The organism is Stappia sp. MMSF_3263 (genome assembly GCF_030733745.1).
GTDB lineage: Bacteria > Pseudomonadota > Alphaproteobacteria > Rhizobiales > Stappiaceae > Stappia.
The window spans coordinates 57672-115132 of sequence record NZ_JASHIK010000015.1; the positions used below are offsets into that span (position 1 = coordinate 57672).

Consider the following 57461-nt stretch of genomic DNA (forward strand, 5'->3'; position numbering starts at 1 on the left):
CTTTGATGGGACAGCCGTCCGGCGCTTGCTGTTCGGCGACGTTCCACTTCTGGGCCCGATAGTCCCAAGGTGCCTGGCTCTGTGCCGCCCACACGCCAAGCCGTGCGGCTCGGGTCTGATCTTCAAGGGCGGCATAGTCCATCGCATAGCGACGGAAGGCCCAAGCATAGCCCTGCCGCACCATCTCGGCATTGATGTCCGTACCATCGGCATAGCAGACCGCCAGAGTCCGGCCATAGCCGTCGTCCTCGCGGGCCTCGCAGGCTACCGACGCGCCAAGGACGAGATCTTCCATCACCTCGACCGCCGCCTTGCCGCAAGCCCAGTTGGTGCCGCGCGCCGTCTTGCAGGACTGACCGACCTCCGGCGCGTCGATCCCGTGAAGGCGGTAGGTGATGCGATTGAGCTCGATTGTATCGCCGTCAATCACGCGAATGTCGGCGGCAAGCGCCTGGCTTGAAGCGGTCAAGGCAATTGCCGCTGTAAAAAAGGTCTTCATCTGGGTTCCTGAAACGCGGCGGTTGATCGTCGAACAGCCAAGTTTAGAAACGCGGTCCGCTGCCGTCAAAGGGCGAGGTCGTGTAGAGCGTCGGGCGTGCTGGCACGTTGGCTCCGGACTGGGCTCTTGCGTGATCCGACAGGCGGGGTGTGATTTCGGTCTTGTTGGCAGGGGCATTGCTGGCCTTCGGCCATGACTGGTCTGCAAGGGGTGGCCGGTGATGCGTGCCTGGCGCAGCCAAGCTCAAGTGAGGGAGATGCGGGGGCGCCATGCCGTTCCTTTCGGGCGCCTTGGTCGACGTGGCAACCATCCCTGCTGTGCCCTTTGGCGTAAATTCCGCGCCGCTCCGTTCAACCCGCGCTGCGCGGAAATGTCCCCGCCGGCCAAGGTGAGGGCACCTTGGGCCGGCTTCCTCGCGCCGCTTCGCTGCAAATTTCCGCGCCCGCGGGTCCTCCACTTCGTTACGGCCCTGCGCCTTGCGACAGGGTGAACCGCTGCGCCTATGCGGGCTTTCCGCTCAGGTCATCGCAGGGATGGTTCCTGCGACGAACAGGAAAGGACCACTGCAATGGCCATCGCTCTCGGCACTTTCATCGAGCAGACTGACGGTAGCTTCACCGGCATCATGAGGACCCTCAACGTCACGGCAAGCCTTGTCATCATTCCCGTGCCCAGACAGTCCCAGAATGCACCTGACTACCGCGTCTATGACGGCAACGGCCAGCATTGCGAGGTCGGCGCCGGGTGGAGTCAGACCGCCAAGACCAGTGGCGAGACCTATCTGAGCTTGAAGATTGCGGCGCCGGAATTTGGTCCCAATTGGCTGCGCGCCCGACTTGTCAAGGTCGAGGGTCCGCAAGAGGACAGTGCCAGCCACCTCATTCTTTGGGAGCCACGCGAGCGCTGAGGGCGCTTTGCTCGACCCCGTCGGGCTTTGTCCGGCGGGGTTCTGACTGGCAACCGCAGCGCTGCGCCTTCTCACGACAAGGCGCAAGTTCTTTCAGTTCCGACCATTGGCGTCGGCCTGGCAGGGGGGGGCAGCACGCGTGAGTGAGGTTCGCCTGTCTGAAAAGTGATGGCGGGACGGCATTTGGTTTTTAGGGTGCGCTGGGACCCATTGGGTGGGGGATCGATTTTGCGCCCCTCACTGTTCGATCCTGAGCACTGGCGTTTTCTGCCGACATTCTTTGCCCGCCGTGTTGGGGGCAACGAGGAGGAGGCAGAGGATGAATGACCACAATTTGAGGGCCGCTGAAGCGCGCAAGGGATCGCCATTCTTGTCCACGCGCGAGGCGGCTTTTTACCTCGGTCTTTCCTTCCGCACGCTTGAAAAGATGCGCCTGACTGGTGTTGGTCCCCGTTTCCGCAAGCATGGCCGCCATGTGCGCTACCACATTGTCGATCTCGATCTGTGGTCGGAAAGCCATGGTCGTGCTGCAGGCTCGCCGGTGGGAGAGGGCGGATGATGAGCCCTTCGCGCGTCCTCGTGCTGACGCTGGTGGCCGGTTTGGTTGTTGGCATCAGCGTGGTTGGCCAGCCTCAGCCATGGTTGGTCTGGAACCTGTCTGCCAGTGCGCCGATCGGTCTGTATCGGCTGACATCCGGGGAGCCTGGAGCTGGTGATTTCGCATTGATTCGGCCAACAGGCTCGCTCGAGGCGCTGTTGGTCAGCCGAGGTTACTTGCCTGCAGGCGTGCCACTCATCAAACGGGTTGCGGCGGTCGCGGGAGACAATGTGTGTGCGTTCAATCATGCCATCATCGTCAATGGTGACGTTCGGGCTGTGCAGCTGCAAAGTGATCGTGCAGGTCGCTCTTTGCCACGCTGGAGCGGTTGCGGCGTGCTTGTTGGAGGCGAGTATTTTCTGCTGGGAGAAAATGCTGCGCTGTCCTTTGACAGCCGCTATTTCGGGCCGGTGACGGGATCTGATGTGATCGGCCGTCTCGTGCCGCTTTGGGTTTGGCGGGACAGCACGGATCGCGCTCAGGCGGGATCGCGGATTGTTGTTGGCGATGCCGGGCGCGATTTGCGCAGCCGTGTTGTTGATGGTTGGCTTTCGCGCATGGCGAGCCTTGCCGCTTTTGCCGCCCCGGCGGAGGCTGCTTCTTTCGACGGGCTTCGCGATCATGTCAAGGAAGCAGCTCAGCGGTTCGGGCTTCCCGAGAGCTGGATCACTGCGGTGATTGCGGCGGAAAGCAATGGTGATCCTGCTGCGGTTTCACCGAAGGGGGCGATGGGTTTGATGCAGCTCATGCCGGGAACCTGGCGTGAACTGCGTGATCGCCATGCCCTGCTGGATGATCCTTTCGATCCTCGTGCGAACATTCTTGCTGGTACGGCTTATCTGGCGATGATGCATGATCGCTTCGGATATCCGGCCCTGTTTGCGGCCTACAATGCCGGGCCAGGGCGTTATGCTGCGCATCTGCGGACTGGAAAACCGCTTCCTGCCGAGACCCGTGCTTATGTCAAGCGCATTGAACAGATGCTCGAGCCGGGGAGAGGTTCAGGCTTGGCACGGCCGAAGCGGCCTGTGTTGCCTGGCCAAAGTTCCAAGCTGCCGTCCCGCTGGCGCGACCTGTTCTTTCCCGTTCAGTGATGAAATCGCGGACCTGGGATCGATGCTGTTGTGCCAAAAGCTGGAGCCACTGGTGCTCTGCCTGTCATTGAGAACGGACGGCCGAGGGCGTGAAAACGGCTGTGTGCCGGTCCTGCAGATCTGTGCGGTTGCCTGTGTTCCTGTCGTGATCCTGATCTGATTTTTTGCCGGGATGATCGCGCTCCAAGGGCAGGAGGATGCGCATGGGTGGGTGTGATCTGCCTTGTCGCGCGACCTTCAAGGCGCTGTTGGCGCCCCTTGGATACGAGCCGAAACCCGGGCCGATCCAGGAAAGGATCGGCTTTCCATAGGGTGAGAGGAGCGGCCGGCACGCCTACAGGCAAGAGCGCAAGCGCAACTGGCAGCCGACGACTGGTGGACCGACATCTGACGGCGAGGCGACATCTGACGGCAAGATAAAGCAGGCTGCGGATTTTGCTTGCCGCTCTGTTCAAAGTGCTGGTTTGGAAACGGTTATCAGGCCTGGACTTGGTGCCAGATTGGTTTTTAGATCAGTAGATGCGCCGTTTTCCGTATCTGATTGTTTATTTTTGGTTTTCTGCCTCTGCGGTGGGTGAGTGATATTTGCGTTACCGCAGTTGGAAGGGGCGTTCGCTTTCATCGATCCCTTGGTACGTCCAGTTGGATCTATGGCGCGCCGATACGCATCAACTGCAGTGTTGGAGCTTGTGGTGATCGGGCGGTTCCGGCTGGGGATTGCGGGAGGGCGCCCGTCTTGTCTGATCCGCCTTTTGGGGCTGACCTGCGGTGCGCCGCCTGGCTGCTGGGGGAACCGGAGCGCAGCCCGGCTGAGCTTTGCTGCTTGCCAGGTGAGGCTCGACAGCAGGTTCGCGCAAGCTGCCGTTGGTTTTCGCAGTGCTGAGGGGGATCGGCGCACTGTCGGCTTGGCTGCGAGGAGCGGTGGCAAGTTCGGGAGCATTGATCTGCTCGATACCTGATCCAGGCGGTTTTCAGCGCATCACTGCGTATGTGAAGGCCGTAAGCGATCAGGTGGCTTTGTGGGATCTTGTTGCTGGTCCTTTCATTGAGGAGCGGCATTCATGTCCCCAGCCAGGCTTCTTGTCGGTCAGATCGCAAGTGTGTTTGCCATTGTCATTGTCGGCGTCTGGGGCGCGACGCAATGGTGTGCTGCCATGTTGGGTTATCAGGCTCAGCTCGGTGACCCATGGTTCGTCTTGTTCGACTGGCGGGTTTATGCGCCTTGGAAGCTGTTCGAGTGGTGGTATTTCTATGAGGCCTATGCGCCGCGGGTATTTGATCGGGCAGGACTTGTGGCGGCGGCGAGTGGCTTTATGGGCTGCGCGGTGGCCATTGTCGGCTCGCTGTGGCGCGCCCGGCAAGGTGGCGCGGCCACGACCTTTGGTTCCTCGCGCTGGGCTGTTGGGGGCGAGATCCGTCGAGCGGGGCTGTTTCGTCCAGCCGGTGTGTTTCTTGGTCGGCTTGAGGGCCGGTATCTCCGTCATGACGGACCGGAACATGTGATGGCCTTTGCGCCGACGCGGTCGGGCAAGGGGGTGGGGCTTGTTGTGCCGACCCTTCTGAGTTGGACTGGCTCGGCGGTGATCCATGACATTAAGGGGGAAAACTGGCAGCTGACGGCTGGCTGGCGTTCGAGCTTTTCGCACTGTCTGTTGTTCAATCCGACGGATCCAAGGTCTGCCCGCTACAATCCCTTGCTGGAGGTTCGCAAGGGACGGGATGAAGTGCGTGACGTTCAAAACATCGCCGACATTCTGGTGGACCCGGAAGGGGCTCTGGAGCGACGCAATCACTGGGAAAAGACCAGCCATGCGCTTTTGGTCGGCGCCATCTTGCATGTGCTTTATGCCGAGGAGGAGAAGACACTTGCCCGGGTTGCCAATTTTCTCTCCGATCCGCGCCGTTCGTTTCCTGCAACGCTTTGGCGGATGATGGTGACCAATCATCTTGGCTCCCCGGACGCGCCGAAGGTTCATCCTGTGGTGGCGTCTGCAGCGCGCGAGGTCTTGAACAAATCGGAAAACGAGCGCTCTGGCGTTCTGTCGACGGCCATGTCGTTTCTGGGTCTGTATCGGGACCCAACGGTTGCGGCTGCGACGTCGGCGTGTGACTGGCGCATTGCTGATCTGATGGATGCAGAACATCCTGTTTCGCTTTACCTGGTTGTTCCTCCCTCCGACATTTCGCGCACCAAGCCGATGGTGCGTCTGGTTTTGAACCAGATCGGGCGGCGGCTGACCGAACGGCTGGAGGGTGATCCGAAAAGGCATCGCCGGCATCAACTGATCATGATGCTTGATGAGTTTCCGGCTTTGGGGCGGCTCGATTTCTTCGAAACGGCGCTTGCTTTCATGGCGGGGTATGGCATCCGAGCCTATCTGATTGCACAGAGCCTCAATCAGATTTCCAAGGCCTATGGCGAGAACAACGCCATTTTGGACAATTGCCACGTGCGCATTGCCTTTTCCTCAAATGACGAGCGAACGGCGAAGCGGATCTCCGATGCGTTGGGCACGGCGACGGAACTTCGGGTGCAGCGCAATTATGCGGGCCATCGGCTGGCGCCCTGGCTCTCACATCTCATGGTCAGTCGCCAGGAGTCGGCACGGCCGCTTCTGACACCTGGGGAAGTGATGCAATTGCCATGGACGGATGAGCTGGTGCTGGTTTCTGGCCTGCCACCGATCCGCGCCAAGAAGCTTCGATATTATGAGGATCGGAATTTCAGGCAGCGGGTTCTTCCGTGCCCGATCCTTTCAGACGAAGGCTACAGGGACACACCGGCTGCGCGCTGCGACGACTGGAGCGGTCAGGTGCGTGTTCCTGATGATCGTTTGATGTCGCATGAGGACAATGGCGAGGGGCATGGCGGGTCGGTGGAAACTGATGGAGACCCTCATCTTGGCCAGAGGGATACAACGCAGTCCAGGCCGCAGGAGGCCAGACAGTTGACGTTTCCTGGTCTCGATTGGGCCGACGAGGCCGATGCCCTTGACACACCTGGCAAGGATTACGGGCCCCGACCTGCCAAAGTGTTTGGCGTCAATGAAGCGATGGGGCCCGAGCAGGACATCTTGGAAGGATTTTGATGTGGTACCGTATTTGCGCTGAGAGGCTTGGTTTGACCTGCTGTTCGTTTCCCTAAGTTTGAAGCAATGCCTCGAACATGGCGCGTCGGTCAGCCAGCATCACGGCGGTTGCCTGGCCTTTCCGCCGGGCCTTGCGGGCGCGCCAGTCGAGGTTCTTGATCTGATCAGCGTGCATGGCCTTCTCGAAATTCTCGCGCGCCTAGCGTCTGCCGACCGGGCGGGCGATGGTCAGCAGCACCGCATCCAACCGCACATGACCGATCTCTTCCTCCGATCGCCATCTGACCGGATCGGCGACCCAACGGTTGAAGTTGGGTTCACGCCAGCCTGCGCTGTTGGTGCTGAACTTGAGCTGGGCCGGGAACGTATCCTCGGCGATCTTGCGATAGATGGCGGAGCGGGACAGGCCGGTGCGGGCAAGAACGGTTGCCGAGAGGACGGTATGCTCTGGATGGGGCATGGTTGCGCTGCCGCCTGAATGCTGCTGTGTGGGGGGCGTCGACCGCATCATTTCAGTTGGATTCTAGAATGCTTTTTTTGGCAAGCTCTAGCAGGTATTGGCCATAACCGCTCTTCGAGAGCTCTCCACCGAGGCGTTCAAGGTCTTCCCGTCCTATCCATTCTTGAACGAACGCAATCTCCTCCGGTACGGCAATGCGGTGGCCCTGGTGTTTCTCAACGGTTTGTACGAAGGAGCCTGCCTCAAGAAGGCTGTCATGGGTGCCTGTATCGAACCAGGCGAAGCCGCGCCCGAGGCGCTCAACGTGGAGGTCACCGCGCTGAAGATAGCGGACGTTTACGTCGGTGATCTCCAGTTCGCCCCGCTTGCTTGGGCGGACGTTCTTGGCGATGTCGATCACGTTGGCGTCGTAGAAGTAGAGTCCGGTCACAGCCCAGGGTGACTTTGGGTTCTCCGGCTTTTCCTCGATCGAGGCGGCGCGGCCGTCCTGGTCGAAGGCGACGACACCATAGCGCGCAGGATCGGGCACCTCGTAGCCAAAGACGGTGGCGCCGCGCGGGCGAGCGGCGGCCGAGCGAAGCTTTTCAGTCAGGCCGTTGCCGTAGAATATATTGTCCCCGAGGATGAGTGCGCAGGGTGAGCCGGACAGGAAGCTCTCGCCAATAAGGAAAGCTTGGGCGAGCCCGTCTGGGCTAGGTTGGACCGCAAAGCTGAAATTGATACCCCATTGGCTGCCATCGCCAAGGAGCGCTTGAAATCCGGCCGCGTCGTTGGGCGTGGTGATGACGAGAATGTCGCGGATGCCAGCCAGCATCAAGGTGCTGATCGGATAGTAGATCATCGGCTTGTCGTAGACCGGCAGCAACTGCTTGGAAACGCAGAATGTGATTGGGTAAAGCCTCGTGCCGCTGCCGCCGGCGAGGATAATGCCTTTCATTTGAAATCGTCTCCGCTCGAGATTTCTCGGCAAGCTGATGGCGGGATCACGCCAGTTCAAATGACTTCGTCTAGCCGGTTGAGCATATTGGTGAGAGCCTGGGACCAAGGGTGTAGTGTGACGCCATGCAGGTGCTGGAGCAAGCTGCAGTCCAGCACGGAATTGGTTCGATCTCGTGCCGGCCGAGCTTTCCTGGCCGTCCGGTTGAAGCGGCTGATCGCGCTCAATCACGTGCCGTCGCGTGAGGATCAAAGCCACAGCCAAAAGGTGATCTGCAGCCTGGCGGCGCTCCCGCCTTGGGGGCGCAGGCACTTGCCGGTGTGTGAGGAGCTGTCGATCGGCGCAAAGCTGTTCGAAGAGGGCGGCGAGCCGATGTGGAACACCTTCGTGGATGAGCTGCGCCGCCTGCATGTGGACGATCCCGTCACTGGTGCGAACGTGGCCATCGTCTCGCCGGTTCTGGCGGAATTCACCAATGTCTACGAGGCGGCGCGGGCGCGAACGGCGTTTGCCGGATAGGCTCCTCCTGGGCGTTGTCCTTCGGCGCCCTGCCGCGCAGCCCAGCTTGATGCCTGCACTCCTTCAAAACGTCGGTTGTGCCGCTTGAGGGGCAAGAGGTCCTGCAGGAAAGCTGCATATTCGCCTTCGCTGCTGCGGCGGAGTTCGACATTATTTAGCCGGATCTCCTGTCTCTGACATTATTGACAACGTTATCATTCAGATGTTAGTGGCAATGATAACGTTGTCATTTGCGTTGAAGCCGCCACTTGAATGGAGGGTGGTGCAGTGTTCTGCAGCCAAGGCTGCAAGCGACAATCAGGCTTGGGGGAGGCGGTGAGCGCCGCGCAAGGGATCGGAAGATGCAGGAAGACAAGCTCCATATGGCAAGCGCTGCGCAAGGTGTCGCCAATCCAGACCTCGGCCTGTCGCCGGAGCGCGGAGAACTGGCCCTGCCAGTCCTGACCATGGACGAGGCGGCCTTCGATGCGAATGTCGAGGCGATGTTCGACTATGTCGACAAGGTGGGTGCCTCCCTCGCACCGCATGCCAAGACGCCAATGTCCCCCGAACTGTCTCAGCGCCTTCTGGATCGAGGTGCCTGGGGTCTTTCCGTCGCCAACCTGCAACAGGCGCAGGTGTTTCTGGAGCACGGCGTTCACCGCTTGCTCATTGCCAATCAGATCGGCGGGCGCCGGTCGGCTGAGCGGTTTGCCGCTCTGATGCGGCGCTGGCCTGATGCGTCGTTCGTTTTCTTCGCCGACGCGCCTGAGAGCCTTGAGGTGATCGACCATGTCGGGTGCGTTGCTGGACGCACCGTGTCGGTGCTGGTGGAAGTTGGGGTGGGGCGCGCTGGCGCACGCAGCCTGGAGGCTGCGCGTGCCGTGATCGAGGCCGCATCCCATCTCTCCCATGTCGAGCTTGCCGGTGTTGCCGCCTATGAGGGCGCCGCCGCAACCGCCGATCCTCTGGAAACGCTCAGAGCCATTTGCGCTCTTGATGCGTTGGTTGGCGAGGTGCATGCCCTGCTGCGCGCCGCCGCACCGGACCGCCCGATGATCCTCAGCGTTGGCGGATCCTCTTTCTTCGACCTCGTCGCCGGCGATCTCAAGCCGCTGGCAAACCGTGATGGCAACACGGAACTGGTGCTGCGCAGCGGCGCGATCTTCTTTTACGACCACGGGGTCTACGAGCGGGCGCTGTCTGCAATGGATGCGCGCGGCGGCTTTGCGAGGATCGCGGGCGTTGCCGCGCTCGCTGCCTTCCGCCCGGCGTTGACCGTCTGGGCCGAGGTGCTGTCGCGGCCCGAGCCGAGGCTTGCGATCTGCGGCATGGGCATGCGTGATGTCTCCTACGACCAGGATCTACCGGTGCCGCTTGCGGCCTGGCGCGATGGCGTGCAAACAGCAAACCGCGACGTCCTTGGGTCGGTGGTCAAGCTCAACGACCAGCACGCCTTCCTGAGGCTGCCGGAGGGCAGCGATCTTAGCGTGGGCGACATCGTTGCCTTCGGCATCTCGCACCCTTGCACCTGTCTCGACCGCTGGCGCGTGATCCTCGGGCGCGGTGCGGACGGGCGCATCGCCGCCGCCTATCCCACCCACTTCAGCTAGGTCGCCGGAAGGCTCATGCTCCAACTCAATTTCAACCAGCTCTGGCGCTATCAGGACGAGTTCCTGCACGGCGTGTCGCTGACCCTGATGCTCACCCTGGTGGCGACGGTGGCGGGCCTGGCGATCGGTCTTGTCTGTGCCACCGCCGCCGGCAGCCGTTTCGCCGCGCTGCGATTGCTCGTGCGCAGTTATGTCGAAGTGATCCGCAACACTCCGGCGCTGATCCAGCTGTTCCTGATCTTCTTCGTGCTGCCCTATGCGGGTCTGCGCCTGCCGCCCGTCTATGCCGCGGCTGCCGCGCTCTCCATCTATATGGGTGCCTATGCGACGGAGATCCTCCGCGGCGGCCTCGCCTCGATCCCGCGCAGCCAGATCGAGGCCGGCCAGTGCCTCGGGCTGACCCGCTGGCAGGTGTTTCGCCATGTGATCCTGCCGCCGGCCCTGCGCAACATTTATCCTTCGATCACAAGCCAGATCGTGCTGCTGCTGCTTGGCACCTCGCTCGCCTCGCAGGTTTCTGCCTCGGAACTGTTCCACGCTGCAGCCTTCGTTGAGAGTCGCACGTTCCGCAGCTTCGAGGTCTATGCGGTGGTTTGTGCGATCTACTTCACCCTGGTCTTGGCATTCCGGCTGGCCTTCGTGGGCATTGGCCGGATCGCCTTCCGCTGGCCGACCGGTCGATAGGAGGCGGGACGATGCGCGGTTTCACAATCTCCGACGTCCTGACCATGCTGGCCGCCGTACAGTGGACGGCGACGCTGGTCATCCTCGCGCTGGCCTTCGGCGCGCCGTTGGCGCTGCTGCTTGCCCGCATGTGCACGGGGCGCAGCCGCCTGGCGCGGCTCGTCGCCACCGGCATCCTGCAGCTCGTACAGGGCGTGCCGGTGCTCGGCCTGTTGATGTTCTTCTATTTCGGCATGCCGGTTTTTCTCGGCATCAAGGTCCCGGCGCTGGTCTCGGTCGGGGCGGCCTTCACCATCTTCACCGCCGCCTTTCTCGGCGAGATCTGGCGCGGCGGCATCCAGGCGGTGCATGTCGCGCAGGGCGAGGCGGCCGCCTGCCTCGGCCTGACCCGCTGGCAGACATTCCGCCATGTGGTCGCGCCGCAGGCTTTCAGCATCGCGTTGCCGGCGACGGTCGGGTTTCTGGTTCAGCTCATCAAGAACACGTCGCTCGCCTCGGTGGTTGGCTTCGTCGAGTTGGCCCGTGCCGGGCAGCTCGCCAGTGCGGCGACATTTCAGCCGCTTCTTTCCTATGCCTGCGTGGCGGCGATTTACTTCGCCTTGTGTTTCCCGCTCACGCTCTGGTCCCGTTCCCTGGAGGACAAGCTCAATGGCGCTCGTTGAGATCAGCAACGTCCACAAGTCCTTTGGCGAGGTGGAGGTCCTGCGCGGCATCGACCTTGCCGTCGAGAAGGGCGAGATCGTCACCATCATCGGCCGCAGCGGCTCCGGCAAGTCGACGCTTCTGCGCTGCATCAACGGCCTTGAGCAGATCAATGGCGGCGAGATCCGGGTGGCCGGCGAGCAGGTCCATTCCCGCTCCACCGACCTGCGCAAGCTGCGTGAGCATGTCGGCATCGTGTTCCAGCAGTTCAACCTGTTTCCGCACATGACGGTAGAGCGCAACATCACTCTTGCGCCGGTTCTGACCGGCAAGATCACCAAGGGCGCGGCAGCGCGCGAGCTGGCCCTCAAGGTCCTTGCCCAGGTCGGGCTGGAGGAGAAGGTCGACGCCTATCCTGGCCAGCTCTCCGGTGGCCAGCAGCAGCGCGTGGCCATCGCCCGTTGCCTCGCCATGTCGCCCGACCTGATGCTGTTCGACGAGGTCACCTCGGCCCTCGACCCGGAACTGGTCGGCGAAGTGCTGAAGGTCATGGAAGATCTCGCCACCCAGGGCATGACGATGATCCTCGTTACCCACGAGATGAACTTCGCGCGCAACGTCGCTTCGAAGCTCGTCTTCATGCATGCGGGCATGGTCCATGAAGAAGGCCGGCCCGCAGATCTCTTCGCCAATCCCGCAACACCGGAATTGGCGAATTTCATAAGCTCGGTCCGCTGACGGCCGGCTTCTTCCAAAGGAAAGGGGAACCCCGATGAATTTCTTCAGGACGGCTCTTGCGGCAGCTGCCATCGCTGCCGTTTCGCTCACCTCCGGCTCGGCCTTCGCCGACAAGCTGCAGGACATCCTCAACAGCGGCAAGGTGCGCATCGGCGTGCTTGCCGACTCCGCCCCCTGGGGCTTCCGCGACGGCGAGGGCAAGCTCACCGGCTTTGACGTGGAGCTCGCCGGCCTCGTCGCCGCCGATCTCGGCGTTGACCTCGAGATTGTCGAGGTGACTGGCGCCGCCCGCCTGCCGAGCCTCCTGTCCGACCAGATCGACGTTCTCGTCGCGGCCGCTGGCGCCACTCCTGAGCGCGCGCAGCAGGTGATGTTCACCTCGCCTTATGTCGCTGTGCAGCTCGGTGTCTACGGCAAGGCCGGCACTTCGGTCTATTCCAGCCCTGAGGAGCTCGCCGGCAAGCCGATTGCCGTTGCCCGCGGCACCACGCTTGACGTCTGGCTGACCGACAACGTGCCGGACGCCAACCTGGTGCGCTTCGAGGATGCGGCCAGCGCGCTCGCTGCCTTCTTCGCAGGACAGACCGACTACTTCGCCGAGAACAGTGCCATTGCGCTCAACGCATCCGGCTCGGCCGATGTCGAACTGAAGTTCCTGATCCGCCAGTCGCCGGCCCATGCCGCCGTCCGCCACGGCGAGCACAACCTGCTGCAGTGGCTGAACACGGACCTGTTCTTCAACCGCATGAACGGCAAGCTCGAGGCTTTGCAGGTCAAGTGGTTCAAGGAAGCAACGCCGCTTCCCAACATGTGAGTTCCTCCCGGACGGGCGGGGTCGCGTCCTTGTGGCGTGGCCTCGTCCGTTCGGGCCTTTCCACCATTTCGACAGTCATGGAGCAAAGTTGATGATCAAGCGTTTCCAGGTTGGCCCGCGCATGTCTCAGGCCGTCATTTCGGGTGATCATGTCCACATCGCCGGCCAGGTGGCCGACAACCGCAAAGGCAGCCTCGAGGTACAGACCCGCGAGGTTCTAGCCAAGATCGACGCGCTTCTGACTGAAGCCGGCAGCGACCGCTCGCGGCTCGTCGCCGTGACCGTCCTCCTGCCGCATATCATCGACTTCGATGCGATGAACGCCGTCTACGACGCTTGGATCGATCCGGCCAATCCGCCGGCGCGGGCCTGTTACGAGGCGCGTCTTGCCGATCCGGATCTTCGCGTCGAGATGACCGCGATCGCGGCCCTTTGATCCTTCCCTCCCAGATCGGGCGACCATGCATACTGGCGTTTTCCACGATCTCGATCTGACGGCGCAGGGCCGGCGGCTTGCCCGCCTGTCCGTGCCTTTCTCGATCGACCGCTCGCCTTACTTCCAGGCGAAGATCCCTGTCATTCGCCTGCGCAACGGCGAGGGACCGCGCATCCTGCTGATGGCCGGCAACCATGGTGACGAATATGAGGGCGAGATCCTGCTTGCGCGGCTTGCGCGCGAGTTGCCGCCCGAGCGTATGCGCGGCGAGGTCACCATCATTCCTTTCGCCAATGCGCCCGCCGTTATGGCGGCGCGGCGGCGCTCGCCGCTCGATGAGGGCAACCTCAATCGCTCCTTTCCCGGTGACCCGCAGGGCACGCCGACGGCCCGTATCGCGCATTTTCTCGAGCACGAGCTGTTTCCCGTGCATGACGTGGTCTTCGACCTCCATTCGGGTGGCACCTCGATGGAGCACCTGCACTGCGCGTTGATCGAACGCCAGGGCCCTCCGGAACGCTTCGCTGCTGCCATGCGGCTGATGCGGGCGACCGGGCTCCCTTACGGCTTCGTCGCCGAGAATGGTGCGGCGGCACCCACCTCGATGGCGGCGGCTGCGCGTGCCGGAGCCATCGGCCTCAGCGGCGAGTTCGGCGGCGGCGGTACCGTGACGACGGAGTCGATGCAGGCGACGGCCTGCGCTATCGACAACGTGCTGATCGAGCTGGGCGTCATCGACGCTCCGTTGTTGTCCCGCAAACCCTTGTCCGGCAAGGAAATGACCGTGCTGGCCCTTGAAAGCCACACACAGGCGATCTATGCGGTTCGGCGGGGCTGGTTCGAGCCGGCGGTGGCGCTGGGAGACAGGGTAGAGGCCGGCGATCTCGCCGGCTGGTACCACGATTTCGAACGGCTCGACCTGCCGGAGGAGGAGCTGCGCTTCGCTCAGGCGGGTATCGTGCTGTCGCGGCGATTGCATTGCGACAGCCAGGCCGGCGATTGTCTCGTGCAGGCGGCGCGTCCCCTGCGGGAGGCCGAAATGATCTGATGGTGTGGGAGAGGGGGGCTGTATGGCGAAAGCGACCGACCTGACGGCACATACCCATGATGCCGTTCTGCGCCTTTCGCCAGGCAGGCCGGAGGGCCCTGCCGCCCGCCCGGCTCGCCCGCCGCGCATTGAGGACGTTGCCCGAAAGGCGGGTGTCTCGCCGATTACTGTTTCCCGCGCCCTGCGCACGCCCGACATGGTCTCGCCGAAGACCCGCGATCGCATCCTGCAAGTGGTCGAGGCGACCGGCTACTGGTCCAACCCGCATGCCTCGGCGCTGCGCTCGGGCCGCTCCAGCATTGTCGCAGCCTTCGTGTCCAACCTGCTCAGCCAGCAATACAGCCAGGCGGTGCGCGCCTGCGCCCGGGTGTTGGAGCAGCATGGTTACCAGCTGATGGTGGGGCAGACTTCCTATTCCTATTCGCGCGAACTGAGCGCCATCCAGTCGTTGCGCTCGCTGCGACCAGCCGCCGTCTTCTTCACCGGCGTCATTGAGTTGGAGGAGAACCGCACGCTGCTTCGCGAACTCGACATCCCGATCGTCGAGAGCTGGGCCTATCCGCGCGATCCGCTTGACATGCTGGTCGGTTTTTCCAACATCGATGCGGGCCGGCTGGCGGCGAGCCACCTGATTGAGCGCGGCTACCGACGCCTTGCCTTCATGGGTCGCAGCGGCGGCCGCGGCGCCCTGCGTCTGTCCGGCTTTGCTGAGCGGGCGGCCGAGCTGGGGGTCGAGATCGTCGACACGATCCGGGTCGATCAGGTGGACAGCGTCACCGATGGACGTGAAGCCTACCGAACCCTCTTGGAGAACGGGCGCGGTTTCGATGCGATCTTCTGTGCCAACGACCAGCTTGGCCTCGGTGCTCTGCTGGAAGCACGCCAGCAGGGACGGCGCATCCCGGACGAGCTTGCCCTGCTGACCTTCGGCGACAATGACCTCGCCGGCGAGCTGTCGCCGCGCCTGTCGACCATCTCCTTCGACAGCCACGCCATGGGCACCCATGCCGGCGAGATGATCGTCGACCGGCTGGAGCCGCGCAGCGAACACAAGCTGGCCTCCAGTCTCTGCCTCGACCTGGAGCTCATTCCCGGCGAGACGACGTGACGCCACTGCTTTGGCAGATTTGGTTGGGAGGCGCCTGCGGCAATGTGGGCATCTGGTTGGCGGCGGTTGCACGAATGCGGTTGGGACTGCCTGTCGAATGCCATGCCCGCGAGATCATCGAGACATGGAGAATAGACTGCAACCTGCGCCGACCGCACCCGAGCCTCAACGGGCTCACGCCGAACGAGTTTGCAACCCGGTCAAAAATGGACCACAGCGTGAACAGGGCTAGCCTGTGAATGGGTATATTCAGGGGAGCCGGTCAGGGGTTGCACAGGTCGAGGTCGGAATCGCCTCGGCCGCGGCCAGCCCCGCGTCCACCTTATCAGCCGCGTTTACGAGCGCACCTCGCTCGCCTCGCCGATCCTTCTCAGAGAGACCATCATACCATAACCACAAACCCACATTTGCGTATGTTACTCTGTGGCGCGTAAGATCGCCTGCCAGTTCTGCCGACCGCCAAGGATACGAACGATATCAATGCGGTCATTTGTGAGCGTGTAGATGACCAGATGGCTTTGGTGCGGGTGTATGTAGACGGGCGGTTCAAACTCCGTACGCTCGCGCGCGAGCGTTGGCATTGACGTTATCATTTCGAATGCCTGAGCCAGTCTGTCGATATAGTGGTCTGCTTGATCGAGCGACCACGTTTCGGCCGTGTATCGCCAAACCTCATCTAAATCTTCAAGGGCTTTGGGTGTAAGCTGGTACTGTACTGGCTTATTTGACGACATGACGCTCGCGCATTCGCAGTTTGAAGGCAGTAGGATCAAAAGCCTGCGATTCGCCGCTTTCGATCCCTTCCGTGATTGCAGCCTGTAGCGTCCTGATTGCCGTTTGCCGCTCCTGGTCCTTGCGGATCAGGTCGCGGACGTAATCGCTTGCATTGCTATAACGGCCTGCGCCCGTTTGGGCCTCGACCCACGCCTTCATCGGATCGGGCAGCGAAACATTCATGGTTGCCATTTCTTGATCTCCTTGACTTCTACGAGTATCGTATATGACAAAGATTGTCAAAATTAATGGCAGGCTTGCTGAGTATACCTCCGCAAACTCGCATTTGTGCGGTTATGCGCGGCCGTTTAGGTGATCGCTCAAAAAACGACACGTGCACCAGCAATGCTCTATCTGGCGTACCGAATGGTAAATAGTCGAGTTTGCATAAAGGATGATCAACTCCAGGCATCCGGGGGGCGCTCACGAAGTTCCTTCCGTGAGCGCTCTACTCGGCTGGTACTTATTGAAAACCCGCGCTGCGAACGAACGTGAACTGTGCATTGATCGACACGTCCTTGCCGCAACCTATCGGAGCGATAGTTCCCGCTAGTATCTGCTGGTTTTGATCGGGAGCGCGGATATACATGCGGTAGCTTGGCACGGCGGCACTGGCGCTACCACAGAACGGGGTGCTGGCCCGGGTTCCGTGTGAAGCATGTCGGACGCACGCACCGTGGTCTCGGTCAGCATGCGCCGGATCTGATAAGATTCCTTTGACCAGGCGCCCTTGATCGCGTCCCTGACCTGGTTCTGACGCTCGTGGTCTTCGGAGACGGTGAAGGCCATGAGCTCCTCCAGCGTCATGCCGAGCGTCTTGGTGCCGACCTCGGAATTCCAGCAATAGAAGCCCCGGAAATAAAGGTCGGGCGATCCGTCTGGCAGTCGGCCGGCCTCAATCGGATTCATGTCGTCGACCAGGAGCAGGAAGACGTCGCGGTCGGAGGCATAGAGCGTGGTCGTATCCTTGGTGATGTCGACGCGCGGGTTGTAGATCCCGGTCGACCAGTCGAGCACGCCCGGCACCTTCCAGCGGGTGTCGCCCGTGCCGTTGCCGGCGATACGCTGCACCGCCTCGACCAGTTCGTGATCGTAGATGCGGCCGTGGTCCGGGCCAGTGACGGCGCGCAGCTCGACACGGCCAGTATCGGTTTCGAGCGTTTGATCTGCTCAGCCCGATTGGAGGTCAGGCCGTATTGCAGGTTGATGGCGGCAAGTGCGGCTGGGAGCTGCCTGAGATAGGCGGCGGGCGCTCCGACCAGGCTGGCGAGTTGTCCGAAAGACCAGTGCGTCGGCGCGACTGGCGTATCCGCGCCGGGGAGCATCAGCGCCAGCCACTCCGGATCGTTGCGATTGGCCTCGACCTGGATCAGCGCGCTTTCCACCACGCCGGTCCGGCTGCGATCGGCGCGGTCGCGCACCGACTGGGCCAGCTCCGACAGGGAAGGTAGCGCTCGTCTGCCGGACGCGAGAACCATTCGGACGAGACGCGGCCGATCCGCTCGCCACGGCTGACATCCACCTTGTAACCGCCACTCGTGTCACGGCGCGCATCGAGTACTTGCATGTTCATGGGACCAATCTCCACGACGGGCGCGGGAGCCTCTCTCCCAGCTATTCACCCGTCACGGAAACCGATCCGCTCTCTCACTCTGGGGGCGTTGCGGGGATCTCCCCGCTCGAAGGGGTCGGCCGAGACCCAAGGCTCGGACGCAGGGGAAGGCCCTCCCCACCTTCTGGCCGCAGATATCGAACCGAAACGCTCACGCTGCTGGGGGCACTGGCTGAAAATCTTGACTAAGAGGTACAATTAATCATATATGATCGTTTAATAGCAATATTCCATCAAATATGGATGATTGATATGGGTTCTCCCAAGGCGAAGCCAGCACTGGAACGGCTGGGCCAGGATATCCGCAACGCGCGTCTGCGGCGTGGCATCGCCGTGGCGGATCTCGCCGTGCGTGCGGGAACCTCGCCAAGTTCCATCGCCCGCCTTGAACGGGGTGATCCGGGCGTTGCCATCGGAACGCTTGCCGACGTTCTCGTTGTGCTGGGCCTTCTGGAGCGGCTCGCTGACCTGGTCGATATCCGCAAGGACGATCTGGGGCTGGCGCTCGCAGCGGAGCACGGACCGCGCAGGGGCCGCTCCTTCGCGGCAAGGCTGAAAAAGCAGAAGGCTCAGGCGGAGGAGACGCAGGATCGGCAGGACGTTGTGGACCCTGACGGGGCTTCCTTCTGATGGCCGATTTCGTTGCCCATGTCGCGCTTGGGGAAGGCCGCACATCGGTGGGCCAGTTGCGTTTCACCCATGCCGGGCCACGCCAATTCTCGACTTTCGCTTATGGTACCGAATGGATCGAAAACCCGCGCTCCTTCGCCATACAGCCCGATTTCCCTCTTGAGACCGGCCCATTTCACACCTCGGGGCAGCCCGGCAACATGCGCGACGCTTTGGCGGGCGTTTTCGCCGATGCGGCTCCGGACAGTTGGGGACGCAGGCTGCTCGAACGCGCCTATGGCAATGGTCTCAACGAATTCGAGTATCTGACGCTTTCCGACGACACCTGCCGCCAAGGCGCGCTACGCTTTCTGGATGATAAGGGCGAGGTCATTCGCGGCAAGGCAGCGGACGCCGTTCCGCGTCTGGTCGATCTCGAAACCATCACGGCGATCGCGCGAGCCTATGAGCAAGGAAAGGAGATCTCACCCGAGGAAATGCAGGCGCTTGCCGGCGCGGGCGGTTCCGGCGGCGCGCGCCCTAAGGCCAATGTCAGGGACGGCGATGTGCTGTGGCTGGCGAAGTTCACCTCGGTCCATGATCAACAGCCGATCGAGCGCGTCGAGATCGCGACGCTCCGCTTGGCGGCAGCCTGCGGTATCCGCACCCCCGAGGCACGGTTGGAACTCTCAGACACGCCGTTTCCAGTTGCTCTGATCCAGCGGTTCGACCGACGCGGGGCCGCACGAATTCCCTACATCTCCGCGCGCACTGCGCTCGGCAAGACAGGGGCGGAACTGGGCTCTTATACCGAGATCGTCGATTTCATGCGGGCTTATTCACCCGATCCTTCTGACGATTTCCGCGAACTCTACCGGCGTCTGATTTTCACAATCTTGGTGTCCAACAAGGACGATCACCTGAAGAACCACGGCTTCCTCTATGTGGGGGCAGGTCAGTGGCGCTTGTCGCCGATGTTCGACGTGAACCCGGCGCCGGATCGCAACCCGCATCTTGAGACGGCAATTCTTGAGGGCGGAGCCCATGATCGGTCGATCAACCTCGCACTGGAAGCCTGCGCGTTTTTCGAGATCCCCGAGGCCGAGGCACGGGAGATGATCCGGACAATGGCGCAGCGCGTTTCGGACGGATGGCGGGAAGCCTTCAGACAGGTTGGCGTTTCTGGCGCGCTGGCCCGCGACTATGAGGCTGCATTCGTCGGCGCTGAAATAGAAACAGCCCGAACTTTTTAAGTCATATTTGGGAAGTTATCGCAGATTATTCGTCAAATATGATTTTATCATAATCGATCCCTCATGAAGTATGTTGCGCCGCTTCGGTGGTTACCGGCTTGCCACGGATGATCCCTTGAAGCCCCGTGGTCCTCATGAGCCGTGCCACCGTGCAGCGGGCAACATCGAAGCCCTCACGCTGCAATTGCCGCCAGACCTTGCGAACCCATAGACCCGGAAGTTCTCCTCTAAGACACGGCGGATCTCGACCTTCAGGTTGAAATCGGCTCCGGGATAAAGGTTGACTTGCCGCTTCACACCGGCCAGCTTTTTCTGATCATGCCTAGCAATTTTGAGTTTTGATAGGCATAGTGTGCCAAGCAAAAACAGAAAGCGATAGGCATGACCCCACTCAGCAGCATCGCAATGAGCGCATACACCGATCTGGTGCGGCTCCTGAAGGACGATGCTGTGTCGGGCGTCGAGGGCAAACCGACCCTGAAACAGCGCGGCGACAAGGCTTACTGGTACGCTGCACGCCGCATCGGATCAGAGATGCGTTTCTTCTACATCGGCGAAGACAGTGACGGAACCCGTGCACGCATCGACCGCATCGAGGCACTGCATGCGACAGCGAAGGAGCGGCGGGCTGAGCGCTCACGGCTGGTCCGTCTGCTGCGGGCGGAGGGCATAACACCAACCGACCGGGCGACCGGCTCCATCCTGTCTGCCATGGCAGACGCGGGGACGTTTCGGCTAGGCGGCACAATCGTCGGTACAAATGCGTTTCGCCTTTATGAAGGTGAGCTTGGCATCCGCCTGCCCTTGGGCGGGATGGCGAACACCGGCGACATCGCCCAATTCGAGAAGCTCAGTGTCGCTCTGGAGGATCAGGTCGACCCGGGATTGGCCGAGACGTTCTCGGCGCTCAAGTTTGCCCCCCTGCCCGGGCTCGTCCTGGGGCGCACGTGGCGCTGGGCGCAGGGCGGTAGCGGCCAGTTGGTCGAGTTCCTCACCCCAGCGTTCGGTGAGGAAACCATTCGCGAACTGCCTGCACTAGGCGTCAGCGCTCAGGCACTGAACTACCTCAATTTTCTAATCGCCGAACCGATCCACGCAGCGGCCATCTATAGATCCGGCGTCCTAGTACAGATACCTCGCCCCGAGAGGTACGCGATCCACAAGCTGATCATCGCTGATCGGCGTCGCGATGGTGCCGGTAGCTTGAAAGCGTCGAAGGACCGGGAGCAGGCGGCGTTTCTTATTGAGGCGATGGCCGAAGACCGCCCCGACGACCTGCGCCGGGCCTATGCCACAGCAATGGACGTTGGCCCTCGCTGGCGCGAACACATAGCGAATTCGCTGAAGCGCATGCATAACACGATGAACACCCTGAACAGTATTTAGTAGCCACTGGCGCACAGGGATGTTCTGCGATGGATGCATTGCGCTGCTCCATGATTTAGGTCGCGTAGTGAAAAACGCCGTTGGGCCGGGGCGATTGACCTGGCCGCTTTCACGACCCCAAGTCAGTCTTTCACACCGGATTTCGGGGCACTCGAAACCTGCCGTTCATTCAGCACTTGCTTTCGGCTTAAGCGGGGCCGATTCCAGGCGGACCGCTTCCAAACGCCGACGGTGGGAAAGCCGATGCGCGAGATCATGAACGCCATCTTTTACGTGCTGCGAGGTGGGATCGCCTGGCGGCTTCTGCCCAGGGACTTCCCGCCGATGACTACGGTCTATGGCTGGTTTCTGCGCTTTCGCCGCGAGAGCCTGTTCCAGATCATCAATCACTGCCTTGTCATGGTCGATCGCGAGCGAACGGGGCGGAAGGCCAGTCCTTCGGCGGCGGCGATCGACAGCCAAAGCGTAAAGACCGTCGAGGCCGGTGGTCCCAGGGGCTGCGACGCGGGCAAGAAAATCAAGGGGTGTAGCGCGCGCGCTAGACGCCAACCCGTTCGCGCATTTCCCTGACTTTCGCCCATTCGTCACCGGGCATGCGGTCGATCAATTCCTCCATCACTCTGGCAAAGGCGGCCTTGAGAGCATCATCGGTCTCGGCATTCCGGGCAAGAAGCGCCGTCTGCGTAAGACGATCACCAACGCGGTGGAGGATTTCCGGCGGTTTTTAACAACGGGATCTGGCCGGCTTTGCGTGGTGTTTCAAGGCGCTTGGAGCGTCGCCTGCGGGCACTGCGTCTAATGCCCTGCGTCTGGCTGCTGCGGCCTCGGGAAGGTGTGACGTGCCTTCGGCCACGGCCATTTCGATGAGATAGACAAGGAACCCGTGGCCTTGCTGATCGGCGACGAAGCGGGCGACCTTCAAGTGTTCGATCACATAGCTCATTTGGGCGTCTGCGGGATTTGAACTTCTGTCCATGGTTTCCTCCAATCGCCTCCAAGAAATGCCATTTTTGACAATGGTTGTTGATGGCTTTCACGCTTGGCGAGCGGGCCTTCATTCAAATGGTCTGATCGGCAGCAACGCGGATTGGAGGGGGCTTCTGCGCATCCGGAAAACGCAGTTACCTTATCCAAGATGGCGCCGTAGGTCGAACCTGCCGTTTACGATCGGTTTCCATGGCATCTGGATGGCAGAAACGGCCCGGCAGGAAGCGAAGGTTCAGCTTGGCCGTGTGGCCCAGGGTGGTCGTCCCAAGAAGGCAGGCACCACCGTCAGCGGGCACGGTTACGAGCAAGTATATCCATACGCTCGATACGGCCCTGATCATGGCCGCCGGCACGATTTCCGGTTGCATTCCAGGATTGCCCAACGGGTTCGAATTCAAGCAGACCGCCTATGCGCTGGACCGCGATTCCCGCCGCCTGATCGGCACAGAAAGTCATAAGACAAGCTTCGACCGTTTCTGTTACGCCGTTCGGCGCGGGGTGAGCAACCAGTGGAGGCGCGGAGCCTTCGATTTGCGGAGCGCTTGAGCCGGTTGCGGTGAGTATCTCGGCGTAGGCCGCCGGGGTCTGGTAGCCGAGCGAGGAGTGGGGACGCCAGTGTCGTATCGATGGTTTCCTGCTCAGCTTGTCCTGGACGTGACGGTCCAGGTGTCTGAGCTGAACCAGCTGCCGTGTTGCTACCCGCTCTGTATTAGATCCCGGTGACACCGATTTATTGCAGTTTGCGCGTGTGATCGTGCTTCGGCGTATCTAAAGGCTATAAGAGATTCAGGTGGTTTCGGTGATTGTTTCCTGACTTTGGCAAGAAGGTCAGGACGAAATCAGATGAAGCTGCGTCACAATATTTATCTCGACAAGAAGACGAGCGACAAGCTGAGCGCGTTGGCGGGCAAGCCTGGTGACAGCAAGTCTTCCATTATCGTACAGGCGATTCATCATTTTGCCCGTCACCGGGATGCGCCGTTTCTGAGCGAGGCTTTGGCGTCGCGGCTTGACCGCCTGACGCGCGAGAACGCGCGTGCTCGGCGCGATCTGGAGGTTTTGACCGAGGCGCTGGCCTTTTTCGTCAGGCTCTATCTGATGTTCAACGCGCATACCCCGGTTCCAGATCATGCGACGCGGGCGCTGGCGCGCGAACGCTATCGAAAATTCATCGATCAGGTTGCCCGTCAGGTTGCCACTGGCGTGTCGTCGTTCACGCCCGAGGAGGGGGAGGAGCAGGGCGCTCCTGACGCAGCTGCTGCTTGTGGCAAGGAGGGGGCCTCGTGAGCGGGGTCGCAGAAGACCGCCGCCGCGCCATGCTGAAGACGGCGATGGGGCCGGCCATTGGCGAAGCACTTGGTGATCCTGCGATCATCGAGGTGATGGTCAATCCTGACGGGCGGCTTTGGGTTGACCGGTTGGGTGCGGGCCGCGGCGACACGGGCGTGTGCATCCATCCGTCCGAGACCGAGCGCATCATTCGCCTTGTGGCCTCTCACATTCGCACCGAGGTGCATGCGGACAATCCGATTGTCAGCGCCGAGTTGCCGCCGCGGGCAAATGGATTGGGCGGTGAGCGTTTCGAGGGGATCTTGCCGCCGGTGTCGAAGGCACCGTGTTTTGCCGTTCGCAAGCCGGCGGCGCGCATCTTCACATTGACTGACTATGTCCAGGCTCAGGTCATGGGCCCGGATCAGGCGGCCTGCCTTCGCGCGGCGGTGGCAGGGCGGAAGAACATCTTGGTTGCCGGTGGCACGTCCAGCGGCAAGACGACGCTTGCCAATGCCTTGCTGGCGGAGGTGGCCGGCTGTGACGAGCGGGTGATTTTGATCGAGGACACGCGCGAACTGCAATGCGCGGCCCGGGACTGTGTGAGTTTGCGCACGCGCGCAGATGTTGTTTGCCTGGCGGATCTTGTGCGCTCGACGCTGCGTCTGCGTCCTGATCGCATCATTGTCGGCGAGGTTCGCGGCGCTGAAGCGCTTGACATGCTGAAGGCCTGGAACACGGGCCATCCCGGCGGCATTGCAACGGTTCATGCCAATTCGGCCCGTTCGGCGCTTTTTCGGCTGGAGCAGCTTGTTCAAGAGAGCGTCAGCGTGGTGCCGCCTCGCCTGATCTGCGAGGCGATCGACCTTGTGGTCTTCATGTCGGGACGCGGGTCCGGGCGGCGTGTGGAGACCATCGCTGCCGTTGCGGGTCTGGACCCCAATGGCGGCTACGCGCTCACGCCGCTGTGTCTTTCCCATTCTCAATCGTCTTGAAGAAAGGTGTCGTCATGCTCGCATGGCCAAAGCCTGTTCGCCTGTTGGCGATACGGCCCCGATTGTTGCTCGCATCCATGATCATTGTCCTGCTGACGACGCCGGCCTATGCGGCGGGCTCGGGCATGCCCTGGGAGGAGCCGCTCCAGCGCATTCTTGAATCGGTGCAAGGGCCGGTGGCCAAGATCATCGCGGTGATCATCATCATTGTCACGGGTCTCACGCTTGCGTTTGGCGAGACGTCGGGCGGGTTTCGCCGGCTGATCCAGATCGTCTTTGGTTTGTCGATCGCCTTTGCGGCCAGTTCCTTCTTCCTGTCGTTTTTCTCGTTTGGCGGCGGGGTGCTGGTGTGATGGGAGATGGACGCGAGATTGAAGGGTTCGAGGTGCCCGTCCACCGCTCCTTGACGGAGCCGATCCTGCTGGGCGGCGCGCCGCGGGCAGTTGCCATCCTCAACGGCACGCTGGCGGCCGCCATTGGCCTTGGTTTGCAGCAATGGATTGCCGGTCTTGTCTGGTTTGTCGCCGGGCACACGCTGGCTGTCTTTGCTGCCAAGCGGGATGCGGATTTCCTGGTGGTGCTTGTCCGCCATCTGCGTCAGAGGGGGTGGTGGCGATGCTGAACCTCACCGAGTACCGCAACAAGCTCGATCGCCTTGCGGACCTGGTACCCTGGGCGGCACTGGTGGCTCCTGGCATTGTTCTCAATAAGGATGGCAGTTTCCAGCGCAGTTTCCGCTTTCGCGGTCCTGACCTTGAAAGCGCGACGCAGGCTGAACTGGTGGGGGTGTGCGCGCGCGCCAACAATGCCTTGAAACGTCTTGGGTCGGGCTGGGCGCTGTTTTTTGAAGCCGAGCGTGTGGAGGCGCAGGACTATCCGCTCTCGCAATTTCCCGATGCGGCTTCATGGCTTGTCGACGAGGAGCGTCGTGCCGCTTTCGAGGAGGCCCGGCAGGGTCGCTGTTTCGAAAACCGCTGTCATCTGACCTTGTTGTACATGCCGCCTGCGGATGCGCAGGCGCGCACGCAGAGCGCGCTTGTGGAGTCGGACCACCAGGGGGTGGAGAGGGACTGGCGGCAGGAGCTTGAGCGGTTCCGCGAGGAAACCGACCGGGTTCTGGATCTGCTTGGCGGTTTCCTGCCGCAGATCGAGGCGCTTGATGATGGCGAGACTCTGACATTCCTGCATGGAACGGTGTCCACCAAGCGCCACCGGGTTGGTGTGCCTGAGATCCCCATGTATCTCGACGGGGTTCTGGCGGACACGCCTTTGAGCGGCGGTCTGGAGCCGATGCTGGGCGATTGCCATCTGCGGACGCTGACGATCCTGGGTTTTCCCAATGTGACGCGGCCGGGCATTCTCGATGCGTTGAACCATCAGGATTTTGCCTATCGCTGGGTGACGCGATTCATTGCGCTCGACAAGGTGGCGGCGACCCGGCAGCTGACGCGGCTGCGTCGGCAATGGTTTGCCAAGCGCAAGTCGATCATGGCGATCTTGCGGGAGGTTGTCACCAATGAGGCGACGCCGTTGCTGGACAGCGACGCCGACAACAAGGCGCTGGATGCCGATGCGGCTTTGCAGGCGCTTGGCGGGGATCATGTCGGCTTTGGCTATCTCACCACCACGCTCACGGTTTGGGACAGGGATCGTGATATGGCGCAGGACAAGGCGCGCGCTGTCGAGCGAGTTGTGGGTGACCTGGGCTTCACCTGCATTCGCGAGAGCGTCAATGCGGTTGAGGCCTGGTTGGGCAGTTTGCCCGGACAGGTCTATGCCAATATTCGCCAACCGCTTGTCCATACGCTGAACCTGGCGCATTTGATGCCGCTGTCGGCGGTTTGGGCGGGGCCGTCCGGCAATGCCCATCTTGATGGTCCACCGCTCCTTCATGCGCAGACGTCGGGTTCGACGCCTTTCCGTCTGTCCAGTCATATCGGCGATGTGGGCCATATGCTGGTGGTTGGTCCGACGGGAGCGGGCAAGTCGGTGCTGCTGGCGCTGATTGCGCTTCAGTTCCGGCGTTACCGCGATGCGCAGGTCTATGTCTTCGACAAGGGCAATTCGGCCCGTGCGGCCGTGCTTGCCTGTGGCGGTGTGCATCACGCGCTGGGCGCTGCGGCGGATGAGCAAGCCAATCCCTTTGCCTTTCAGCCGCTGCGCCACATTGATGATCCTGCCAGGCGAAGCTGGGCGGCGGAATGGATCGCAGCCTTGCTTGCCCATGAGAAGGTGGATGTCACGCCGCAGGTGAAGGAGGCGGTCTGGTCGGCCTTGGGCAGTCTGGCTGAGGCCCCGGCCGGGGAAAGAACGCTGACGGGGCTTTCCGTCCTTGTCCAGGCGAATGCGCTCAAGGCTGCGCTCCAGCCCTATACGCTGGAAGGTCCTTTCGGCCGGTTGCTGGATGCGGCCGAGGACCGGCTGGCGCTCGCCGATGTGCAATGTTTCGAGACCGAGGAGCTGATGCATCAAGCCGGCGTGGTGCTGCCGGTGCTCACCTATCTCTTTCATCGGCTGGAAGAACGGTTTGACGGGCGGCCGACGCTGCTCATTCTCGATGAGGCCTGGGTCTATCTCGACAATCCGCTTTTTGCCGCGCGCATTCGCGAATGGCTGAAAGTGTTGAGGAAGCGCAATGTTGCGGTGATCTTCGCCACCCAGTCGCTGGCCGACATTGCCGAGAGCTCTGTTGCACCGGCCATTATCGAATCCTGTCCGCAGCGCATCTTTTTGCCCAATGACCGGGCCATCGAGCCGCAGGCGCGGGCGGTTTACGACCGGTTTGGTCTCAATCAGCGGCAGATCGAGCTGATCGCGCAGGCGACACCGAAGCGGCACTACTACCTGCAGTCGCGGCGCGGCAACCGGCTGTTCGAGCTGGGTCTTGGCCCTGTTGCCCTGGCGCTTTGTGGTGCCTCCGATCCGGACAGTCAGACGCTGATCGATGCGCTTGTCAGCCGCCATGGTGACGGAGCGTTTCTGCCCGAGTTCCTGCGCGCGCGCGGTCTCGACTGGGCGGCTGATCTGAGCTTGCGATTTTCACAAGAGCCAAGGGAGCAGCTTTCATGAAACGCATATCTTTCGCAGGACTTGTCGTGCTCGCGCTTGTCATCGCGGCGCCGCGGGCAGGGCAGGCGGCCTGGCCGGTATTCGATGCATCCAGCTATGCCCAGAACGTGCTGCAGGCGTCACGTGCGCTGGAGCAGATCAACAATCAGATCCGTCAGCTGCAGAACCAGGCCAGCATGCTGCAGAACATGGCGCGCAACCTGGAGCGTCTGGATTTTTCCTCGCTTGGCCAGCTTCAAGGGGCGTTGAACCGGATCGACGGGTTGATGATCCAGGCCGAGGGCCTGAGCTTTGATCTGACGCAGCTCGAGGGCCAGTGGCAGCAGGATTACCCGCAGAACTATGACGAGGGTCTTGGGGCGGGGGAAATGGCGGCGGCGGCGCGTGAGCGCTGGCAAGGTGCGATGAGCGCGTTTCGCCAGACCATGCGTGTGCAGGCACAGATCGTGGAGAATGTGCGGGCGGACAAGGGGCTGCTTTCCGATCTTGTCATGCACAGCAATGGCGCGGTTGGCGCCTTGCAGGCGCGGCAGGCCGCCACTCAGTTGATGGCCCTGTCTGCCAAGCAGCAGATGCAGATCCAGACGCTGTTGGCGACGCAGTTCCGGGCGCAAGCGGCTGACGCGGCGCGCAAGGGGCAGGCGGAAGAAGCTGCGCGCGCTGCAACGCGGCGGTTCCTTGGCTCTGGCAAGGCCTATTCCGGCAATTGAGGAGCAGGGGGCCTGGCGATGAATGATCTTGGCATTATCGACCAGTTCATGGAGACGTTCGGCCGCTACATCGACAGTGGCTTCGGGCTTCTTGCTGGCGATGTGGCGTTTCTGAGCACGATCCTGATTGGCATTGACGTCACGCTTGCCGGGCTGTTCTGGGCCTTGGGGGGCGAAGACAACGTACTTGGGCGCCTCATCCGCAAGGTTCTGTTTGTTGGCGCATTTGCCTTCATTCTCAACAACTTCAAGCAGCTTGCTGAGATTGTGTATGGATCGTTTTCCGGACTTGGCCTGCAGGCTGCGCCGGGCGGGTTGCAGGCGAGTGATCTGTTGCGCCCTGGCAAGATCGCGGCGACGGGATATGAGGCGGCGTATCCGCTGCTTGAGCAGGCGAGTGATCTGGTCGGGTTTCCGGAGATTTTCGGCAATGCGTTGACGGTGACCGTGCTGCTTCTGGCTTGGTTCTTGTGTCTGTTCGCCTTCTTCGTGTTGGCGATCCAGCTGTTCATCACGGTGCTGGAGTTCAAGCTGACCACGCTTGCCGGTTTTGTTCTGGTGCCTTTCGCGCTGTGGAACAGGTCGGCATTCCTGGCGGAGCGGGTGCTTGGCAATGTGGTGTCTTCGGGCGTCAAGGTGATGGTGCTTGCGGTTGTCGTCGGCATTGGCTCGACGCTCTTTGCCACATTTACCGGCGGCCTGCAGGGCGAGCCCGACCTTGCCGCTGCCATGTCGCAGGTTCTGGGGGCTTTGGCGCTGCTTGGCCTTGGCATTTTTGGTCCCGCCATCGCCTCGGGGCTGGTTTCCGGGGCGCCGCAACTGGGCGCGGGGGCTGCACTTGGGGCAGGTGGCGCGGCGGTGGGGGCGACATTGCTTGCAGGTGGGGCGGCATATGCGGGCACGCGCCTGGCGGCTGGCGGAGGTCTTGGCGCCATCCGTGCGGGCACGATGATGGGCTCGGCCGTGTCGTCTGCCTATCAGTTGGGACAGATCGGGGCTGGGGTGTCCGGCACAGCGGGCGTTGCAGCTGGGCTTAGCGGGGTGGCGCGCGCTGCGGGCGGCGCATCGGTTCAGGCCGCGCGCATGCAGCGTGATCGGGTGACCAGGCCCCTGGCAGCCAGTGCAGAGGCGGGCGCGCATGGTGCCTGGCGGGCCACTGGTGGTGCGCCGATGGCATCGGCACATGGGGCGCGATCGTCTGGTTCCCAGGAATTTTCCGGATCGCGGTCGGCGGAGCCTGTGCCTGGTTGGGCAACGCGGCTGCGGTCTGATCAGGCGAGCCGTGCGCGTCGGCATCTGGCGGTTCAGGCGATCAGGGACGGTGACCGACCTGGTCACGGCGCCACGCCTTCTCTCACTGACAAGGACGAGTGATCCATGTTCTTCAAGCGATCGATTGAGCGGTATGGCAAGACACCGGAGCCAGAGACGCCTTACAGCCGGGCGGGTCAGCTCTGGGATGAGCGGATTGGCACGGCCCGTGTTCAGGCGCGCAACTGGCGGCTGATGGCGTTTTGCTGTCTGGTGCTCAGCGCGGGGCTTTCCGGCGGCTTGCTTTGGCAATCCCTGCAGGGCCGCATCACGCCTTATGTGGTGGAGGTGGACAGGTTCGGGGAGGCGCGTGCTGTTGCCCCTGCGATCCAGAACTACCGGCCGGCGGATGCTCAAATTGCCTGGCATCTGGCGCGGTTCATCACGCACATCCGGTCCGTGTCGACCGATCCGGTGCTGGTTCGCCAGAACTGGCTTGGGGCTTACGACTTTGTCACGGGCCGGGCTGCACTTTTTCTCAATGAGCATGCCCGCGCGCAGGATCCTTTTGGCCAGATCGGGACCCGCAGTGTTTCGGTTCAGGTCACGAGTGTGGTGCGGGCGTCGAAGACATCCTTTCAGGTCAAGTGGACCGAGAAGGTTTTCGAACGCGGCAGTCTTGCTGCGACGTCCCGCTGGACGGCGATCCTGACGGTTGCGCTCCGTCCTCCACGCAGCGCCGAACAGCTTCGCAAGAACCCGCTTGGCCTTTTCGTCAATGCGATTGACTGGTCGCGCGAGCTGGACACGGCCGCGCCTCAACTTCCCAAGGAGACGGCTCAATGACGAGGAATATCTTGTGTGTCGCAGCTTCGGTTCTGGTCCTTGCGGCCTGTTCGAAGAAGCAGCTGCCGCCTGAGATCCGCTACGACGCGGAGGATTTTACGGCTGCGGCGGTCGAGAAGGCGCCGGAACGGCCGGTCAAGATTGTCGAGATGCCGAGGGTCTTGCCGCTGCCCGGTCAGCTTCAGCCCAAGCCTGGAAAGCTGACCAGGGACAAGCGCAAGCCCACGCGGCGGGTGGAGGATGCCAACAAGGCGGCGACGCAGGAGCCGTCAAAGCACGGCTATGTCAACGCGATCCAGGTCTATCCATATACGCCGGGTGCGCTTTACCGGCTCTATGCCGCCCCTGAGCGGGTGAGTGACATTGCCTTGCAGCCGGGCGAGGAGCTGACCTCGGTCTCGGCGGGCGACACGGTGCGCTGGGTGATTGGCGATACGGTGAGCGGCACGGGCAAGGCGAAGCGCGTTCATGTGCTGGTCAAGCCGTTTGCGCCGGGATTGAAAACCAATCTCGTCATCACCACGGATCGCAGAGCCTATCACCTGCAGCTTGAAAGCACGCAGAAGACAGCGATGGCGGCGATTTCCTGGACCTATCCGTCAGATCAGCTCACGGCGCTCAAGCGCCGCAATGTGGCTGCCGAAGCGGCCTTGCCGGCGGCATCCAATGTTGCGCTCGACAAGCTCCGCTTCCGCTATCGGATGAGCGGTGACACGCCTGCCTGGAGGCCTGTGAGGGTTTTCGACGATGGCCGGAAGGTCTTTATCGAGTTCCCGCGCCGCATTGATCAGGGGGTGGCGCCGCCGCTGTTTGTTGTGAGCGCGGATGGTGGCAACGAGCTCGTCAACTACCGCATGCGCGGCAATTACTACATTGTCGATCGGCTTTTTGCCGCTGCCGAGCTGCGGCTTGGCAGCAAGCCGCAACAGGTTGTGCGCATTTCCCGAAGCGATGGCTTGCGTCCGCGCGCGGGGCTGTTTTCGCGCAAGGACGGTGAGGGGAGGGATGGATGAGCGACACCACCGCCTCGTCACCGAAGCCGTCGGCATCGTTCAAACCCGATGCTGGCAAGCTTGATCCTGGCACGCTCGGTCTGCGGGCTGCACCGCGTCAGATTGTCCGGTTCAGGCGCGGCCTGGTCATTGGAATGATCGCCCTGGGAGCTGGGGCGATCCTGGGGGCCACGATCATGGCTTTGCAGGGACCTATGTTCCGCATGCGCGATCAGGTTGAGGAGCTTTACAAGGATGCCGGCACACCGGCACCTGATGGCCTGGCGGCATTGCCGCGGGATTATTCCCAGATCAAGAGCGACCCGCCTCGGCTCGGGCCGCCTTTGCCTGGCGATCTTGGCCGACCGATTGTCGAGCGTCGCAAGCAGCTTGGGATCGGGCCGGGGGGTGAGGAGATCTCGCGTGAGCAGCAAAGGCTTGCGGAACAGGCGCTTCAGGCGAAGGAGTCCGAGGTTTTCTTTCGCATCGAGGCGCGCCCGTCCGCGTCAGGTGGTGCAGATCCGCAGGCGGTATCACAGCCGCAATTGACGGGACTTGAGGCGCAGGCGAGCCCCGATCCTGTGGGGCTTGGCCTGGACGGAGATCCCAACGGCCAGCAGCGCAAGCTTGAGTTTCTTGGCAAGCGCGATGGGGGCGGCATTTACAATCCCCATTCGCTTCGAACGCCAGCGTCGGCTCATCAGGTGATGGCGGGCAGTGTGATCGCCGCAAGCCTGATGACGGGCATCAATTCGGACTTGCCGGGCCAGGTCCTCGCTCAGGTCACGGAGAATGTCTATGACACGGTGACAGGCCGCACGCTGCTGATCCCGCAAGGGGCGCGTCTGATTGGGACCTATGACAGTGTCGTTGCTTTTGGGCAGTCGCGGGCTCTGCTTGTCTGGCAACGCATCATTCTGCCTGACGGGTCCTCGATCGAGATCGACAATCTCCCTGCCACCGACATGGCCGGTTATGCCGGGCTTGAGGATGAGGTGGATTTTCACACTTGGCGATTGGTCAAGGGGGTTGCGCTTGCCACCTTGCTTGGGGTTGGCACGGAGCTGAGCCTGGGCGGCGAGGAGAGCGAATTGGTGCGGGCTGTTCGCGAAGCCACGCAAACGAATGTCAGCCGCGCTGGGCAGCGCATCACGGAGAAGTCCCTGGACATCCAGCCGACCATCAAGATCCGTCCGGGCTGGCCGCTCAAGGTCATTGTTCGCAAGGATCTGGTCTTGCGTCCCTATCGCGGGTGAAAGGGGGGATCATGGCCAAGTTGAAACTCGCCAGGCTGCCGGACCGAACACCGGCGAAGATCACGATTTCGGTGGGGTCGGAACTGGGCAGGGGCTTGGCGATTGTGCGGCGCTGCATCAGGTGATTGATGAGGAGAGGGAATCGGTTGCCGAGTTCATTTCGTTGATGCTGGAGGCCTTTTTGGAGGGAGATCGTGCCTTTGCAAGGGCGCGCAAGACGGCCGCACCGGTCAAGCCGGCCGATCGGTTTGCGGGGTCTTGTGAGGCTGGCGGGCGTCAGCTGGCACAAGGTGAGGCGCGATCAAACTGGAGGGGTGATTCTTCGTAAAGGGACGTGCTGCTGTTGTTTGGTGAGGGCGATCTGTTGTCGCCGCGGTCTTGTCAACGCATGAGGGGCGCGGCCTGTCTGCAGGTGACGTGATATCTGGCGGTCATCTTCGCCTGGTAGTGTAGGTTGGCTTGCTGCGCTGGATTCATTTGGGATATCGGGGCGGGGCAGCGGTCTTGCCTCACCTCTGGTTGAACGGTGCCGTTTGCTATATAGCGGGAGTGGGATGGGCTGACCTGTCCCGTGAACCTGGCGGAACGTCATGAATTTTCCAATTTTTCAACAAATTGCTATTGAATGAGTTTGCAAAGCGTAACTGGTCGACTCTCTGATGGTGACGGAGCCTATGTCTGACAAAGCTGACGTGAAGCTTGCCGAGCCTGAAAAGAGCAAGGCCGCTGCACCGCAACCGAAGAATGAGGTTGCCGAGGCGAAGAGCGCGAAAGAGGTCAAGGAGACGAAGGAGCAGCGGGTTATTCCGCTGCGCATCGATCGTGCTGCGGCGGCGATCGCGCGCAAGACCGATCTGAACATCCGGCCGCGTCAGCTGCGTCGTGCGCTTTTGAAACTGTCCTTTGCGGTATGCGTATTGCTGCCCAGCCTTCTGGGCGGGTTGTATTTCTTCGTGATTGCCTCCGAGCGCTATGCGGCGCGTGCGAGTTTTGCGGTTCGCAGCATGGACAGCGTGCCCTCTGGCGGTGATTTTCTCGGCGCGATTGCTGGTTTGTCGAGCGTCGGGACGACCACGACGGATTCTTATATCGTGCTTGAGTATCTGAAAAGCCGGGAGCTTATCGACAAGATTCAGGCTGATTTTGATCTGCGTGAAGCGTTCAGCAAGAGCAGTATCGATTTTCTGTACCGGCTTGATGCGGGCGCGCCGATCGAGGATGTGGTCGCGTATTGGGACTGGATGATCACGGCATCTTACGACAACACCTCGGCCATCTTGAACTTCGAGGTTGAGGCGTTCTCGGCGCAGGATGCGAAGGCGATCGCGACTTTGATCGTTGCTTATTGTCAGGAGCTCATCAATCAGCTGTCGGAGCAGGCGCGCAAGGATGCGGTGCGCTTTGCGCAAAAGGAAGTGGCAACGGCTGAGGTCAGGTTGAAGGTGATCCGGGACGAGATGCGCAAGTTCCGATCTTCCTCGAGCGCGGTGGATCCGACGGCGTCCGCGGCGGCCCAGGTGCAGCTTGTGGCGGGTATCGAGACGCAGCTGATCGAGCTCAGGGCCCGGCTTGGCACATTGTTGGCCTCGCTTGATGAGGATTCCCTGCCGGTGGTTCAGCTTCGCAAGCAGATTTCCTCTTTGGAAACGCAGCTGATCGAGAAGCAGACGGAAGTGAACGGGGAAGGGGAGGATTCCACCCGGATCGGCAGGGGCTTGTCGAGCCTGCTTGCCGATTATGAGAAGCTGCAAGTGGATATGGAGTTTGCGCAAAAGGCCTATGCCACGTCACTGTCATCGCTTGAGCGGGCGCGCGCTGAGGCGGACCGTCAGCAGCGGTTTCTGGCCGTGTTTGCCTCTCCGAGCACGCCGGAGATTGCCATCTATCCGTATCGGGTGATCAACACGTTCCTGGTGTTCATTTCGGCGTTGATCCTGTGGAGCATTGGCGTGCTCCTGGCCTATTCCATTCGCGATCACATGCGATGACGAGACCTCTGGCGGAAACGGGGCGAGACTGCTGGAGCGCATCTGACGGGCTTGACCGGGCTGACTGATGTCTATGGCGATGGACAAGGTGGAGAACCCGTTCCGCGTCAAGGCGCGGGTTATCGCGGCGCTTGTGCTGCGCGAGTCCCGGGTCACGTTCGGCTCGGTCAAGATGGGGTATTTCTGGGCGATCTTTGAGCCGGTGCTCGGAACGGCGCTTCTGACCCTGATCTTTTCCTTTGTGACCCGCCATCCGCCGATTGGTACGAGCTTTCCGCTGTTTTTCGCCACGGGCATCCTGACGTTCCAGCTCTATCAGAAGCTCTCGAGCTCCCTGATGGCGGTGTTTGAGGCCAATCGCGGCTTGATGGCCTATCCGCTTGTCAAGGAGACGGATGTTGTCATTGCGCGCTTTCTGCTGATCGTGATGACCTATCTGTTCATCTTCATCATCTTCTTTGCAGGCTTGATCTTGATCGGGGAGGCAGGTTTTCCGCGGCGCCTTGATCAGGTGATCTTCGCCATTGCCGCGATGGCGCTGCTGGGGCTGGGAGCGGGGCTTACCAATGCGATCATCTTCCTGCTTTGGCCGACCTGGCGGCGCATTGAAGCGGTGATCACAAGGCCCTTGTTTTTCATATCGGGAATCTTTTTCATTCCCGACCTGTTTCCGCCGCATATTCGCTATTGGCTGTCCTGGAACCCGATGCTGCACGCGATTGATTGGGTGCGCGTAGGATACTATCCCAATTATCGCAGTTCGACATTGGATCTGGGCTATCTGTGGCTTTACATCGGGATCTTGCTGGTGGTCGCGTTCGGCGCAGAGCGCCTTTACCGCAAACATCAGTATTAGGTGGATTGGGATGATCGGCTTCCGAAATGTCCGAAAGACCTATCGCCTGAGTGGCATCCGCAAGGTTGTGATCGACAATCTCAGCCTGGACCTGCCGTCGGATCGCAATATTGCGATACTGGGCCGCAATGGTGCGGGCAAATCGACCTTGATGCGGCTGATTGCCGGGGCCGAGCTTCCCGATGAGGGGCGGATCATTCGGCGCGGCAAGGTGTCTTGGCCGCTGGGGTTTGCAGGCGGGTTCAATGGCAGCATGACGGGGATTGAGAATGCCCGCTTTGTGGCACGCATGTATGGCGAGGACACGGAACGAGTGGTGGAGTTTGTCGAGGATTTTTCTGAACTCGGCCAGTCCATGCAGCTGCCGATCAATACCTATTCGAGCGGCATGAAGGCGAGACTTGCCTTTGGCGTGAGCATGGCCATCGACTTTTCCTACTATCTGATCGATGAGATTACTGCGGTTGGGGATGATAGGTTCAAGCGGAAATGCGACGAGGTGTTTCAGAAGAAAATCGAAACATCGAAAATAATCATGATTTCACATAGCATAGCAACAATAAGAAAATTCTGTCAAAGCGGATGCTTCATGGATGATGGGAGGCTATATTATTACGAAGATGTAGAAGCGGCGATTGAAGCACATACTCGCGCTCAATCTTGAAGACGATTCGGTCAATTTGGTTTGATTATGCTATGATCACCCCGGAAGTCCCCGTTCGGGGCGATCCAAAAACGGGGCGCACGTCAGTCACATGTTCAACGGGTGACGTGGTGGACTGAAACTGATCCAGACTTGTCAGGAATGACATTTAGGGTATGCCGCCCTCGGCTGTCGTACCATTCAGCCTTTCCATTGCGCATAGTGGCGTTGAACCGGGTAGCCTGCCGATCGATAGTGACGTCGGACTCAAGTACAATGAGAGTCGCGAACCGGCCCATCATAGTCGGTTCTGCCGCCACCGCCACGGATCCAGACGGCACCAGACTATAGGGTGCGTCAGAGGTCCAGCCCTGTAATTCAGGCTCTTGCTGTCCGCGTACTGGAGGGAGGATGCGTCCGGTGCCAAGGAGGTCGGCGAGCACCAGCGAGGCGCCAGGTTTGGTGCAGCTTTCTGGAGCCTGTCCGCGCAGCAGATTACCTTCTAGGTGAAGGTTCCAGTCGGGCGCGAACTGGAACCATTGCCGGAAATCATGTGGCGCGGTACGATCATGCAGCCAGTCTAGCACCATAAGCCAGTGGCCCGGCGCCATGACCAGTACGCGCCGGTGTCGGATTCGGCGCTCTACAACCATCTCGCAATCGGTAATGGTAAGACCATCTTGCTCTGACGCATGGAGCAATGCTGAGCCGAACGGGCGCACCCGTTTTCGTCGGTAGCTATACCCATCGATCTCAACACAGTTGTGGGCGCGGGTTGACTCGACATAGATTCGTTCGGGATCAGAATACCAGAAGCCCTGTTTGAACAAATCAGAGCGGGGCTCTGTCCTGCCGGCGTAAGCATAGCGGCCAGGATCGATCAGGATTTCACGGCCGCGATCATACCAAACAAAGGCTAGGTGATCGGCGTGCTTGTGTGTGGCAGAATGATGACCAGCAATTTGAGCAAGATAGGAACTGTTCTGAGCTTCCGGTGCGCCGTGCGCAAAACGCGCAAATGCATAGCCTGAGGCCTTCATTTCCTTGACGCCATTGGCTGGTGGTGTTCCGAGTACCCCCCCCGACATTTGATGTTGCAGGCCTTCGCTCGCGAACTGTGAAACGAACGGGATGGACCGCACCATGGCCTTTGGATCGGTGTCGCCGATGGGTACGATCACTCCGTTTGGCATAATCATCCAACTTAGCACTTCCTCCATAGCCAAGACACGGTCTTTCAAAGCGGCCTCCGTGAGCAGGCCGCTGGCAGCAGCGCCAACGAAACTCACCATCAGACCGTAGTGATAGCCGGGTGAATGCTCCTTGTGTGCCCCATCGGAGGTGAAATGCTCGTCGAGTAGCTGCAGCAACCGTTCACGCGCCAATGCATATTGGGATGCGCTTTCTGGCATATGAAAGAAGCGGCGAGCGGCAGCGAGTTGACCAAGCGCCTGGTGAATGCCGTGATTGCTATGGGCGCGGAAGAAATGTTCGCGACTGAGCACGGCGTGATGAAACTGAAGCGCTCGCCACAGCGTCTCTATCGTTGCCTCCTCGCTGGCCGGATCTCGCGCTAGCACGTCTAAAAGATAGGCCAACCTGAAGATCCGTCGTCCGACCGCCATGTCATACCAAGCGAAGGTCGATGAATCCGCGATCAGTCGGTCGAGGTGCTCGGCGGCGGTGTCACCGGATATTGGTCTCCAATAGCGGTTGAGCCAATCGAACACAAAATTAGTGGCCAAATTCAGGTAACGTAGATCTCCGAAAACTTTGTGGGCCCGAAGCGCATATCCCACGGGTTCCCAGGCATGCAGATCGCATGCGTGCGGTCTTTGTTGGTCATCGAAGTTGATCGGCGGACGCATGTCGGTGATAAAGTGCCCGGCCTTCTCCCAGCGCCCGCCAAGCATAGCTTCCATCGCGGGTTTGAACTCAGATGACGTTTGCCATGGGTAGCCGAATTCCTCGAGAGGCTCCCAGGACCGGCGAGTGAGCCGACTACGCAATGGCTCCGAAGTCTCTAGGCGCCAGAATGCATCTCCTAGGCCACGTGGATCGATCGCTTCCCTCAGAGGTAGTTCTCCATCCTCAAGCAAAGCGAGGATATCGGCCGTGGTAACAAAATTGTGGCCGGCATTTAGCGCTTCTGTGATGAACCGCTGCAAGCGTTCGACATTTGCAAGCAGGGGCGGCCCGAAGTGATGGCCGTTTTTGATGTCGAGAAGCGACCAAGAGTGCATTACAAGAACAACGATGGCATCCTTGGTAAACTGCCGACCGAAGTGATCGACATACTGGATCATATCGTCATGTGTGGCGAAGTGAGCACTGTTAAAGTTAAAATCAAACGGTCGTGGAATATTCCGGAAGCCGTCGACGACTGACACTGGTATCTCAATCATCCCATTGGGCCAGGAGAACTGCTGAGTTGCAGGCGTGGAAAATGGTTGAGTTGCCCGCGAGCGATTGACAGAACTGTCGATCCTTATGCCATAACGGCACAATTGACGCAGTAAAATCTCATTGAAGCGGTATCCGCCACCGCGAAACGCGAGTGGCTGCACGCCGGTGATCCGTTGGTAATGCGTTACGAGTTCACGAACAACGCACTTTGCTTGATCATCATCTATGACATTTAGATCGCTAGCTGGTGTTGTCCCTGCCGCGTCCCATACTGAACGGGAAAAAAACTCGGTATGTACATGGAGTTGGAGATCATGCCCGCGACAGGCGATATTTGCGGCGACATCGCTCATCGATGTGCCGTACCGATCGATCTCAGCGAGATCGGTGAAGGCGGTGAGCTTAACGCCATGCTCGTCGGCGATGTTCATCATCCGACCAACACCAAAATCTCCAGTGTCGAAACGCCCCCAGATGAGGCGATCCACATGAGCTTCGGGCGCGCGATTGGGCTGCGCTTCAACGTCGACGGTAATCCAGATTTGGGCCATATCTCGCCTGACGACCTAAAAAACTAGGTTCTTAAGTGCAGTCTGAGCCTCTGGCACGCCGAGCTCTGCCGCCCGCTCGAAGCAGGCAGAGGCGCGCTCTGGATCGAAAGCGCTGAAATCGGGCGAAGCGAGAATGACGCCCCGGAAATAGCAGGCATAGCGCCCCTGCTCCTGCGAAGGAGACGACAAATACTCCCATGCCTTCTCAAGGTCTCGAGGTATTCCGACACCAAGTAAATAGGCCGTTCCCAGACGGTACGTTGACACGGTGTCAACTCCACGCGCCAGTACTTTCTGATGTAAATTCAATGCTTCTGTATGTTTACTTTCTGACCAGAGATTTTCAGCGTGCGCCGACAATGCCTTGCTGTCGAACGCAGTTTCTTCAACGCCCGTTGCCGCAGCCCCTGCGTCTTTTTCGGCCGAATGCCAAACCCATTTGCTTCCTGTGATCGGATCGCGACCATAGAAGGTCTTGATCAGGAACCCTTGGTTCATCAATGTCTTCAAAAGACCAACATCTCCTAGTCGTCGAAAGCTGCCAATCTTGTGCCGGTCATAGGCTTCCTGCCCGTACCAACTGGTTATGGTGGCGATGTCAGTATGCTCGACAGTATCTGCGTTAAAGGTCAATGGGTCGCAGAATAGAAAGCGGCCACCGGGTTTCAGCACGCGGTGGATTTCGCCTAGCGCTGCGTCGAGATCGTGCACGCAAGTTAAAACGTAGCTGGCAATAACCGCGTCGTAAGCAGCATTCTCGACATCGGGCATATTGGTAATATCGGCGATGATGTCTGTCTTCAGTTGAGGCTGGATATCACAAGAAACGATATCGAGAATATCACGTTGGGCATAAATTAATTTTTCGGATTTTGATGGGCTGAGCGCCAGAATGTGCTTATCAGCAAGGTCAAACTCTTCTTGTAGAAACGAGTCATATATCTGCACAAAGACGCGTTGCCGCTCGACACTTCCGCATTGCGGACAGCGTGATTTTGGGCGACCATTGTAGTCTTCGAAACGTGAAAGAGGTGTGTGGCATACGGAGCAGCATGGCTCGCCATTTCTGTCCGATGCTGGTGTTTCTGCCCGTGTGGTGGGAGATGACCCGCGCATCTGTGCCGTCGTTTGTACGCCCCGAACACCAGATCTTGCTGAAATAGACTTAACCCGTCCAGTATTTGCGGTCGGCTGGGATACGATCAAGCCTTCTTTGCAGGTCATTGTATCGTATGGCATCATACGGAATGGTGAGGCAGTCCCAGGGGATGCAATTGGTGTCGTGTCCGATATGGCAATGGTCTCGATAGGAACGATTGGCCCGCTCTCGCATCGACCTGCGGCGACAAGGTCGAGCGCCTGCGCACAAGTGATGACCTCGACCCCGGCCGGTCTCAAGCGCGAGACGAACTCCTCAAACCTCTCGATGTTCTCGGTAAGTGGCGGTGAAAAGAAACCACTGTCTTCGCGCCTACAGAAAGACCATGAATGCATCACCATAACGGCGATGGCGTCCTCACCCAACTGGCCATAGAAAGCCTCAAGAGACTGTGCCATCTGATCCGCATTACGGAACGCGCCGGCGTTGAAGTTGATGTCGAAATCTCGCGTCAGATTGCGATACGGATTGACGCAAGATATTGGCACTTCGAGACAACCGTTGTCCCAATAGAATTGACGCACACGTCCAAGCTTCAACGGTTGGTTCTCGCGTGCGGCGTTGTAAGAGCTATTGAACTTGACCCCGTGGCGTACCATCGAGCGGAGCAACGCGGGTCCGTAGCGGTAGCCGCCGCCGCGATATCCAACTGGCGCGACGGCGCCCGCATCCTCCTGCGATCGGCACAAATACTCAAGTAGTGCATCAGCCTGCTCATCGCTAGCGACGTTGATACCGTCCGGCGGCGTCAACTCCCTTTTCGACCAGAATGTCTGTGCAAGGAACTCCGGGTGCGAATGGAGTTGGAGGTCATGTCCTCGGCGATGGATCTCCCGGGCGACGTCAAGAATTGCGTCGCCATAGAGTGCCCGCTCGCAGTAGTCCAGAAACATCACAATCGGGGCGTCGAAGCGATCTCCGATGTCCATCATTTCGCCAATACCCCCCCCCCGACCTTCAGGGAATTTTCCCCATATCAGGCGATTGACATGATCCCGTTCTGCCCGGGCAGGCTGCGCCTCGACATCTACGGTGATCATCAGACGACGCATCTCAGTCTCCTCAATGCTGTTTGAGCTGTGTGGTCAGTTCAACGCAAGTCAATTTAAAGATAGTTTAGCGTAGATTTCCTGCACATCACGAACCAGGCACTCTGCTGTGCGATGCTTCAAAACCCAGTCACCCCCCTGTTTGCCCAGCTGTTCGCGTAGCTCAGGATCTGAGATCAGGCGTTGTAGGGCGTCGGTCAAGGCGGGTATGCTGTTTTTCTCCACCACAACGCCCGTCTTTCCGTCGATCACAGTCTCGGCGATAGCGGCCGTGTTGGAGACTACCACCACTTTGCCCGCCGCCATGGCCTCGAAGGGCTTGAGCGGCGGTACCAGCTCTGTTACCGGGAGCGACCGTCGCGGTAGCGGTGCGATGTCAATCACCCGGTAGAGCGCTTCTACTCGTTCGCGTGGGACGCGCCCGGTAAAGGTGCAGAGCGCCTCGACACCCCGTTCGGCGGCAAGCGCTTTGAGCGCAGGTAGTTCGCGCCCGTCACCTACAAGCAAAAAATGGAATGCTTTGACATTCCGGCTTCGTAGTCGCGCCATGGCTTCAATGACGAAGTCGAGTCCCTCATAGCGCACCACCGAGCCCGCATAGCCGATGACCACCGCCTCCGGCGCGATGCCGAGTTCGGCCTTTAGCTTGGGATCAGGTGGAAGCGCGTGCATGTGGGTAGCATCGACACCGTTTGGTAGTACGCTGACAGCGTCTGGTCGCGCTCCGTGCTCAATTACAAAACGACGGAGCTGCTCGGAGATAACGACGACATGATCGGCCTCTCGGATCGCTTGGTTCTCGAGAGCGCGGCTCAATTGATAGCGTCGAGTCTGCCTGTAAGTATCGTTGGCGGAGGCTTGGGTAATTTCCCAGATGCCCCGCACCTCGTAGATGCTCGGGATGCCGAGGCGGCGGCCTGCGATGATTGCCGCCAGCCCGTTCAAGTTGTTCGAGGCAGCGTGGATCACGGCTGGGCGGCGATCGTGTGCGATGGCAACGATCCGATCCGCATAAGCTTCGATGTAGTTGTCAAGAGGTCGCCCGATAAGGCCGTCCTTGCTATCTTGTATAGTGCGGAAGACATGATCGATCAGTTGCGTCTCCAGGGGAGCAACAACAGTGCGGTGCCTTGCCAAATCGTTTGGAAAGCCGAGGCGAGTAAATGGCTCTGGCTCGAATCCGGCCTTCGAAAGAATCTTCAATACAAAGTGGGTTCGAACAACATAACCATTCAGCTCGTAGGGGTCACGCATGTGAGCGAGATAGAGCACCCGCCCGGGTGCGGGCGTGTAGGTCGGTTTGGCGGATGGCAGCGGCAGTGCCATGGCTTCGATTTCCAGCCGCAGGACCGCCTCAAGGCGGCGTAGCATGAGTAGACGCCTGGGCGGCAGGCTCGTGGCAGTGATCGCCCGGAGCAAAATCCGTACCGCGTTCCAATCGCCTGTTGCGCCTCGTCCGGCATGGTTGCGCAACTCTTGCACAAGCGCTCTACTAGCGAGCTCTGCTATCTGCTCTGCATGGATCTCGATCCTGACGCCCGTGTTATCAAAGCCTAGCGTGCAAAGCCATTGGGCGAGCCAAGCTCGGCTCTCTGGGGAAGCAGCTGACATCGACAGGAACTCTGCCCCATCGTCTTCTACGCTTGGAAGAGCCTCAAACGTTGCATCGACATCATCCCAGGGTTCAAGGAACCTGCTCTCTGGCTTTGTATCTCGGATGCTCGCAGGGTTGGTGGGGTGAGGAAGTGGGCGCCCGCACTGGGAAGCAATAGAGCGGGCGGCCAGAACGGTTAGGGCCGCAAGAAGGCCTGCCGGAAAAAAACGGAAGCCCAAAAGGGTAAGCCCGGCTGCTTGTCGATCAGGCCAACTATGCGGTTGCCTCTCAAATCGTCCCAGCAGGCCAACCAGAGTATCTTTTCCCGGCATGTCTGGGAGGGTGACGAGAGTGTCCAGATCTATCGGACGACCCTTGCGGGCGAGACGATGGAAGGTACGCAGCCGTTTGGTTGCCGCAATCAATGCGCGGTTGCGAATAAGATCGTCAATGCATGTCGAGCCGGCCAGATAAGCTAGAACAGCGGTATCGAGTTCCGCAGATCGCTTAAAATTACATCGGGTTGGGGCGTCGCCGGCTGGCTTCCTAATCGTGATCATTGGTCCCCCTTGCAATTTTCGTATCGTAGGAATAGCCGTATTGGCCGTTTTAGAACAGCGGCTACACAGTGTTTTTCCGACATCTTATAAAGGATGGGTCGTGACCAGCTCGATCAGTGATTTTGCCAACGCCGTCCGACAACGACCACTGCGCCGCTATGACAGATTGTACGACTATCCCGAAACCGAAGCGATTGCTGCGGCCGAGGCGGCCAGATCGACAGGGCGATACGTCTACTGCGGTATCGAAGTGCGGCTTGAAAGGCCGTTCGCAGAACCCTCCGATGAACTTCCGCGCTCAAGACGTATGGCAATTCAGGCGTGGCATCATCTGGAACCCTTGTTTGTCGGCCTCGACCGCACCAACGACGACTTCTATCGAACTGCCCTGAAGGTGGCTGCGGTCGATTGGATGCGAAACTCAGGCCTCTTGTGGAAGAGTTTCCTTCAGGATGTTGGGAACGGGCGAGATGATAATAATGAAGATTTCTCGGCATACGCCATTGCTGTAAGCGCCCGAACCTATCGACTTGCCTTTCTCGTCGACAGCCTGATCGTCGAAGGATTTCCGAGCGAGGATTGGTCGGATCTCCTGACCTTGTTCCTTGAGCACGCACATAGCTTTGAAGAGGATGGGAGTATCTTACGTCGACATAACCACGGTCTCTTCCAATTGGCCCATATAATCGCTGGCACTTCGCGTTTCTACAATATTGGCGTTGGGGATCGCCTCCTGTCAGGAGGGTTGGGAACTGAAGACATCTATTGGCGGGCGTCGCGGCAATTCCACGCCCTCTTTCAAATCCAGATCAAGCCTGACGGCTCGTTGCCTGAGCATTCCGCTGGCTATCAAATGCTGGTAACGAGGCTGTTAGGAAAGATGATTGATTGCGGTTTTGTGAATGATAAAACGTTGATCGATCTATTTGCCCGCATGAAGGAGCTCTGCAATTGGATGTTTGATCCAGAAGGTAAGCTTATCGCGCTGGGAGATACTCCAGAAGCAATAGAGAAAATTGCAAGTGATTATCAAACAGGCCCAACCGAGACAGGGTCATCGCTATTTCGGGAGGGTGGCTACTGGTTCATTCGCCAACAGGCGACGTCACAGGGTGATAGTTATCTGGCGCAAACTGCTGCCTTTCACTCTCGTACTCACAAGCACTGCGATAGCGGCGCTGTGGTTTGGCACGATTTGGGGCGTCCGATCCTAATTGACGCTGGGAGTTTCGGATATCTAGGTAGAACGCCTAAGGGATCGCCGCTGCAGCGGGACGGCTTCTGGTACGCAGACCCGCGGCGGGTGCATGTAGAAAGTGCCCGTGCTCACAATACTATTGAGATCGACGGCCGCAACCATCGGCGTTACCGACAGGAAGCATTTGGAGCGACGATAACTGAGGTGCTGACGGTCGATGGCGTTCAGGGAAGCCGGTGTGCCATTCCCAACGCTGGGGCAGCACAACATCACCGTTTCGTCTTGTTAAGGCCAGGCGAGTGGTTGATCGTCGTCGACACTTGTCGCTTCGCTCGAAAATCCGCGATTGTGAGACAGTGGTTCCAGTTTCATCCGCGTTGGTTGAAATCTAGCGGTCCTGGACTTTGCATGGAGGATGGGGCTGGGAAGTTGTATCTCATGCCATTGTTGGCCGGCACGGCCGTTGAACGGGTGTGGAGAGGCGATCGGTTCGTTTCTGACGATGCTGTCGATCCCGGATATCGAGGCTGGTGGGCACCATGTGCCGGGCAGTTCGAACCATGTACGTCTGTATCAGTGGCAGCGTCGGGCACCTTTCTAAGTCTTGCCACGCTGATTTCTCTCGGAGATACTCCGCCGATCGTTGGGGGGGGGCGCGCAAATGCAACCCATCGTGCCTTTCTTTTTGACTGGCAGTCCGGTCTCGTTAGGCACCGGTTGCGGCTGAAAACGGAGGGGTTTTCTTCCCCAAGCTTTTCAATAGAGTATAAAGTCCACCGATAAATGGAGTCGCTCAGGCTCTGAATGCCAGGGGCAGATCGTTCCATGCTTCCCCCACTAGAAGGAGAATCGCGCTTGTCATACGAGAACTTTCTTCAGGAATTTGCCACCGCACAAGGCGTAGGCAGCGTTGAAGAACTGTTATCCGACTACTCACAGCGCTATGCGTTTCAGATTAACAGTAGGGATCGTGCCAAAAAAGTAATCTCACGCCTTGTTGACGAGTTTGGTATCACCTTTCCCGGCAAACGCGTTCTTGATGTCGGCTGCGCCTATGGCAGCTTTTCGATAGAAATGGCCAAAGCTGGCGCCATCGTAGTCGGCGTTGACATCAGCGATAAATGGTTGCGCTTGGCGGAGATTAATGCTTCTGGAGAGGCTGAGGTACCTTTTGTCAATTGCGATGCATCAAGTTACAGGGCATCACATGAACTTTCAGGTTATGGGCCGTTTGACATATTTATTGTGAATGATGTTTTTGAACACATCCATGACACCGTTGGGCTGATGGAGACAATTAAGAAGCTATCATCTCCAGGCGCAATAGTATATTTTAAAATTCCAAATGGTCACGCTACCAGGCATGTTCTTCTCGAGGGGCATAAAAAAGTATTTGGAATCTCCTTGCTCCCCCCTGATTACTGGCATCTATTTATTAGTGCTCCGTTCCATATATACTACCGTAGATGGGGCCATTTTCAGTCTATATTCGACTACTATGGTTTTTCGGAAATTCGCCATGTTAGAGAAATCCGGGATCCAGACATCGAGACGACAAGACGTCACATTGTCAACGATGTGAATAAAATTCGACGTTTTCTGAAATCAGAAAATTTTGATGATGTGCGTCAACTCTCCGTGCTCAGGAGGGCGTGCCGTTACTACTATGACGAAGTCGCAAGCGACATCGAAACATTAGAGTGGGAACCCTTGTGGTCGAAGTACCGCCAAACATTCTGGGAGGGGGTTGCAGTTCTGAGCCAGAGATAAAAGAATGACCGCATCAATATTAATCGATTCGATACATTTTCTGGAAAGTGCGGGAAGAATATTGCGATGTAGCTATTCATTGGGGATGACCTACCTCCCGGTCGGCCCTCGTCATAACGAGAGTCTGCCAGTTTCTGACGTCACACTGACGTGCCTCCGGCGCATTCGGTCCGCCGTGAGTATCACCCCCGGGAGATTCCCCAGCCGGGTGGTCCAAAATCGGGTTCCACGTCAGCCGGAGGAAACACGGGGCTCAGGTCAAGTCGGTAAAACTCGTGCACAGTATCCGACGCTCTCTTAGGAAAAATAGAATTCTACATTTATATACAAATAGACAATCTCTGATTTCTAGGAATTTCAGTCATTCGCTCTATTCTGCCTTGAGTAGGCGCGCCACAGCCCTCGCGTGTCGATACTCTTTTTAGACCGGATGACCTCCGGTTCGATCGCCTTGAACTCCCGGTGATCCACCAGGAGGGCGAGCACATCGGCATTGTTCACGGCCTCTTCCATGGCGATCAGTTTCGCATTGGGAAGAGAGAGGCGCGGTGGCAGTTGCGCGATGTTGGGCTCGACCAGCATGACCTCGCCATCATGCTTTCTGCACAGGGCCTCGACAATCTCGATTGCCGGGCTTTCGCGAAGGTCGTCGGTATCCGCCTTGTAGGCAAGGCCAAGGCACGCGATGCGGTCTCCGGGGGAGGCAAGGGCCATGATCTTGTCGACGACGAAGTCCGGCTTGCGGTCATTGACCTCGCGCGCCGTGCGCATGAGCGGCGCGGTCTCGCCGGCCGCGTGAACGATGAACCAGGGGTCGACGGCAATGCAGTGGCCGCCAACGCCGGGGCCTGGCTGAAGGATGTTGACGCGCGGATGGTGGTTCGCGAGGTCGATCACCTCCCACGCGTCGATGTCGAGACCGTCGCACACCATGGACAGCTCATTGGCGAAGGCGATGTTCACATCGCGATAGGCGTTTTCGGTCAGCTTGACCATTTCCGCCGTGCGCGCATCGGTGGGAACAATCTTGCCCCGAACGAAAATGCCGTAAAGGGCGGAGGCCGCCGTGGTCGCGGCCTTCGTGAGGCCGCCGACAATGCGGTCATTCTCGACCAGCTCGGTCATCATGCGCCCGGGAATGATGCGCTCGGGGCAATAGGCCATGAGAATGTCGCTTGCGTCCGACCCGTCCGCCGGGAAGGCGAGATCCGGTCGCGCGGCGGCGAGGGTGGCGGCCAGCCGCTCCAGGGTGCCGACCGGAGACGTGGACTCCAGGATGATCAGGTCGCCAGCCTTCAGAACAGGCGCAATGGAAACGCCCGCCGCATCGACATAGGACAGGTCCGGCGCGCGATCGGCCGTCAGCGGCGTGGGAACGGCGATGATGAAGGCGTCGGCGGGTTCCGGCTGCAAGACCGCCCGCAGCCTGCCCTCCTGCACCGTGCCGCGAACCATGGCGTCCAGCTCGGGCTCGAAAAAGTGGGCACGGCCTTCGTTGATCTCGCTCACCGCGGTGGCGTTCACATCGACGCCGACAACCTCAACGCCCCGGCTGGCCAGAACAGCCGCGGTGGGCAGGCCGATGTAGCCCAGGCCGATCACGCTGACGGTTCCATAGCTCTGGTTCATTTCATGCTTCCTTTTCGCAAAACGGGCCGGGTCACGCCTCGCGCGTCGACCGTTGCAAGAGGGTGTCCCTGATCCGGCCGCTCGCCCGGCCGTCGCCATAGGGATTCTGCGCCCGGGCCATGGCCTGATAGCGATCCGTGTCCGTCAGAAGCGTCGTGACCCGGTCCCGGATCCGCTCCGCCGACGAGCCGACGAGCTCGGCGCAGCCAGCGGCAATGCCCTCGGGCCGCTCGGTGACGTCGCGCATGACGAGGACGGGCTTGCCGAGGCTCGGCGCTTCCTCCTGAACGCCGCCGGAGTCCGACAGGAGCAGGTGGGCCCGATCCATCAGTCGGATAAAGCGGCGGTATTCCTGAGGCTCCGTGAGGAGCACGTTGGGATGCCCCTTCACGATCTCGAACACGGGCTTGCGCACACGCGGGTTGAGGTGGACGGGATAGAGAAAGCCAACCTCGGGATGGTCGCGGGCGAGGGTGGAGATGGCACGGCAGATGTTCTCGAAGCCTTCGCCGAAGTTCTCCCGGCGGTGGCCGGTGATCAACACGAAGCGGGGGTGACGTGCCAGGAACTCCGTGATGTCGGACGCCATCTCGGGCGGATCGGCCCGGACGCTCTCGGCCGTTCTCAGCAGGGCATCGATGCCGGTGTTGCCCGTCACGACGATGTCGTCTTCGGCGACGCCTTCCTTGCGCAGGTTGTCGGCGGCGCCCTGCGTGGGGGCGAAGTGCACCCCGGCGACAAGACCCGCGACACGCCGGTTCAGCTCTTCCGGGAAGGGGGCCTGAAGGTCATGGCTGCGCAAGCCGGCCTCGACATGGCCGACCGGTATGCTGAGATAGAACGCGCAAAGTGCCGCCACCATGACCGTGGTGGTGTCGCCCTGAACGAGGACCCAGTCCGGTTTCAACCGCTTGAGCTCAGCCTCTATCTTGAGAAAGAGATTGCCGCTCAGCGAGGCCAAGGTCTGGTCAGGCTGCATCACCGCAAGATCGAGATCCGGCTTCAACCCGAAGTCGGCAAGCGCACGTTCCAGCATTTCCCGATGCTGGCCTGTCGATACCAGGGTGCAAGAAAATGCCTTATGCTCGCGAAGGGCATGGACAAGCGGGGCCATCTTCACGCCCTCGGGGCGTGTTCCGACGATTACGACAACATGGATCATCCCGGGGCACGATCTCCATTCAATGGGGGGGCTGTTCAAAGAGTATGCGCGCCATTGATGACGTTGATATCTCCCATGTGCGCGATCGCGCGTGGTGCTGACCGGCGGCTGCAACTTTGGCTCGCTCGGCTGGGTCGCGGGCCAGTCTTTCCATTTGATTTGCGAGCGTGTCAACGTCATGTGAAGGCACAAGGCAGGCGTTTCCACGGCCTCCCACCAATTCGAACAAGGCAGGGAGATCCGAGACAACCACCGGTTTACCGGTCGCCATTGCCTCAAGCGGTTTCAGGGCGGGCACCAAGCGCGTCAGCGGCATATCAATTCTTGGATACACGAAGATGTCGCACAGGCGATAATATTGTGGGACCTCTGCGAAAGGAACCCGGCCGACAAAGCGCACGCGGGGAACGATGCCTAATTCACCCACGCGATCACCGGCTTGACGTGCGACCGGACCATCGCCGACCAGAAGCAGGTGCGCATCAACGCCGCGCGAGACAATCTGGCCAAAGGCTTGGATCAAGTCATCTATCCCTTCATAGGCTTCCATCGACCCAATAAAACCAAATATCAGGCTATGCGGCGGGAGCTCCAGCCGCTGCCGCAGGCCCTCGGGCTCCGGGCCCGGAGAAAAGCGGTCAATGTCGACACCGTTCGGCAGTATGGTTATCCGATTGCCAGGCACACCGCGATTCATCAGTTCCTCCTTCACAGGGGAGGAAATGGCAAAGACGCCGGTTGCCTCGCTCGCAACTCGGGTTTCTAGCTGGCGTGATAGATGGAAGCGTTCCGTCTGCTCCCAACCTCGCATCTTCGAGGCGCTGGTAAACTCCCAAAGGCCGCGAATGTCATAGAAGAACGGCCGGCCGGTGCTGCGTGCCGCGATCAATGCGGGAAGGGCGTTCACATGATTCGAGCCTGCGATGACGACAGTTGGATTTTCCTGCTCAATAATGCCGGAGAGCTGATCCGCAGCGCTTTCAATGTAGACTGATGAGGGGGTCTCTCCGACGGAAAGTCCGCGCAGGTGAAGGTAGCGCACCCTCTCGATTTGCTGCTCCAGTGCAGCCTCCATCATGGCCCGGCTATCTCGACGGTCCCAAGGGTAACCAGGTCTTGTTACACAGGTGACGTTGAAGCCCTGCTTGCTCAAGGCAAGCAGAAGACTGTGCGTTCTGGTGGCATAGCCCGATGTGTGGTGTGGCAGGCTGAGGTGGGAAACATAGAGGATTCGGTTTGACGGGGCGTCTGCTAAATAACCGATGTTGATCGAAGGGAGCGACGGACCATCTCTTAGAAGCTTGTATTCGTCCAGTATCTTCTGTCGGGCTAGGTGTCGCCCCCCAGGATGCTTTTGCAGCATATCTGCTGGTTCACTGAGGTTACCTGCGCGATAGAGCAGGAAAGCTGCCTGCTCGATTATGGCGGGCGAGGCATTGAGGCTCATCGCGAGGCGCACCAGAGAAGCTCCGAGAGCTGGGTGCCCGGAGACTGTCAGCTCGGCGGCTTGAAGAAGGCTTTCTGCCTGCTGCTGAGCGGGCAGCTCGCTTTCTGCGAGACAGGCGGACAGTCTGGTAATGTCGGCAGTGTCCGCATGGACGAGATCGAGAGTGAGGAGCCGCTGTCGTGTAGAGGCGGGCAATTTATGACGCGACTCGCGTTCAAATGCGACTCCAGCAGTTGCATGACTTGCTCGCCGGTCCAATCGGTGCATCTGATAGAGGCGCCAGGGCAACGCCAGCGCATCCTTCAGGGATGACCTAGCGCGTATCACCAGTTCCCCAACTTGATAGGTCACGGTCGCCTGAAGTGCTCGGACATAGCGATCCTGTGCGTCATCGTCTTCCATCGTCAGCTTCTTCGTCCGGTCAGGAGGGGGAACCGGGCCAATATTTCGCACAGCGTTCGTTTCAGCCAGCGGTGCCTTACTAAGACAAGGGGAGCTAGATCATCTGCGCCATGGGCACAATAGAGCCGGGTTGCCAAGCGTTGCATCCTTCGATTTTTGAATCGATGTCGAGCAGCGAAGACATACCCTTTTGCACGAGATCGTGCATTGTTTGAAATACGGAGGGTGGAGTGATTGTTGAAAAGGAAGTAGTTTTGTAAGTCAAAGTATATATTTTTAGCGACATATAGGACGTCATCGTACATGAGCCAATCTTGTGACGCTGGCGTTTTATGAAATACTATATGTTGAGCAGCACGACGTCCAAATGTCACCCCGCCAAGAGGGCCGATACGATTGATGAAACGCTGAAATGACAGAAGACGCTGTACTGAAGAACCAACCTTTTGAGGCTGGTTGGCCGACCAAAAAGAGACCACGCCATTGTTAGCGATAATGAGGCGCGACGTCACGATCATGTCTGGTGCCGGCTCCTGTGCGGTGGCGCGAATGATGTTGGCTATCCATTCATGACCCAGCAAATCGTCAGAATCATGAAAGTGGATATACTGCCCGGTGGATTGTGCGAAGCCCCTTTGACGGGCACCTGGAGCTCCCATCGGAGAATTGTTGCGAAGCAGTCTGATATTAGAAGAATTGACAATCTCTAAGGGAGGTTGGCTGCCGTCATCAACAACAATGACTTCAACATCACACCGATCCATCATCTGCAAGGTCAATTGCGAAAGGAGCCGATCGAGCATCTCCTGGCGCTGGAGACAAGGAATGACGATGGAAAGTCGCATGGGCCCAATTCTTCTTCGTCTGCGTTTCTGCACAATCTAGGCGGCGCTCTACAATATACTCAAGCGTCCCGGTCTTCTGGGGACGTCCGCCCAGTTTTCTACGTAGTCTCTTTTGCTGCCGAGCGCCAACTGGACCGGTGTCTGACAATGCGACCTGTCTGCTCTAATCGCAGCGGACACGCTGTCCGTTGTGTCAAAGCACCTATGCGGCTTGGGGAAAAACTGCTGCATGCCATTGCGGCTCGCGCGATCACGAGACGATAGCGACACGCATCATGCCTAGCTTGTCCTTTCAATGGAGACAATACGCGGAAGGCCGCCGCGCGTGCCTACTCAAATTTAGGTCGCGCGCCAACGGCCGCCGATCAAAGATCCGTGGTTTCGTCGAGCATGTCTTCGCGCAGCAGAAATCGAGGATGGGCCTGTTGGTGCGCACGATTGGAATGGCGCGGGCCAGGACCAAGATCGGCATGGCCAATCCCGCCTACAACCTGACCCGCTTCGTCTGGCACCAGGGGAGAACTGCGCCCGCATGAGGGGAGGGCGACCAAAGACGCCGCCGCGACGCCGAAATCGGCAATCCACGTCAGCCCAAGCAGCAGTCAGCGCCGCGCTCTACACGGTGACAGCACTCGTCTCGATTCTCACGGGCCGGAGAAGCCGGTAGTTCGAGATGTCCAGGTGCCATGACGGTTCATCAAGTGCTCAAGATTGTGGTGCTGCACTGCAGGAACGCCGCCCAGTCCATGCTGGTGAACTGGCTGCCCTGGACGGAATGGACCAGAATCTTGCTCTTCGGCTTTCGACGCCAAACCGCCATAAGCAACGCCTGCAGCACGACGACTGCCTCGCAGCTGATCAGATCCTTGAAGCCCTCAAGGGAAGCAACGTCAAGCCCCGCAAAATACAGATCGAGCGCCCGGTGGTAATGTAAATCTGAAATTTTCTATCTTGATCGAAATAGCCGGACGCCAGGGTTCTCGCCGTTGGTAAATTCAACGCCTTCTGCTTCGAGTGCGCTTCTAAGTTTACTCTGGGTTTCAATTGACACACTGGGGACGTTCCTACCTTCGCTTTCACAGCGCTTTACCGTTGGAACTGATACTCCCGCTCGACGGGCAAGCTCTGTCTGGGAGATGCCGATCAAGGCGCGCGCCGCTCGCATTTGTCCTGCTGTCACCAATCGTCGTTGATCCCTTTGGCTCATTCAGTTATGATCCAAAGGGATCAATGCCTTTGGACGCTTGTTCCGAAGTGCGGCTAGACGAGTGTTGTGCCACTGCGCCTAGCCTGACCAAAACCCAAGCTGTCAGGAGCTCGGATCATGGCTGATTCTGAGATTAGCACGAGTCTGTCTACCGTCACCCGTCGAAGGTTGCTAGCTGGAACGGCATTGGCGGTTGCCATATGGCCAAACCAAGCAGGCGCGGATCCCCGCAATCCACCGGCCATGGCCGTGTTTGATCCGGCTCTGGCGATCTGGCGCGACTGGAGGGTGGCGCGTAGCAAAACCCTGTCCGCCTGTCAGCGGCAGCAGCGCCTTGAGCGCGTGTTGTTGGAACGCATGCGGTGCCGGAGGGGACGGACTGACGCTTCGACCGGGGAGGGAGTTGTTGGCGCCAAGGCGCGGGGAGGGGACGTCGTCCTGCCTGCAAGCGGGTGTGATGATATCGATGCTGGCAGAGATAGCGGACTCAACCGCTCGTCTTGCCAGGCCGGGTGGGATGCAGAAGACCGGCGGATTGGATATTCTGAGGCTCGGCGGGCGGAATGTGTGGCGGCTGATCGGGAGCAGGCGGTGCTGCAGCTCTTGATGGGGAGCTCCGCTACCACGCTGGCCGGCATTTTGGGCAAGCTTGATGCTGTCATCTGCGAGGGTGCCCCGTCTGACGACAGCGGTGAGTTTCCCTGGCCGCAATTGCGCGGCGTATGGGAGGATTTGCGGCGTGTTGGCCAGGCTCTGCAGCCGGACATTTTTGCCGGCAGGGAGTTTGGCGAGGCGATATCTGACAAGAGGGAACTGGGCGAGAGGGGCGTCGATATGGTGGATATGTTGGACGCAATGTCTGCAGACGTGTGATCTGCGAAAAGCGCGCCCGGGCCCACTCACTGTGGCACACTGCCAGTGGCGATGCCTGCTTTGTCTCGTGCCAAGGATCCCGACTTTCGGTAGTCGCCAAACGGCGTCTTGATGTCGCCTTCGGTAAAGCCGTTGATGGCGACGGTGCCGCAGGCGAGCCGGCGCGCGAAATGCATGGCCGGTCGATATCTCGAGTATAGAGCGTCGCATGAAGTCCGTATTCTGTGCTGTTTGCAACGGCCAATGCCTCCTCGAGCCCCGTCACCGGCCGCACACACTTTATCTGCCTGTTGCGACGGCGGAGCGGCTTTTATCGGGGAACCTCTATGATTGGTTTCACCGTGCCGCTATACGCCGCCCTGTACCTGCGCGTTTCTACTGCGCGGTCGAGGCGGGGTTAGGCGTTGCCATTGCGGATGTGGTTCTTGCCCATCAGGCGATAGAAGACGGGCGCGTTATGGTTCCTTTCCGCAAGGCGGTTTCCACCGGCGTGTCATATTTCATTGTGCGTTGGCCGGCGTTGCGCCGGAGGCGGCAGGTTCAGATCGTTGAATCCTGGGTTGTGGATAAAATCGCATCCGCGCAGCGCATCATCGCCAGCTATCAGGAATAACGGCGGCAGACGGGGCGCAAACCTCCGTCAAGATTGTTTGCGCCGCGGCCAAGGGCTCGGCCGGCGTCGTTGAGGCCATCAATATCTTCTTCAGTGTGGCGTGGGCGTGGGGTGCTTTGGCTTTGCTGAGCTTGCTGGAAGACAGGACTGGCGTGAAGCTGGCCATTGAGCGTAGCGCCAGTTCCTGTCGTCCGACGAAGGCAGTGGCATACTTGATTGGGTCGAGCAGGCTCAACCTCAGGTGCCGGCAGCTATTTGGCCGGTTACGTCCAATGGGTGCAACCATAGTGGTTGTGTCTGCTATTCTGAGTTGGCATTATGTAATCTCTGGATTCATGAAGAAGCGTCCTTTCCGACGTGTTTGCGGATTGGACAGTCGCTTGAGGGATCGGTGGACGCTGTTCTCGAAGCTGCAATAGTGGTGGGACCTGCGACCGGCTGGCGGGAAGAATGGGGCAGGGGTGGAGCAACACGAAGAAGATCTCCGTCGACAAGATGGCGAGGGGGCAACCCAAACAGTGCCGCAGTCGATGCAAGTCGGCATGCCGACGAATAGCGTACCAGAGGCGGGGCCGAGTAGGGCTGCTTCCAGACGCGTGCGGCTGCGGGTTGTGCGGGATACAGAGTCGGACTATCTCGCTGCACTGGCGCTTGCCAAGGCCCTACACGCGCGAACCCTTTTTCACGACCTCCCATTTAGCGAGGCAAAGGCGAGGGCGCTCTTTCGGCGGGCGATCGACCGACCTGAGCGCTGCTGCCTAATCTTTGCGGAGATGCCCTGGTATGGCCAGCAAGATTGCGAGACCGAAGCAAGGTCAACGGATCGCGGTTGGGCCGGTTTTGTTGCCGAGACTGGAGGACCCGCGCCGGACAGTGAAATGCCGGAGCCGACCGGCCTTGCAGGTTTCGCCTATGTCCAGACGGGTGAGCATTTTTTGGCTGGCGGCAATCTGATCGCGACGGTCCTTGCAATCGGCATCGCCCCCCGGGTTGCCGCCGCGCAGTTGGGCGGCCGCGTGGCGCTCAGGCTGGTCAAGGCACTACGGCAATGGTCAACAAGGAGAGGCTGCAAGCATCTTCTCGTTCACGCAACAGGTGGGATAGAACCGGCGAGAACGGACAGGTTCTTTCGCCGCTGCGGGTTTAAGGTATCGGGTGGGAATTATATGTGGACCGTTCTCGATGACTAAGTTCCATCATGCATTCATAGGTCTTTGCGATGAAAATGGAAGATAATAAAAGTAATAATAGTTATACGTCCTGGAATGATCAGGATTATGAAGGTTTTTCGAAAGATCTTGGCCGTATAGCAATAAAATCTTCGGTGTTTTCATTTTTATTTACATGTGGTTTGTGTTTTATATTATTCTTCATGTTTCATGGTAGGGAATATTTTGTTGATTATTTAAAAATTATTATGATAAAGCCTGTTAATATTAGATTTGAAGATCTAAATAAATACGATTCAATATCTGGATATGTTTATATTATTTCTCTAATTTCATTTGCAACGTTTACATCTTGGATGGTCTACAAAATTAGCAAGCGCTATATTCATTATTGGGGGTGGCGAGATGATAATTATAAACCAATTGGTCGAAATGCTTTATGGGGGGCTTTTTTCAGATTAATATTTTCATGTTTTTTTGTTTATACGTTTTATTTTTATAATTTAGAGGTAAGTGAAAAAAAGTATATAGGTTATCGCGTTTTTTTCTTGTTTTATTCATTTCCATTTTTGTCGTCGTTGGCTGTGGTGCCTATCGGTATTTTTATGTCCGACATTGTGATTGCTATAGCAAAATATAGATTTCAAAATATAGAAAAGTAAAACCATGGAGAGGTTTATGCCTACAGATAGTCCGAATGGCCGAGGGAATCCATTTACCGCCTCAGAGATTAGCGCGATCTCGCTGAGCGCTGTTCGCGCAACTACTGTTCAGGTCATGGATCAAGTGGCGGGCGTTCCTCATTCTGGCCGGTATGGGGTTGGTTTTTCTGCTACCGTCGGGTTGGTCGATGTGGCGACAGCAGTTCGGCACGGCAATCAAGAAGAAGTAATAACCCAATCTGGCGGATACATTGGGGGTATAGTGGGTGGATTCTATGGCGGCGCTCTGGCGGGCGCAGGAGTTGCAGCGTTTACGGCCAATCCAGTGTTAATTGGCGTGTCAGCAATTGTAGGTGGGACTTTCGGCGCAGTTTGGGGCGAGAGCGCGGTGGAGTCCGCTATCAGGGGTGTGTACTCAGCACTTGATGGCCCTCCACAAGATGATGGTCGAACTGCTACAGTTGTTACTAGAGATAATGATGGTAATGTTACAGTAGAAGATCATAGATATGTTGGGAGTCATCTAAATGGAACGATGAGAACAGAGAGAATTGTCTATGATAAAGATGGAAATATAATCGAAGGGAAGAGTAGATTCTATTGGAACGCTTATAATGGAATGAAGGCAATTCAAGATTTTCGCGATTTTTCAAAAAAAAATGGTATTGAAGATCCAAGATCATGTTTTCCAGGTTTTGTTGATGTGTTGACCGAGGATGTTTCACGTAAGATAGAAGATTTACGTGTGGGAGATTTGGTTTATTGTTTTGATCAGTTTGCCGATATTGGGCGCGGATGCCTGGTTCTTAAGCGGGTTAATCGTATTTTTACCGATATTACACACGAGTGGCTTCGGCTTACCTGGACTGAAAACGGTGAGCAGAAGGAGCTTGTGACGACACCTGGCCACCACTTTCTCGATCGGTTCGGCAATTTCCCGCAGATCCAGACGATGCTTCGTGACGGGTATGCCGTGGTCATTCTCGCGGACGGATCGGAGGCAACCGTGACAGCCGAACGGATCGTCTATTCTGCAGAGACGGCGCACCTGTTCGAGGAAGCTGAAGGCTGGGTCGCGGCGGAAGTGGGCGATCTCGCCTTGCAGCCCGTACGAAAAAAGGGTTGGAAGACCTACAATTTCGAGGTCGAGGATTATCACACCTACGTCGCCGGCGGTGTTCGCGTCCACAATATTTCCGAGCCCTACGCTCATGACGGCCTAGCGATAGAGCACAACAATAATCGGGATTACGTCGTCGTTCCGAGATCGCTTGACTCAAGGCCTGGTGCTCCGGTTGATGAGATCAGTATCTCTCCGGACGTCGCTGCATATGCGCGCGCACAATTTTCATATGGATATGCAAATTCCGGCCCTGGGCAGGTCGCTATGGCGTCGATGGCGCTAGGGATTAAGACTGGGACATTTGACAATGCGATCTTCGGGCGGATGTACAGCCGGACGGTTGGTCCGGCTGTTACGCCTCACGAAGTCAACCGGATGGAG

General features: G+C 59.3%; 45 protein-coding genes and 11 pseudogenes (1 of these 56 only partly in view). 37 read left to right on the forward strand and 19 right to left on the reverse strand.

Annotated features, from left to right (window positions below; translation table 11 throughout):
- Nucleotides 1–499: the 5' portion of a thermonuclease family protein gene (locus RBB46_RS16195; RefSeq protein WP_306030062.1), read on the reverse strand. Its footprint begins 152 nt before the window's first position; the window shows 499 of its 651 coding nt (coding positions 1–499); it begins with the start codon at nt 497–499; its stop codon lies off the left edge, out of view.
- Between the two features lie 568 nt (nt 500–1067).
- Between RBB46_RS16195 and RBB46_RS16200 the strand changes: the two genes are divergently transcribed.
- From RBB46_RS16200 to RBB46_RS16220, 5 genes and pseudogenes are all read left to right on the forward strand, one after another.
- A complete protein-coding gene (locus RBB46_RS16200) occupies nt 1068–1406 on the forward strand; it encodes a DUF736 family protein (RefSeq protein WP_306030063.1) in 339 nt (112 codons plus the stop codon).
- Nucleotides 1407–1725: 319 nt separating this feature from the next.
- Nucleotides 1726–1965: a helix-turn-helix domain-containing protein gene (locus RBB46_RS16205; RefSeq protein WP_306030064.1), complete on the forward strand. Its 240-nt coding sequence runs from the start codon at nt 1726–1728 to the stop codon at nt 1963–1965.
- Nucleotides 1965–2444: pseudogene (locus RBB46_RS16210) on the forward strand (S26 family signal peptidase); the annotation flags it as partial. The gene RBB46_RS16205 and the pseudogene RBB46_RS16210, both read left to right, overlap by 1 nt.
- A 180-nt stretch (nt 2445–2624) precedes the next feature.
- Nucleotides 2625–2969: pseudogene (locus RBB46_RS16215) on the forward strand (lytic transglycosylase domain-containing protein); the annotation flags it as partial.
- Between the two features lie 1190 nt (nt 2970–4159).
- Nucleotides 4160–6187 (forward strand): conjugal transfer protein TraG, encoded by a 2028-nt coding sequence (locus tag RBB46_RS16220; RefSeq protein WP_306030065.1) that lies wholly within the window; start codon nt 4160–4162, stop codon nt 6185–6187.
- A 52-nt stretch (nt 6188–6239) separates the two neighbouring features.
- Here the strand turns inward: RBB46_RS16220 and RBB46_RS16225 are convergent, their stop codons facing one another.
- Genes RBB46_RS16225 through rfbA form a run of 3 tightly spaced genes read right to left on the reverse strand, consistent with a single transcriptional unit; the run spans nt 6240 to nt 7584 of the window.
- Nucleotides 6240–6362: a hypothetical protein gene (locus RBB46_RS16225; protein WP_306030066.1), complete on the reverse strand. Its 123-nt coding sequence runs from the start codon at nt 6360–6362 to the stop codon at nt 6240–6242.
- 24 nt (nt 6363–6386) lie between these two features.
- Entirely contained in the window at nt 6387–6647 is a 261-nt protein-coding gene (locus RBB46_RS16230; protein WP_306030067.1) for an AlpA family transcriptional regulator, read from the reverse strand.
- A gap of 52 nt (nt 6648–6699) precedes the next feature.
- Entirely contained in the window at nt 6700–7584 is an 885-nt protein-coding gene (gene rfbA / locus RBB46_RS16235) for a glucose-1-phosphate thymidylyltransferase RfbA (RefSeq protein WP_306030068.1), read from the reverse strand.
- 204 nt (nt 7585–7788) lie between these two features.
- On the opposite strand from rfbA, the gene RBB46_RS16240 reads away from it, so the two are divergent.
- The 10 genes and pseudogenes from RBB46_RS16240 to RBB46_RS16285 all read left to right on the forward strand — a co-directional run.
- Complete coding sequence (locus RBB46_RS16240; protein WP_306030069.1) at nt 7789–8103, forward strand: hypothetical protein; 315 nt, start codon at nt 7789–7791, stop codon at nt 8101–8103.
- Between the two features lie 341 nt (nt 8104–8444).
- On the forward strand, nt 8445–9695 hold the full coding sequence (locus RBB46_RS16245) for an alanine racemase (RefSeq protein ID WP_306030070.1): 1251 nt from the start codon (nt 8445–8447) through the stop codon (nt 9693–9695).
- Between the two features lie 15 nt (nt 9696–9710).
- Complete coding sequence (locus RBB46_RS16250) at nt 9711–10379, forward strand: amino acid ABC transporter permease (protein WP_306030071.1); 669 nt, start codon at nt 9711–9713, stop codon at nt 10377–10379.
- Between the two features lie 11 nt (nt 10380–10390).
- Nucleotides 10391–11041: an amino acid ABC transporter permease gene (locus RBB46_RS16255; RefSeq protein WP_306030072.1), complete on the forward strand. Its 651-nt coding sequence runs from the start codon at nt 10391–10393 to the stop codon at nt 11039–11041.
- On the forward strand, nt 11028–11759 hold the full coding sequence (locus RBB46_RS16260; protein WP_306030073.1) for an amino acid ABC transporter ATP-binding protein: 732 nt from the start codon (nt 11028–11030) through the stop codon (nt 11757–11759). The genes RBB46_RS16255 and RBB46_RS16260 overlap by 14 nt, the downstream gene beginning before the upstream one ends.
- A 34-nt stretch (nt 11760–11793) precedes the next feature.
- Nucleotides 11794–12573 (forward strand): transporter substrate-binding domain-containing protein, encoded by a 780-nt coding sequence (locus tag RBB46_RS16265; protein ID WP_306030074.1) that lies wholly within the window; start codon nt 11794–11796, stop codon nt 12571–12573.
- A gap of 91 nt (nt 12574–12664) precedes the next feature.
- The gene (locus RBB46_RS16270) at nt 12665–13009 is read left to right on the forward strand and encodes a RidA family protein (protein ID WP_306030075.1); all 345 of its coding nucleotides are present in this window, start codon (nt 12665–12667) and stop codon (nt 13007–13009) included.
- Nucleotides 13010–13034: 25 nt separating this feature from the next.
- A complete protein-coding gene (locus RBB46_RS16275) occupies nt 13035–14057 on the forward strand; it encodes a succinylglutamate desuccinylase/aspartoacylase family protein (protein WP_306030076.1) in 1023 nt (340 codons plus the stop codon).
- Nucleotides 14058–14079: 22 nt separating this feature from the next.
- The gene (locus RBB46_RS16280; protein ID WP_306030077.1) at nt 14080–15165 is read left to right on the forward strand and encodes a LacI family DNA-binding transcriptional regulator; all 1086 of its coding nucleotides are present in this window, start codon (nt 14080–14082) and stop codon (nt 15163–15165) included.
- Between the two features lie 101 nt (nt 15166–15266).
- Nucleotides 15267–15404: pseudogene (locus tag RBB46_RS16285) on the forward strand (integrase core domain-containing protein); the annotation flags it as partial.
- A gap of 177 nt (nt 15405–15581) precedes the next feature.
- On the opposite strand, the gene RBB46_RS23315 reads toward RBB46_RS16285, so the two are convergent.
- The 3 genes and pseudogenes from RBB46_RS23315 to RBB46_RS16295 form a co-directional block, all read right to left on the reverse strand.
- Nucleotides 15582–15899: a type II toxin-antitoxin system RelE/ParE family toxin gene (locus RBB46_RS23315; protein WP_369293116.1), complete on the reverse strand. Its 318-nt coding sequence runs from the start codon at nt 15897–15899 to the stop codon at nt 15582–15584.
- Nucleotides 15886–16131, reverse strand: a complete 246-nt coding sequence (locus RBB46_RS16290; RefSeq protein ID WP_306030078.1) for a type II toxin-antitoxin system ParD family antitoxin — start codon at nt 16129–16131, stop codon at nt 15886–15888. Before RBB46_RS16290 ends, RBB46_RS23315 begins: the two co-directional genes overlap by 14 nt.
- Before the next feature lie 612 nt (nt 16132–16743).
- Nucleotides 16744–17512, reverse strand: a pseudogene (locus RBB46_RS16295) (DUF932 domain-containing protein); the annotation flags it as partial.
- A 291-nt stretch (nt 17513–17803) separates the two neighbouring features.
- On the opposite strand from RBB46_RS16295, the gene RBB46_RS16300 reads away from it, so the two are divergent.
- Entirely contained in the window at nt 17804–18181 is a 378-nt protein-coding gene (locus RBB46_RS16300; protein ID WP_306030079.1) for a helix-turn-helix domain-containing protein, read from the forward strand.
- On the forward strand, nt 18181–19413 hold the full coding sequence (locus RBB46_RS16305; protein WP_306030080.1) for a type II toxin-antitoxin system HipA family toxin: 1233 nt from the start codon (nt 18181–18183) through the stop codon (nt 19411–19413). Before RBB46_RS16300 ends, RBB46_RS16305 begins: the two co-directional genes overlap by 1 nt.
- A 91-nt stretch (nt 19414–19504) precedes the next feature.
- On the opposite strand, the pseudogene RBB46_RS16310 reads toward RBB46_RS16305, so the two are convergent.
- A pseudogene (locus RBB46_RS16310) lies at nt 19505–19668 on the reverse strand (IS3 family transposase); the annotation flags it as partial.
- A 150-nt stretch (nt 19669–19818) separates the two neighbouring features.
- Here RBB46_RS16310 and RBB46_RS16315 point away from each other — a divergent pair.
- Both RBB46_RS16315 and RBB46_RS16320 read left to right on the forward strand, forming a co-directional pair.
- Nucleotides 19819–20799 (forward strand): GSU2403 family nucleotidyltransferase fold protein, encoded by a 981-nt coding sequence (locus tag RBB46_RS16315; protein ID WP_336623167.1) that lies wholly within the window; start codon nt 19819–19821, stop codon nt 20797–20799.
- 243 nt (nt 20800–21042) lie between these two features.
- A pseudogene (locus tag RBB46_RS16320) lies at nt 21043–21324 on the forward strand (transposase); the annotation flags it as partial.
- A 199-nt stretch (nt 21325–21523) separates the two neighbouring features.
- On the opposite strand, the gene RBB46_RS16325 reads toward RBB46_RS16320, so the two are convergent.
- Nucleotides 21524–21742, reverse strand: a complete 219-nt coding sequence (locus RBB46_RS16325) for a hypothetical protein (RefSeq protein WP_306030082.1) — start codon at nt 21740–21742, stop codon at nt 21524–21526.
- A 329-nt stretch (nt 21743–22071) separates the two neighbouring features.
- Between RBB46_RS16325 and RBB46_RS16330 the strand changes: the two are divergent.
- A pseudogene (locus RBB46_RS16330) lies at nt 22072–22221 on the forward strand (integrase); the annotation flags it as partial.
- Between the two features lie 21 nt (nt 22222–22242).
- On the opposite strand, the pseudogene RBB46_RS16335 reads toward RBB46_RS16330, so the two are convergent.
- Nucleotides 22243–22404: pseudogene (locus RBB46_RS16335) on the reverse strand (IS3 family transposase); the annotation flags it as partial.
- Nucleotides 22405–22629: 225 nt separating this feature from the next.
- Between RBB46_RS16335 and RBB46_RS16340 the strand changes: the two are divergent.
- The 14 genes and pseudogenes from RBB46_RS16340 (at nt 22630) to RBB46_RS16405 (ending at nt 35682) form a co-directional block, all read left to right on the forward strand.
- Nucleotides 22630–23073, forward strand: a complete 444-nt coding sequence (locus RBB46_RS16340; protein WP_306030083.1) for a CopG family transcriptional regulator — start codon at nt 22630–22632, stop codon at nt 23071–23073.
- Nucleotides 23074–23102: 29 nt separating this feature from the next.
- Complete coding sequence (trbB, locus tag RBB46_RS16345) at nt 23103–24050, forward strand: P-type conjugative transfer ATPase TrbB (RefSeq protein ID WP_306030084.1); 948 nt, start codon at nt 23103–23105, stop codon at nt 24048–24050.
- A 77-nt stretch (nt 24051–24127) separates the two neighbouring features.
- Nucleotides 24128–24403, forward strand: a complete 276-nt coding sequence (locus RBB46_RS16350; protein ID WP_336623171.1) for a TrbC/VirB2 family protein — start codon at nt 24128–24130, stop codon at nt 24401–24403.
- Nucleotides 24403–24672 (forward strand): VirB3 family type IV secretion system protein, encoded by a 270-nt coding sequence (locus tag RBB46_RS16355; RefSeq protein ID WP_306030086.1) that lies wholly within the window; start codon nt 24403–24405, stop codon nt 24670–24672. The genes RBB46_RS16350 and RBB46_RS16355 overlap by 1 nt, the downstream gene beginning before the upstream one ends.
- Entirely contained in the window at nt 24666–27119 is a 2454-nt protein-coding gene (gene trbE, locus RBB46_RS16360; protein WP_306030087.1) for a conjugal transfer protein TrbE, read from the forward strand. The genes RBB46_RS16355 and trbE overlap by 7 nt, the downstream gene beginning before the upstream one ends.
- Nucleotides 27116–27829, forward strand: a complete 714-nt coding sequence (gene trbJ, locus RBB46_RS16365; RefSeq protein WP_306030088.1) for a P-type conjugative transfer protein TrbJ — start codon at nt 27116–27118, stop codon at nt 27827–27829. The genes trbE and trbJ overlap by 4 nt, the downstream gene beginning before the upstream one ends.
- A gap of 18 nt (nt 27830–27847) precedes the next feature.
- A complete protein-coding gene (trbL, locus tag RBB46_RS16370) occupies nt 27848–29203 on the forward strand; it encodes a P-type conjugative transfer protein TrbL (RefSeq protein ID WP_306030089.1) in 1356 nt (451 codons plus the stop codon).
- Nucleotides 29204–29206: 3 nt separating this feature from the next.
- Nucleotides 29207–29926: a conjugal transfer protein TrbF gene (gene trbF, locus RBB46_RS16375; protein WP_306030090.1), complete on the forward strand. Its 720-nt coding sequence runs from the start codon at nt 29207–29209 to the stop codon at nt 29924–29926.
- Complete coding sequence (gene trbG / locus RBB46_RS16380; RefSeq protein WP_306030091.1) at nt 29923–30939, forward strand: P-type conjugative transfer protein TrbG; 1017 nt, start codon at nt 29923–29925, stop codon at nt 30937–30939. Before trbF ends, trbG begins: the two co-directional genes overlap by 4 nt.
- The gene (locus RBB46_RS16385; protein WP_306030092.1) at nt 30936–32174 is read left to right on the forward strand and encodes a TrbI/VirB10 family protein; all 1239 of its coding nucleotides are present in this window, start codon (nt 30936–30938) and stop codon (nt 32172–32174) included. Before trbG ends, RBB46_RS16385 begins: the two co-directional genes overlap by 4 nt.
- 11 nt (nt 32175–32185) lie before the next feature.
- A pseudogene (locus RBB46_RS16390) lies at nt 32186–32502 on the forward strand (DUF2274 domain-containing protein).
- Nucleotides 32503–32848: 346 nt separating this feature from the next.
- Nucleotides 32849–34162 carry a lipopolysaccharide biosynthesis protein gene (locus tag RBB46_RS16395; RefSeq protein ID WP_306030093.1) on the forward strand — a complete coding sequence of 438 codons (1314 nt, stop codon included), beginning with the start codon at nt 32849–32851 and terminating at the stop codon, nt 34160–34162.
- Nucleotides 34163–34235: 73 nt separating this feature from the next.
- Nucleotides 34236–35018, forward strand: a complete 783-nt coding sequence (locus tag RBB46_RS16400) for an ABC transporter permease (RefSeq protein WP_306030094.1) — start codon at nt 34236–34238, stop codon at nt 35016–35018.
- 10 nt (nt 35019–35028) lie between these two features.
- Nucleotides 35029–35682: an ABC transporter ATP-binding protein gene (locus RBB46_RS16405; RefSeq protein WP_306030095.1), complete on the forward strand. Its 654-nt coding sequence runs from the start codon at nt 35029–35031 to the stop codon at nt 35680–35682.
- A gap of 95 nt (nt 35683–35777) precedes the next feature.
- Here RBB46_RS16405 and RBB46_RS16410 read toward each other — a convergent pair whose 3' ends face one another.
- Genes RBB46_RS16410 through RBB46_RS16420 form a run of 3 tightly spaced genes read right to left on the reverse strand, consistent with a single transcriptional unit; the run spans nt 35778 to nt 42980 of the window.
- Nucleotides 35778–38618 (reverse strand): heparinase II/III family protein, encoded by a 2841-nt coding sequence (locus RBB46_RS16410; RefSeq protein WP_306030096.1) that lies wholly within the window; start codon nt 38616–38618, stop codon nt 35778–35780.
- 15 nt (nt 38619–38633) lie between these two features.
- On the reverse strand, nt 38634–40829 hold the full coding sequence (locus tag RBB46_RS16415) for a methyltransferase domain-containing protein (protein WP_306030097.1): 2196 nt from the start codon (nt 40827–40829) through the stop codon (nt 38634–38636).
- A 48-nt stretch (nt 40830–40877) separates the two neighbouring features.
- Nucleotides 40878–42980, reverse strand: a complete 2103-nt coding sequence (locus RBB46_RS16420; protein WP_306030098.1) for a glycosyltransferase family 4 protein — start codon at nt 42978–42980, stop codon at nt 40878–40880.
- A gap of 100 nt (nt 42981–43080) precedes the next feature.
- Here RBB46_RS16420 and RBB46_RS16425 point away from each other — a divergent pair, with 100 nt between their 5' ends.
- Both RBB46_RS16425 and RBB46_RS16430 read left to right on the forward strand, forming a co-directional pair.
- Nucleotides 43081–44961: a heparinase II/III family protein gene (locus RBB46_RS16425; protein ID WP_306030099.1), complete on the forward strand. Its 1881-nt coding sequence runs from the start codon at nt 43081–43083 to the stop codon at nt 44959–44961.
- 72 nt (nt 44962–45033) lie between these two features.
- Nucleotides 45034–45948, forward strand: coding sequence for a bifunctional 2-polyprenyl-6-hydroxyphenol methylase/3-demethylubiquinol 3-O-methyltransferase UbiG (locus RBB46_RS16430; RefSeq protein ID WP_306030100.1), 915 nt, complete (start codon nt 45034–45036; stop codon nt 45946–45948).
- Nucleotides 45949–46305: 357 nt separating this feature from the next.
- Here RBB46_RS16430 and wecC read toward each other — a convergent pair whose 3' ends face one another.
- From wecC to RBB46_RS16450, 4 genes are read right to left on the reverse strand one after another with little or no spacing between them, the layout of a single operon-like run.
- Nucleotides 46306–47577: a UDP-N-acetyl-D-mannosamine dehydrogenase gene (gene wecC / locus RBB46_RS16435; protein ID WP_306030101.1), complete on the reverse strand. Its 1272-nt coding sequence runs from the start codon at nt 47575–47577 to the stop codon at nt 46306–46308.
- Nucleotides 47578–47608: 31 nt separating this feature from the next.
- Nucleotides 47609–48739 (reverse strand): non-hydrolyzing UDP-N-acetylglucosamine 2-epimerase, encoded by a 1131-nt coding sequence (gene wecB / locus RBB46_RS16440; RefSeq protein ID WP_336623169.1) that lies wholly within the window; start codon nt 48737–48739, stop codon nt 47609–47611.
- 19 nt (nt 48740–48758) lie between these two features.
- Complete coding sequence (locus RBB46_RS16445; protein ID WP_306030102.1) at nt 48759–50588, reverse strand: glycosyltransferase family 4 protein; 1830 nt, start codon at nt 50586–50588, stop codon at nt 48759–48761.
- A 2-nt stretch (nt 50589–50590) separates the two neighbouring features.
- Nucleotides 50591–51433 (reverse strand): glycosyltransferase family 2 protein, encoded by an 843-nt coding sequence (locus RBB46_RS16450; RefSeq protein WP_306030103.1) that lies wholly within the window; start codon nt 51431–51433, stop codon nt 50591–50593.
- A gap of 344 nt (nt 51434–51777) precedes the next feature.
- On the opposite strand from RBB46_RS16450, the pseudogene RBB46_RS16455 reads away from it, so the two are divergent.
- Nucleotides 51778–51969 (forward strand): annotated as a pseudogene (locus tag RBB46_RS16455) (IS5/IS1182 family transposase); the annotation flags it as partial.
- A gap of 147 nt (nt 51970–52116) precedes the next feature.
- On the opposite strand, the pseudogene RBB46_RS16460 reads toward RBB46_RS16455, so the two are convergent.
- Nucleotides 52117–52274 (reverse strand): annotated as a pseudogene (locus tag RBB46_RS16460) (IS3 family transposase); the annotation flags it as partial.
- 105 nt (nt 52275–52379) lie between these two features.
- Nucleotides 52380–52640: a helix-turn-helix transcriptional regulator gene (locus tag RBB46_RS16465; protein ID WP_336623170.1), complete on the reverse strand. Its 261-nt coding sequence runs from the start codon at nt 52638–52640 to the stop codon at nt 52380–52382.
- Nucleotides 52641–57461: the final 4821 nt, after the last annotated feature.

Bases quoted from the DNA above. Each gene is read 5' to 3' on its own strand.
- RBB46_RS16200 (WP_306030063.1), top strand. From the start codon at position 1,068: ATGGCCATCGCTCTCGGCACTTTCATCGAGCAGACTGACGGTAGCTTC.
- RBB46_RS16205 (WP_306030064.1), top strand. From the start codon at position 1,726: ATGAATGACCACAATTTGAGGGCCGCTGAAGCGCGCAAGGGATCGCCA.
- RBB46_RS16220 (WP_306030065.1), top strand. From the start codon at position 4,160: ATGTCCCCAGCCAGGCTTCTTGTCGGTCAGATCGCAAGTGTGTTTGCC.
- RBB46_RS16225 (WP_306030066.1), bottom strand. From the start codon at position 6,362: ATGCACGCTGATCAGATCAAGAACCTCGACTGGCGCGCCCGCAAGGCC.
- RBB46_RS16230 (WP_306030067.1), bottom strand. From the start codon at position 6,647: ATGCCCCATCCAGAGCATACCGTCCTCTCGGCAACCGTTCTTGCCCGC.
- rfbA (WP_306030068.1), bottom strand. From the start codon at position 7,584: ATGAAAGGCATTATCCTCGCCGGCGGCAGCGGCACGAGGCTTTACCCA.
- RBB46_RS16245 (WP_306030070.1), top strand. From the start codon at position 8,445: ATGCAGGAAGACAAGCTCCATATGGCAAGCGCTGCGCAAGGTGTCGCC.
- RBB46_RS16250 (WP_306030071.1), top strand. From the start codon at position 9,711: ATGCTCCAACTCAATTTCAACCAGCTCTGGCGCTATCAGGACGAGTTC.
- RBB46_RS16255 (WP_306030072.1), top strand. From the start codon at position 10,391: ATGCGCGGTTTCACAATCTCCGACGTCCTGACCATGCTGGCCGCCGTA.
- RBB46_RS16260 (WP_306030073.1), top strand. From the start codon at position 11,028: ATGGCGCTCGTTGAGATCAGCAACGTCCACAAGTCCTTTGGCGAGGTG.
- RBB46_RS16265 (WP_306030074.1), top strand. From the start codon at position 11,794: ATGAATTTCTTCAGGACGGCTCTTGCGGCAGCTGCCATCGCTGCCGTT.
- RBB46_RS16270 (WP_306030075.1), top strand. From the start codon at position 12,665: ATGATCAAGCGTTTCCAGGTTGGCCCGCGCATGTCTCAGGCCGTCATT.
- RBB46_RS16275 (WP_306030076.1), top strand. From the start codon at position 13,035: ATGCATACTGGCGTTTTCCACGATCTCGATCTGACGGCGCAGGGCCGG.
- RBB46_RS16280 (WP_306030077.1), top strand. From the start codon at position 14,080: ATGGCGAAAGCGACCGACCTGACGGCACATACCCATGATGCCGTTCTG.
- RBB46_RS23315 (WP_369293116.1), bottom strand. From the start codon at position 15,899: ATGTCGTCAAATAAGCCAGTACAGTACCAGCTTACACCCAAAGCCCTT.
- RBB46_RS16290 (WP_306030078.1), bottom strand. From the start codon at position 16,131: ATGGCAACCATGAATGTTTCGCTGCCCGATCCGATGAAGGCGTGGGTC.
- RBB46_RS16300 (WP_306030079.1), top strand. From the start codon at position 17,804: ATGGGTTCTCCCAAGGCGAAGCCAGCACTGGAACGGCTGGGCCAGGAT.
- RBB46_RS16305 (WP_306030080.1), top strand. From the start codon at position 18,181: ATGGCCGATTTCGTTGCCCATGTCGCGCTTGGGGAAGGCCGCACATCG.
- RBB46_RS16315 (WP_336623167.1), top strand. From the start codon at position 19,819: ATGAGCGCATACACCGATCTGGTGCGGCTCCTGAAGGACGATGCTGTG.
- RBB46_RS16325 (WP_306030082.1), bottom strand. From the start codon at position 21,742: ATGAGCTATGTGATCGAACACTTGAAGGTCGCCCGCTTCGTCGCCGAT.
- RBB46_RS16340 (WP_306030083.1), top strand. From the start codon at position 22,630: ATGAAGCTGCGTCACAATATTTATCTCGACAAGAAGACGAGCGACAAG.
- trbB (WP_306030084.1), top strand. From the start codon at position 23,103: ATGCTGAAGACGGCGATGGGGCCGGCCATTGGCGAAGCACTTGGTGAT.
- RBB46_RS16350 (WP_336623171.1), top strand. From the start codon at position 24,128: ATGATCATTGTCCTGCTGACGACGCCGGCCTATGCGGCGGGCTCGGGC.
- RBB46_RS16355 (WP_306030086.1), top strand. From the start codon at position 24,403: ATGGGAGATGGACGCGAGATTGAAGGGTTCGAGGTGCCCGTCCACCGC.
- trbE (WP_306030087.1), top strand. From the start codon at position 24,666: ATGCTGAACCTCACCGAGTACCGCAACAAGCTCGATCGCCTTGCGGAC.
- trbJ (WP_306030088.1), top strand. From the start codon at position 27,116: ATGAAACGCATATCTTTCGCAGGACTTGTCGTGCTCGCGCTTGTCATC.
- trbL (WP_306030089.1), top strand. From the start codon at position 27,848: ATGAATGATCTTGGCATTATCGACCAGTTCATGGAGACGTTCGGCCGC.
- trbF (WP_306030090.1), top strand. From the start codon at position 29,207: ATGTTCTTCAAGCGATCGATTGAGCGGTATGGCAAGACACCGGAGCCA.
- trbG (WP_306030091.1), top strand. From the start codon at position 29,923: ATGACGAGGAATATCTTGTGTGTCGCAGCTTCGGTTCTGGTCCTTGCG.
- RBB46_RS16385 (WP_306030092.1), top strand. From the start codon at position 30,936: ATGAGCGACACCACCGCCTCGTCACCGAAGCCGTCGGCATCGTTCAAA.
- RBB46_RS16395 (WP_306030093.1), top strand. From the start codon at position 32,849: ATGTCTGACAAAGCTGACGTGAAGCTTGCCGAGCCTGAAAAGAGCAAG.
- RBB46_RS16400 (WP_306030094.1), top strand. From the start codon at position 34,236: ATGGCGATGGACAAGGTGGAGAACCCGTTCCGCGTCAAGGCGCGGGTT.
- RBB46_RS16405 (WP_306030095.1), top strand. From the start codon at position 35,029: ATGATCGGCTTCCGAAATGTCCGAAAGACCTATCGCCTGAGTGGCATC.
- RBB46_RS16410 (WP_306030096.1), bottom strand. From the start codon at position 38,618: ATGGCCCAAATCTGGATTACCGTCGACGTTGAAGCGCAGCCCAATCGC.
- RBB46_RS16415 (WP_306030097.1), bottom strand. From the start codon at position 40,829: ATGCGTCGTCTGATGATCACCGTAGATGTCGAGGCGCAGCCTGCCCGG.
- RBB46_RS16420 (WP_306030098.1), bottom strand. From the start codon at position 42,980: ATGATCACGATTAGGAAGCCAGCCGGCGACGCCCCAACCCGATGTAAT.
- wecC (WP_306030101.1), bottom strand. From the start codon at position 47,577: ATGAACCAGAGCTATGGAACCGTCAGCGTGATCGGCCTGGGCTACATC.
- wecB (WP_336623169.1), bottom strand. From the start codon at position 48,739: ATGATCCATGTTGTCGTAATCGTCGGAACACGCCCCGAGGGCGTGAAG.
- RBB46_RS16445 (WP_306030102.1), bottom strand. From the start codon at position 50,588: ATGGAAGACGATGACGCACAGGATCGCTATGTCCGAGCACTTCAGGCG.
- RBB46_RS16450 (WP_306030103.1), bottom strand. From the start codon at position 51,433: ATGCGACTTTCCATCGTCATTCCTTGTCTCCAGCGCCAGGAGATGCTC.
- RBB46_RS16465 (WP_336623170.1), bottom strand. From the start codon at position 52,640: ATGAGCCAAAGGGATCAACGACGATTGGTGACAGCAGGACAAATGCGA.